Raw genomic sequence first — 49,406 nt, 5'->3', positions numbered from 1 at the left:
GGGTGACGTCATCTGATGGTCGAGTGCCGTTGTGCGAGCTTGCGAGCGCGGCGGTGTATCGAGACTCGGTGAGTCGGCGTCGAAAACTGTTGTGCGGCAGTGTGTGTGGTCTCGATACACCCGGCTCGGCTAGCGCCTCGCCGGGCACTCGACCAGCGGCGGTGGCCCCTCGGCTAGCGCCTCGCCGGGCACTCGACCAGCGGTGGCGGCCCTGGGCTGCCGCGGCGTCGGCTACTCGGCCAGCGGTGGTGGTCCCCGGCTGACGCCTCGCCGGGCACTCGACTAGCGGTGGTGGGCTCAGGGTGTGGGGACCGGGCTTTGTACGGCCACTAGCGCCTCGTAGCCGCCTACGACGTCGGTTGCGCGCCGTAAGCCCAACTCCTGCAACGACGCCGCGGCCAGGCTCGATGTGTAACCCTGCTGGCACAAGATGATCCACCGGACGTCATGATCGACGGCTTCGGGGATTCGGGCATCACTTGCCGGGTCGGTGCGCCACTCCAACACATTTCGCTCGATGACTAACGCACCCGGATAGTCGCCTTCGACATCGCGCTGCGCCTGCGGCCGGATGTCGACGAGTATCGCCCCCGACAACAATTCGTCGCGCACGTCGGCGGCGTTGACGCGCCGCAGTCGGCGGCGTGCGCGAGCAAGAATGTCGTCGATGGTTGGCATAGCTACTCCGGTTGATCAGTCAAGGTGGTTCGGGTGCGGCGCAGGGTGCGATGCGGAGTCACCTCGTAGTACGACATCGCGGTCAGCGGCGGCGAGTACGCATGCACACTCAACGACACCGGCGCGGTCTGTGCGGTTACGGTACGCGCCGCGGGCAATATCGTCGACGGCGCGACGTCGGGATTGGCTACCACGTCATGTACCCAACCGAGCGGGAACGACGCCTGGTCGCCGGCGTCGAGTGTGCGTCGGCGCAATCCCGCTCCGTTCCAGCGGTATTCGACCAGCGATCCCGCGAGTACGGTCAACGCGCCCAGCGAGCCGGCATGGTCGTGCAATTCGGTGTGCTCGTTGGGTGTCCAGCTAATCAGCCAGACATCGAGGTCATCGTCGGCTTGAAGGCGGGTGGCCCAGCGGTTGACGGTGTCCCATTGGGCAGGCAATAGGTGGTCGTAGCGACCGTCGAGAACATCGGCCGCTCCCTGATCGGTGATTCGGAGCAGATCGGCGGGACGCAGCCGGGTGGGCAGGTGTGCGGCGGGGCCAGCAGAAGCGGGAGAGCGCAGCGGACGATCGAGGATCGAAGTCATGGTGGCGGCTTTCAGTGATTCGGAGCGAATGTCGATGGGCAGGAGGCCGTGGTGGCGACGCGAGGTAGTTCGGTCAGCGACAACAGCGCAAGTACATCTGCGGCGACATCGAGTCAGGGATCACGCCATCAATCCTCACGCGCGACGACGTCGGCGTCGAGGTTTTGCGCTCCGGTGATTTAAACCTGAGGCAGGTGACGACCTGGGCATAGGTGTGACCGGCCACATGGTCAGTGGGACCTGGGTTTAAGGGCACTACCGTGGTGGCGGATACTCTTGATCGAAGTCTGTGGTGTGGGACAGCCCCCCGCATCTGCCGGGCCGACATCGTGAGTCCGAGTCGGGCCCATTGGTTGTAGCGAAGGAGAATGTGGTGACGTACATCATCGCCGAGCCTTGCGTCGACGTGTTGGATAAGGCATGCGTCGAGGAGTGTCCGGTCGATTGCATTTACGAGGGTGATCGGATGCTCTATATCCAGCCCGACGAATGTGTTGACTGTGGTGCGTGCGAGCCGGTGTGCCCCGTTGAAGCCATCTTCTATGAGGATGACGTACCCGACGAGTGGGAACCGTATGTCAGCGCCAATGCCGACTTCTTCGACGATCTCGGATCGCCGGGCGGTGCGAGCAAGGTCGGCAAGGTCGACGCCGACGCTCCGTTCATCAAGGGGTTGCCCCCGATGAACACCGAAGAAGACTGACGCCGAGTGCGACGCGTCAGCACCGCACTGCCAGATTTTCCCTGGGACACCATCGCGGGTGTTAAGACAACGGCAGCGGCGCACCCGGACGGCATCGTGGACCTGTCGGTCGGAACTCCGGTCGACCCGGTCGATCCGCTGATACGCGCCGCGCTTGCCGAAGCGTCTGAGTTTCCCGGTTACCCAACGACGGTGGGGACGCCTGAACTACGACGGTCCGCGGCGGCCGCGCTGGCCAGACGCTATGGCAGCTCGGAGCTGGACGAATCGGCGATCCTGCCGGTAATCGGTACCAAAGAGGCGATCGCCGGGCTTGTGTCGACGTTGGGCATCGAGCCCGGCGAGAACATCGTCATCCCCGAGGTCGCCTATCCCACCTACGAAGTCAGTGCGATCCTTGCCGGCGCGACGCCGATACGTGCCGATGCCACCGGTGTCGCCGACGTCGACGACGCGGCGCTGGTCTTCGTCAATTCGCCCTCGAATCCGACGGGCGCGGTGATGGATGTCGACGCACTGCGCGGCATCGTCGCGTGGGCTCGCGAGCGCAATGCGATCATCGTCTCCGACGAGTGCTATCTGGGCTTGGCCTGGGAGGGGGAGCCGGTCTCGATCCTCGACCCGAGAGTGTCCGACGGTGACCACACCGGTCTAATCGCGGTGCATTCGTTGTCGAAGGTGTCGAATCTGGCGTCGTATCGTGCGGGTTTCCTCGCTGGTGACGTCGAGCTGATCGCCGAATTACTCGCTGTGCGTAAGCATTCCGGGCTGATCGTGCCGTTCCCGATTCAGGGTGCGATGATCGCGGCACTCGACGACGACCGCCATGTCGACGAGCAAGCTGATCGCTACCGCGCGCGGCGCGACATCCTCAAGCCTGCCGTCGAGGCCGCTGGTTTTACCGTCGATCATTCGGAGGCTGGTCTCTATCTATGGTCGACGCGGGGTGAATCGGGCCGCGAGAGCGTTGCGTGGCTCGCTGAGCGAGGGATCCTGGCAGCGCCAGGCGACTTCTACGGTCCGGCTGGCGCGAACCATGTGCGGATTGCGCTGACCGCTACCGACGAGCGCATCGCCGCGGCGGCCAAGCGTCTCGCTTGATCCGCAAACCCGACCCGGCACGACATTCCCGACCCTGAATCCGGGTCGGGAATGTCGCGTGGGGTGGGGTTTGCGAGGGTCGTGGGGTTTCTAGTTCTTGTGCAGCGCGTCGTTGAGTGCGATGCCGTCGCCTTTCCACGGCACAACTTCGACGGCGCCGGTCGAGGAATTGCGGCGGAACAGGATATTCGACTGACCTGCCAGGTCGCGTGCCTTGACCACGGTGCCGTCGGGGCCGGTGACCTTGGTGCCCGCGGTGACATACAGACCCGCCTCGATGACGACGTCGTCGCCGAGCGGAATGCCGCAACCCGAGTTGGCGCCCAACAGGCATCGCTTACCGAGGCTGATAATCTCCTTGCCTCCGCCCGACAGGGTGCCCATCGTCGATGCGCCACCGCCGATGTCGGAGCCATCGCCGACGACGACACCCGCCGAGATCCGGCCCTCCACCATCGATGCACCAAGCGTGCCAGCGTTGAAGTTGACGAACCCCTCGTGCATGACCGTCGTTCCGGCGGCGAGATGTGCGCCCAGACGCACTCGATCGGCGTCGCCGATGCGCACGCCACCGGGAGTCACGTAGTCGACCATGCGGGGGAACTTGTCGATATGCGACACCGTCACCGGACCGCGGGCGGCGCGCAGACGTGCTCGCACTTGCTCGAATCCGTCGACCGCACATGGACCGTGGTTGGTCCACACGACATTGGCGAGCAGCCCGAACTGCCCGTCGAGGTTGGCGCCGTGCGGCGCGACCAGACGGTGCGACAGCAGATGTAGGCGCAGGTAGACGTCGTAGGCATCGGTCGGAGCTTCGGTGATGTCGGCGATGTTGGTGCGGATGGCGACTATCTTGACGCCGCGTACGTCATCGACGCCGACCAGGTCGCGCAGGTAGTCGGGGGTGTCGGCGTCGTCGAGCACGACGGTCCCGGTGATGTCGATGGTGGCCAGTTCGGGCTCGGGAAACCAGGCGTCGAGCACTGTGTGGGTGTCGGCACCGGTGCCGTTGGTCAGGGTGGCGATTCCGATCGCGGATGCTCCATGCGTAGTCACGAGCGCCGAGTTTACCGGGGCGATGTGGGCTTCGGTGAAGCCTCCCGTGGCCCCGTGGGGTGTGCTGCTGTGACAGAGCGGACGTCTCACTGCTCGTTGAGTGCGCTGCTGGGCATTAGCCGAGCTGGGCGTGTCGAGACCGTGCGTGCCCGAAAAGCATTGGTTGCGTTGATGTTTCGGGCGACCGGGGTCTCGATACACCTCGTCGCTGCGCTCCTCGGCACTCGACCACCTGATAGGGATGCACCTGGTCGCTGCGCTCCTCGGCACTCGACCACCTGATAGGGATGCACCTCGTCGCTGCGCTCGTCGGCACTCGACCACCTGCAAGGGATGCACCTGGTCGCTGCGGTTCTTAGCGCTCGACCACCTGCTAGGGCTATCCGGCGACCTGGCTACGCCGGCGGGAGCGCTGCATACAGTTCGACGGCATTGCCGTCCGGATCGGCGACGCTGGCGTAGCGCTGACCCCAGAACGCGTCGAATGGTTCTAGATGGACGGGTGCGCCAGCTGCGACAAGTACACCGAACACTCGGTCGACCTCGGTGGGGAGCCGCAGTCGAAAGCGAGGGAAATGCCTTCGTTCGGGCCCGACGGCGGCGTCCAATCCGGCTGAAACGATTTGGCGACCGCATGCGTGTCGAACATGAGTCGAAACTCGCCGATATGTGCCTCCACATGCATCGCCTTCGCGACGCCGTCGGGGAACTGTTCTTCGGAAAACACCAGGCCGCACCGACGGTAGAACTCGACGCTGGCGGTCATATCGGCGACGAGTACGGAGATGGCGTTGAATTTCGGGGTTGGTGTCATGCCGGTACGGTAACCGCACGTACTGACATGGCGTGCCGATCCCGCAAAGTCGCCGCGCGGTAGCGTTTACCTATGCCCCTCGACTTATCCGCCGATCCCGCGCAACTGACCGCGGCTCTGATCGATATCGAAAGCGAATCCCACGAAGAAGCGGCAATCGCCGATGCGGTCGAAGAGGCATTGCGAACGCAGACAACGGGTTTCGAGATTATTCGGAACGGCAATCGGGTGCTCGCGCGTACCAGTTTCGGCCGCGTCAGCCGCGTGATCCTGGCTGGCCATCTCGACACGGTGCCGATTGCGGGGAATGTGCCGCACCGTCGCGAAACCACCGCCGACGAGGGCGACGTGATTCACGGATGTGGCAGCGTCGACATGAAATCCGGTGATGCGGTCTTCCTGCATCTGGCCGCGACGCTCGATAACCCCCGCCACGATCTGACACTGATCTTCTACGACTGCGAAGAGATCGCGGCGGAGTTCAACGGCCTCGGCGTCATCGAGCGAGAATTACCGGACTGGTTACTCGGCGACGTCGCTATTCTCGGCGAGCCCACCGGCGGTCTGATCGAAGCTGGCTGTCAGGGGACTCTGCGAGTCGTTGTCTCGGCGTCGGGGCAGCGATCGCATTCCGCGCGAGCGTGGATGGGGGACAACGCCATTCACAAACTCGGCGGCCTGCTGACCACCCTCTCGGAGTATCAGCCCCGTCGCGTCGACATCGATGGTTGCGAATACCGCGAGGGATTGTCGGCGGTCGGCATCACCGGTGGTGTCGCGGGCAATGTTATCCCCGACGAGGCGTCGGTGACGATCAACTTCCGGTTCGCGCCCGATCGCAGCGTCGAGCAGGCCACGCAGCATGTCCGCGACGTCGTCGCGTCGGCGCCCGGCGGCCAGCAGCTCACCGTCACCGTGACCGACTCGGCACCCGGCGCGTTGCCCGGACTGGCCAACCCGGCGGCGGCCGAACTCGTCGCGGCCGCTGACGGCAACTTCCGGGCGAAATACGGCTGGACCGACGTTTCGCGGTTCTCCGCGCTCGGCATTCCCGCGGTGAACTACGGCCCGGGCGATCCCAATCTCGCGCACCGCGTCGATGAACGAGTTCCAGTCGCCCAGATCGACACGGTTCATCAGGTATTGCGCGACTACCTGGGGTAACTCCCGTCACGCCGGGGTCGCAGACGCGGCGTGGCCGATGTCAGGGGTAGCCGGACCGCGACTACGCTGACGGCCATGACCATTGGACAATCGCCCGATTCAGAAGCGATCGACGGACCCTCTCCTGACGAAGGCTGCTATGTCGGCCCGATGCGGGTGCGCCGTACCGCCGACCAACTGGCCATGACCACCGATCGTCGGCTACTCGACGCCAGCCAGCGCACCGCCGAGGCGAGGGCACAGCGCGCACAGAAGGACCCGTGGCGAGTACTGCGTATCCAGTCCGAGTTCGTGGCCGGGTTCGATGCTCTACGCGACATCGGGGAAGCAGTCACCGTATTCGGTTCGGCCCGCATCCAGCCGGGAACCGAGCTCTACCAACTAGGCGTCGATGTGGGCGAAGCATTGGGCCGGGCCGGATTCTCGGTAATCACCGGTGGCGGCCCGGGCGCGATGGAGTCGGCTAACAAGGGCGCCTACCAGGCCGGCGCGCAGTCGATCGGACTCGGCATCGAGTTGCCCTTCGAGCAGCGGCTCAACGAGTGGGTCGACGTCGGCCTGAATTTTCGTTACTTCTTCGCGCGCAAGACCATGTTCGTCAAATACGCGCAGGGGTTCGTCTGCCTGCCTGGCGGATTCGGCACTCTCGACGAACTCTTCGAGGCACTGACGCTGGTACAGACCAACAAGATCACCCGATTCCCGATTGTGCTTGTCGGACAAGAGTTTTGGTCGGGTCTGCTCGAGTGGATCAAGAACGTTCTGGTTGCCGAGAAAATGATCGGCGCCGACGACGTCGACCTGCTGCACGTGGTGGATACACCCGAGCAGGTAGTAGAGGCGATAGCGAGCACTCGCCGGGAGTTGGATCGACAGGCTGCGCAGCAGTGAGCGCGATCTGTGTCTACTGTGCGTCCGGCCCGGTTGACGAGCAGTATCTGACTCTCGCCGGCGAATTAGGTACCGCCCTCGGCGACGCTGGGCACTCACTTGTTTCCGGCGGCGGCAATGTCTCCATGATGGGAGCGGTAGCCCGCGCGACCCGCGCGGCGGGCGGGCGGACCATCGGCATCATTCCGCAGGCGCTGGTGGATCGAGAGGTGGCTGACACCGCGGCCGACGAACTCGTCATTACCGACACCATGCGCCAGCGCAAGGCGATGATGGATGATCGGGCCGATGGATTCATCACCCTGCCCGGCGGTATCGGCACCCTCGAGGAACTGTTCGAGACGTGGACCGGGGGTTATCTCGGGATGCACGACAAACCGGTGGTGCTGCTCGACGTCGACGACTTCTACGCCCCACTACTCGACTGGCTGGAGAACTTGCGCCGACGGGGCTTTGTCCAGGAACGTGCGCTGAATCGCCTGCTCATCGCGAAAACCGTGACCGACGCGATCACACTTGCTACTGCTCGGTAAGATTGCCCACATCATCGCGTCCACCTGTAGACACGTACGGAGCAACCATTGACCACCACTGCGTCAGCTAACAAGGTCGGCTTCGCCGACATCGCCAAAGGTCTAGTCGACATGGCACCCTCGGTGCCGCTGATTCTGCGCCACGCGCCCGGTCTGATCCATCGTCCAGCCGATGCCAAACGGACTATCGGCCTGGTCTTTCAGAAACTAGCGGCTGCCCATCCCGACCGCCCGTTCGTGCGCTTCGAAGGCACGTCGATCACATACGGCCAGGCCAACCGAACCGTCAATCGCTACGCATCGACGCTCAGTGGTCTTGGCGTCGGTGAGGGCGATGTTGTTGCGATTCTCGCGAAGAACTCGACAACGAGTCTGCTTCTGATGCTGGCTTCGGTGAAGCTAGGCGCGGTAGCCGGGATGCTCAACTACAACCAGCGCGGCAAAGTGATCGAGCACAGCATGTCGTTGCTCGGGGCGAAGGTGCTGGTGTGGGACCCGGAAACCGCCGAGGCGAAGGACTCGATCCCCAAATCTATTCTGCCGGAACATGTTTTCGACTTCGATGCGTTCAACGAGGCATCGCAGGGACGGCCCGAGGTCAACCCCGCGATCACCGAAACTCTGCCAGCATCGACCAAAGCGTTCTACATTTTCACCTCGGGCACAACGGGATTGCCCAAAGCGAGCGTGATGAGCCACAATCGCTGGCTGGCCAGCATGGCGGGTATCGGTGGGATGGCGGTGCGTCTGCGGCACAGCGACACCCTTTATGTCCCACTGCCGCTCTATCACAACAACGCGCTGTCGGTGTCGTTGTCGTCGGTGCTGGCCTCGGGTGCGTGTATCGCCATCGGCAAACAGTTCTCGGCGTCGAAATTCTGGGATGACGTAATCCTCAACCGCGCCACCGCTTTTTGTTACATCGGCGAACTGTGCCGCTACCTGCTCGCGCAGCCGGCCAAGCGAGTCGACCGCATGCATTCGGTACGGCTGATCGTCGGCAACGGAATGCGACCGGAGATCTGGGATGAGTTCTCCGAGCGGTTCGGCATCGAGCGCATCGTCGAGTTCTACGGCGCCAGTGAGCTGAATCTCGCCTTCGTCAACGCGTTTGGTGTCAAGCGCACCGCTGGCTTTTGCCCACTGCCCTACAAGGTCGTGCAATACGACGACGAGACCGGTGAACCCAAGCGCAACTCGTCGGGTCGTTTGCTCGAAAGCCCCAAGGGCACACCGGGTTTGCTGATCGCAGAGATCAGTGATCGGGTTCCGGTCGACGGATACACCGATCCGGCGGCCACCGAGAAGAAGATCATCCGGGACGCGTTCGCCGACGGCGACTCGTGGTTCAACTCCGGTGATCTCGTGCGCGAGCAGGGTTTCAAACATATCGCCTTCGTCGATCGTCTCGGCGACACTTTCCGCTGGAAGGGCGAGAATGTCGCGACCACCGAGGTCGAGGGCGCTGTGGACGGGCATGACTGCGTGGAACAGTCCGTCGTATACGGTGTCGCGATTCCTGATTCCGACGGCAAGGCGGGGATGGCGGCGGTCAAGCTGCGCGATGGCGCGGAATTTGATCCGGCCGGCGTTGCCGAGCACCTGTACAAGACGCTGCCGTCGTACGCGTTGCCGCTGTTCATTCGACTCGTCGACGAACTTGAGGCCACCTCGACGTTCAAGAGCCGCAAGGTCGAACTTCGCGACGAGGGCTATTCGGGTACCGGGGATGACGTGGTGTACGTATTGGCCGGCCGCAACGACGGTTACGTCAAGATCTACGACGACTACGCCGTCGACGTCGCCAACGCCCGCGCCCCGCGCGGGTAGTACGGCCGCGGCGCGATCGTCGACTCGTCGAATGCTTCCATTACCCTCGGGCCTATGACGAGTTCGACGACGCGGACCCTATGCGGTCGGCCGGTGGCATCGGATCGGGCACTGGTGATGGCGATCGTCAATCGGACGCCGGATTCCTTCTATGACGCCGGGGCGAGTTTTGCTGACGAGGCGGCGCAGGCCCGCGTCACCGAGGTGGTGTCGGACGGCGCCGACATCGTCGACATCGGGGGAGTGAAGGCCGGGCCGGGAGTCGACGTCGACGCGGCGGCCGAAGCCGCCCGCGTCGTGCCGTTCGTCGGGTGGGTCCGGCAGACCTTCCCGGACCTGTTGATCAGCGTCGATACCTGGCGCGCCGAGGTCGCCGACGCGGCATGTGCGGCGGGCGCTGATCTGATCAACGACACGTGGGCGGGCGCCGATCCGGACTTGGTGAAAGTGGCGGCGGCACACCAGGTTGGGATCGTCTGTTCCCACACCGGCGGTGCGATACCGCGTACGCGCCCGCATCGCGTTCGCTATCCCGACGTCGTGGGTGAGGTGGTCGCCGAACTCGCAGCTGCCGCCGACCGCGCCGAAGAAGCCGGTGTACCCGCGGACTCGATTCTCATCGACCCGACGCATGACTTCGGTAAGAACACGCATCACGGATTGGCGCTGTTGCGACATGTCGACGCGCTCGTCGCTACCGGCCGGCCCGTACTTATGGCGTTGAGCAACAAGGACTTTGTGGGGGAGACGCTGGGCGTCGACTTGCGTGAACGGGTAGAAGGCTCACTCGCGGCGACCGCATTGGCCGCCGAACATGGTGCCCGGGTGTTCCGGGTTCACGAAGTTGCGCAGACGCGGCGTGTGGTCGACATGGTCGCGGCCATCTCCGGGCAGCGGTCGCCGGTCCGCACGGTGCGGGGGCTCGCGTGAGTGATACCCGACCGCGGGTCATCGATTGGGCACAGATCGACGCTCTGGTGGCCGCCAAGGATGGGCGGACCGTTTCGGTGGTTCTGCCCGCACTCAACGAGGAAGCCACCGTCGGGGATGTGGTGTCGTCCATCCGACCGCTGTTAGGCGGTCTCGTCGACGAGCTGGTGGTGATGGATTCGGGCTCCACCGATGCGACCGCGCAACGGGCAACCGCCGCTGGCGCCCGGGTGGTGACGCGAGAAGAAGCGGTGCCGTCGGTCGCCCCAGTGCCCGGCAAGGGTGAGGTGCTGTGGCGATCGATTGCCGCGACCACCGGTGACCTCATCGTTTTCATCGACTCCGACCTCATCGATCCCGATCCGATGTTCGTACCAAGGCTGCTCGGTCCGCTCCTGAACGATCGCGCGGTCCAACTGGTGAAGGCGTACTACCGCCGACCCTTGCGGATCGGCGAGAACCGTGACGAAGGTGGCGGTGGCCGGGTCACCGAACTCGTTGCACGACCGCTTCTTTCGTCGCTCAAGCCGGAGCTGGGCGCCATCATCCAACCACTCGGCGGGGAATACGGGGGCACCCGCGAATTGCTGAGTTCGGTGGCCTTCGCTCCCGGTTACGGCGTCGAGATCGGTCTACTCATCGACGCATACGACCGCTGCGGCATCGACGCGATCGCTCAGGTCAATCTGGGTGTGCGCAAACATCGCAACCGCAAACTTACCGAGTTGGGTGTTATGAGTCGACAGATCGTCGGGGTGCTGCTGGGTCGATGTGGGGTGAGGGATTCGGGGGCTGCCCTGACGCAGTTCGTGGAGATCGACGGCGACGAATCCGCAGCTTCGGCGCAGCTGGAAGGTATTCCGCAGTTCGTACGATCCGATACCGAGGTCAACCTCGCTGATCGACCGCCGATGGCAACCGTGATGCCGACGTCGGCCGGTCGTTCCCGTCGCGAGTCGACTCGCATGACACGATAGAAGCCATGACGACGCTCCTGTTGTACCTGCTCATCATGGCGGTCGTGGTGTCGGTGCTGTTCGTGGTGGTGTGGTTCGTGTTCGGTCGCGCCGAAGATCTGCCGCCGCTGGAACCGGGTACGACGCTTACCCGTCTGCCTCGCGAGGGTATTACCGGCGATGATGTCCGCGCGGTGCGTTTTCGGCTGGTCGCGCGTGGATACCGCCAGTCGGACGTGGATTGGACGTTGGAGAAGCTGGCTCGCGAACTCGACGAGCTACGCAGTCTCACTCAGACACTTCAGGCACGCGAGGCAGCCGACGGCGCGGCCGGTCAGGCGTCGGCGCAGGCCAACGACGACCGGAACTGACTACCGAGTATGATTGATGTGGTGTCCTGCGGGTTTTGCCTGCGGGACACTACCGAAGATCACATGGCCGCCCCCATCGCGGTCAGAGGAGGGAGTTCGGCAATGGCGGCGATGAAGCCACGTACCGGTGACGGCCCGATGGAAGCGGCCAAGGAAGGACGCGGCATCGTCGTCCGAATCCCCATCGAGGGAGGCGGGCGCCTGGTGGTTGAGCTGACTCCCGACGAGGCAGCGGCCCTCGGTGAAGAGCTGCGTGGAGTTACCGGCTGACTGATCCGCTCACGCGGGTCACTCGATCGCTGACCTGCCCGGTATGTACGGGGGAACTGACCGTCGTAGCAGTCCGCGACGATGGCTCGCCGGGTGTGTTGGGTTGTCCACGTGGTCATCGCTTCGACGTCGCGCGGCAGGGGTATGTCGCGCTATTGACCGGAGCGCAACGCGGCCTGGTGTCCGATACAGCTGACATGGTTGCAGCTCGGTCGAGAGTCCTGAGCGACGACGGTCCGTTCGCGCGATTGCGCAGCAGCGTCGCCGACCAGGTCGCACATATTTCTATCGGTGCTGGCGAACCGGCACCGATGCTGCTCGATGTCGGGTCGGGGACCGGGCAATACACCGCGGCCTGTTTGGACCGGCTACCGTCGGCAGCCGGGATTGGAATCGATCTGTCCAAGGCCTGTGCCCGCTCGACGGCACGCGCGCATCCCCGCCTTGCCGGGGTCGTCGCCGATGCCTGGTCGCGGCTGCCGGTGGCTGATCTATCGGTGCGGACAATCCTCTCGGTCTTCGCGCCCCGCAATGTGGCGGATTTCGCGAGGGTGCTGCGCGATGGAGGGCACCTCGTCGTCGTGGCGCCGGAGCCGGCGCACCTGCGGGAATTGATCGAGCCGATGGGTATGTTGCGCGTTGGCGAGGATAAGTACGACGGACTGCTGTCCGCGACCGCGGAGCAGTTCAGTGAGGTGTCCTCGGAGGTCGTGCGGTACCGGGCGCAAGTCTCGTCGGGGCAGATTGCCGACCTGGTCGCCATGGGGCCCAGTGCTTTTCATACCTCCATCGACGAGATTACTTCGCGTGCAGGCGTATTCGCGGCCGAGTCGAGCGTATCGGTGACCGTCGCCGTGCGAGTGACAACCTTGCGTCGACGATGAATGGTGTTACAGCACAGCTCGATAGACGTCGAGTGTCTGTTCCGCGATCCTCTCCCAGGAAAATTCGTCACGCGCCCGGATCCGGCCGCGCTCACCCATCGCCGCTGCCCGCGTCGGTGACGCAACCACCGCGTTGACCGCATCGGCGAAGGCGACTTCAAAACCTGTGGGATCGGCTCGGTCGTAAGGCACCAACGTCCCGGTCACGCCGTCGTCGACGACCTCCGGGATACCGCCGACAGCTGAAGCGACGACGGCGGTGCCACATGCCATCGCTTCGAGATTGACGATGCCTAACGGCTCGTACACCGACGGGCAAACAAATACCGTTGCCGCACTTAGTATTTCGCGAAGACCGGCTCCAGGGAGCATTTCCTGAATCCAAAATACGCCCGAGCGCTGGGCGTTGAGTGTCGCGACCTCGGCGGCGACCTCGGCGGCCAATTCCGCCGTGTCCGGTGCGCCGGCGCAGAGGACGAGCTGAACGTCGGGGTCAAACCGAGCGGCGGCGCGGACCAGATGCGCGACCCCCTTCTGCCGGGCGATCCGCCCGACAAAGGCAACGATCGGGCGGGTCGGGTCCACACTGTGGGCGGTCAACACCGACCCGGGCGCGAACGGATCGTCGACGGGGTACCACTGCGTGGTGTCAATACCATTGCGCACCACGTGAACTCGGTCCGGTGTGATGCGGGGGTAGGTGGTGCACACTTCGTCGCGCATGCCGGTACTGACCGCTATCACCGCAGCCGCGTATTCCATCGCATTGCGTTCGGACCAACTCGACACCTGATAGCCGCCGCCAAGTTGTTCGGCTTTCCACGGTCGGGAGGGTTCAAGTGAATGCGCGGTGACCACATGCGGAATGGAATAGAGCAGGCTCGACAAATGCCCGGCGAGGCCGGTGTACCAGGTGTGCGAATGCACAACGTCGGCGTTGGCGAGCGCGGAGGTCATACGCAGATCAGCCGACAAGGTGGCTATCGCGGTATTGGCGTCGGCGAGGGCGGGGTCTGGCCGATAGGTGAAGGCGGTGTCGCGTGGGGCGCCCATCGCGTGTACGTCGACATCGGTGAGCGCGCGCAGGTTACGGACCAGTTCGGTAACGTGAACGCCCGCCCCGCCATAGACTTCCGGCGGGTATTCGCGAGTAAGTACTGCGACTTTCGGCGAGCGGCCGTCGGCGGGGAAAGTCATACCACGACGCTATCTCCCCGCATCGCGATGCGCGCGGCAGTTGGTCGAGCCGTGTCCCGGCCGAGAAGAAATACTCGCCAGTTTCGGCCGCGCGGTGGCCGGTGCGACGGTGTCCGGATAGGTTGAACGGGTGAGTTCTGGACCCAATGTGCTCGGAATCGTTCTGGCCGGCGGCGAAGGCAAGCGGCTCTATCCGCTTACTGCCGATCGCGCCAAACCGGCTGTGCCATTTGGGGGTGCGTATCGGCTGATCGACTTCGTACTCTCCAATCTGGTCAACGCCGGTTATGAACGCATTTGTGTGCTGACGCAGTACAAATCGCATTCACTCGACCGGCACATCTCGCAGACGTGGTGGTCGTCGGGTTTTCACGGGGAGTACATCACCTCGGTTCCGGCGCAGCAGAGGCTCGGCCCGCGCTGGTACACCGGAAGTGCCGACGCGATCTTTCAGTCGCTGAATCTGGTGTACGACGAAGAGCCCGAGTACATCGTGGTATTCGGCGCCGACCACGTCTATCGCATGGATCCCTCGCAAATGGTCAACGCGCACATAGCTTCCGGCGCCGGCGTGACTGTCGCTGGGATTCGCGTGCCGCGGTCGGAAGCATTCGCCTTCGGTTGCATCGACGCCGATGACACCGGCCGCATCACGCAGTTCTTGGAGAAGCCGAGCGATCCACCCGGTACCCCGGACGACCCTGACGCCACCTTCGCGTCGATGGGAAATTATGTGTTCACCACCGAAGCGTTGATCGAGGCCATCCGGGCCGACGCCGCCGATCCGGACTCCGACCACGACATGGGCGGCGACATCATTCCCGCCTTCGTCAAGCGCGGTGAGGCCAATGTCTACGACTTCAAGGACAACGAGGTACCCGGAGCTACTGATCGCGACAAGGGTTACTGGCGCGACGTCGGGACCTTGGACGCGTTTTACGACGCTCACATGGATTTGGTGTCGATCCATCCGGTCTTCAATCTCTACAACCGTCGATGGCCGATCCGCGGCGAGACGCATAACCTACCGCCGGCCAAATTCGTGCGGGGCGGGCTCGCCCAGGATTCCGTCGTCGGGGCGGGGTCGATCGTCTCTGCGGCAACGGTGAGCAATTCGGTTCTCAGTTCCAACATCACCGTCGGTGACGGTGCCGTGGTGCAGGGCAGTGTGCTGATGCCGGGCGTGCGTATCGGCGCCGGTGCCGTCGTGCGTAACGCGATCTTGGACAAGAATGTGGTGATCGCAGACGGAGCGCAGTTGGGTGTGAATCTTGAGCACGATCGGCAGCATTACGCGGTCAGTCCGGGCGGGATCGTGACCGTGGGCAAGGGCGTTCGGATCGGGTAGGGGATGGGGCAGCATCCCCTCGTCGGACGAGTAGCACTGTGGCGACGTTATGCGGAGGCAGCCCCACATCGGTCGAGCACTGCCTGTGGTGCTGTGCGGTCGCACCGCATTTGTCGGTCGAGGAGCGCTGTGGTGTTGGGTGGCTGCACCGCATTCGTCGGTCGAGTAGCGGAAGCGAGCTTGCGCGTATCGAGACGGTGATACGAAAGACCAACTCGCTCTGGACATCGACTCAACGCACCGTAGCGGACTTCGTCCGAGCAAGGACGACGAGCAGGCGGCTAGCCGATCATGTTGCCTGACTTACATTTCCGCCTACTGGGCTGAAGTCTGTGGTCTGACGTCGGGCTGGGGACTGTTCCCTCGCCGATACTGACCTCGCAGGTTTCAGCTAACTACCCCTGAACCAACGCCACGGCCGCCGCTATCAATGGCGTCAACGTCGCCGTGTCCGCGTCTGCGGGCAATGCGTCGACCGGCCACCAGGCCAGGTCGACCGATTCGTCACTGCGTATCGGCTGTGGCAGCTCGCCCGACGAATCCCGTTGCGCCACAGCGCAGAACTGCACGTCGAGATGGCGCGTGGGTACACCCAGGGAACACGTGATCGGATGTGTGTGCAGCCGCGCGATCGACGGGCGGCCGGTCCGCGGTGACCCGGCGAGCCGCAGCCCCGACAATCCCGATTCTTCGGTCGCCTCACGCAGCGCCGCGGCGTCGACCGACGGATCGGCCGGCTCCATATGCCCGCCCAGCTGCACCCACCGCCCAATCCGCGGATGCAATGTCAACAACGTGTGCGTGCCCTGGGCGTCGAGCACGAGCGCTGACGCCGTCAGATGCCCCGACGGCGAACGACGAAGGCACGCATCAGGATTCGCGGCGACAAACGCCAGGTAGGTGTGCCGCAGTGAGTCCTGCTCGACGTCGGATGTCGACCACTCCGACAGCAAGTTGACGGCGGACTGCGCCAACAACCGACCCGAGGTGTCGGTCATCGCCGCACTACCCACTGATCGATCGGCGCGGGTGGTCGCGGTGTCAGCGGTTCTTCGGGGTACCCGATCGCTACGGCTCCCAACGGTTCCCAGTCATCGTCGAGTTCCAGTGTCGATCGCACGACGTCCGGAGCGAAAATCGTCGACCCCACCCAGCAACTGCCGACGCCGCGCACCGACAGTGCGACCAACAGTCCCTGTACGGCAGCGCCCGTGGCGACGGTGAACATAGTGTGTTCGGCCGCCCGACGTCGCGCGTCGGGGTAGTCGTGCACTCCGTCGGGAACAAGGCACGGGACAACGAGTTCCGGTGCATCGTAAAGGATTTGGCCACGGCGCAGCCGCTTCTCGATTGACTCGGGTGTCTTGGCATCGCCGGTGAGATCGGTGCGCCACGAATCAGCCATCGCGTCGAGCATGTTACGACGCCTGGCGCTGTCGCGGACCCATACGAAGCGGACCGGATGCGTGTGATGCGGCGCCGGCGCCGTCAGTGCATCGGCGAAGGCCGCGTTCATCACCGCCTCGTCCACCGCGCCTTCGACGAACCGTCGCACCGACCGTCGGGTCAGCAGCGCCTCGGTGCGGCCCTGTGCGAGTGCCTCATCGGTCCCCAGACGGAACAGATCCTCGTCTCCGGGTCTCACCAGCGCTCGGGCGGTCGAGCCGTTGTCGCGAGGCGTGAGGCCGCGAATCACGGCGACCGGTACACCGGCGAGTTTTCCCTTCACGAGGTCAGCCGCCGCAGCAATTTCATCAGCGACCGCGATGTCGGTGACTATCAACGGATTTCCGTATTCGTCGACGCCGCCCTCATACGGATGGCTGACTGCGATTCCGGCGGCACCGATTGCGACGTCGATCTGACCGGTGCGCCACGCGCGACCCATCGTGTCCGTCACGACGACAGCGACATCGAGCCCGTGTTCGCGCAGCAGAGAGCTCCGGGTTCGTGCGGCACTGGCATCGGGATCGACTGGCAGCAGGGCCAATTGGTCCGATGGCACATTCGATCCGTCGACTCCCGCCGCCGCCTGGACCAGTCCGTAGGCGTTCTCGGTGATCAACGTGCGGTTCTTACGCGCCAGCACGCGGACAGACTCTTGTTCGACCAGCTTGCGCCGCAAGGCATCGCGCTCGTCGGGGTCTGTCGGTGCGGGCACCATCCGCCCCTCGGTTTTGGAGAAGATCTTGCTGGTGATTACCACGATGTCGTCATCGGCGAGCCACGGTGCGGCCGAGGCGATCTGCGCGGCGACGTCGGAACCGGGGCCGAATTCGCCGAGCCCGGTTACCGGCAGGATTCGCAGTTCGCCCGCCGCCCGGTGATCGGCGATAGCTCCGGTCACTGGATTGTCTCCGGCATCGTGACGCCGACGAGTTCTGCCGCTGCCACAACCATTTTCGCGGTAGTCGCCGGATCGGTCATCAGTAGCGGCGCGGTACCGATGGCGATGCCGTCGACCTGCGCCGAGTCGCCGTCGGCGATCAGCCAGCCGTCGATGAGTCCGTTGCCGCTGCGAGCGCCGTAGTGTTCGGCGATGGCCTGCGCCGTGGTTTCGACACCGATTACGGTGAGGCATTCATCGGCCATGCCGCGTAACGGCTTGTTGTCGATGACGGGCGAGATGCCAACCACGGGTGCGGCCGTATTCCGCAGTGCCGCACGTAGTCCGGGCACACTCATGATCGCGCCGATCGACACAACCGGGTTGCTGGGAGCGAATAGGACGAGATCGGCGTCGGCGATGGCGTCGACCACGCCGGGGCCAGGTTTTGCTTCCGACCCCACCTGGGCGAAGCCGAATGTCGGGATTTGTGCGCGATGGCGGACCCACCATTCCTGGAAGTGGATGGCTACCTGCTCGTCATCGTCGCCGCCGGGTTTGGTCACCACGACATGCGTCTCGTGCCGGTCCTCGGTAGCCGGCAGTAGTCGCACGCCGGGCTGCCAGCGCTTGGACAGTGCCGCGGTCACGTCAGCGAGTCGGAATCCGGCCTCGAGTATCTGGGTCCGAATGAGATGGGTAGCGAGGTCACGATCGCCGAGGCCGAACCAATCGGGATCGGCTCCGTAGGCCGCGAGTTCTTCTTTGGCATGCCAGGTTTCGCCCTGGCGTCCCCACGCGCGTTCGGCATCGATGCCGCCGCCGAGGGTGTACATACATGTGTCGAGGTCGGGGCAGATGCGTACGCCGTGCATCCACGCGTCATCGCCGACGTTTACGATCGCCGTGATTTCATGGGCCGCCGCGTGGCTTTCGGAGTCGGGCGGCGGGAATGGCGTCGCGCCGAGCAGTTCTCGAACCCCCAGTAGGAATCGAGCCCCGCCAACGCCGCCGACAAGCACAGTCACCTTCACGAAGATTCACTGTAGTGTGGGTCGTTCGTGGCGGCGCTGCCTGCTCCGCCACAAGCCGACCTCAAGTACGTGTCGAGTCCGGTTTTTACCGAAAGTCGGTGGTATAAAGCAAATTTTCCACTTTGGCTTGACCTGGGTACCCTAGCGAGTATCTAATAACAACAGTGTCATTCCGGTTTTCGATATCGAGAATGTTGTGTGAGACTTTGCTGTCTAGCAACATATTCGACAATTTGTTCGAAGTATCGGATGTTGGGTTTAGGCCTAGACGCTAACGTGCGAGTGGAGAAGTTGTGCTAGTGCCAGAAACGACACGGGTGGGTGTCAAAAGTGACCAGTTGTGATTGACGAAAACGATACTTCCAAGGAGGCGCCGGCGATGGCTTTCGAGAACCGCATCGGCAATGCCCTTGAACCGCACAGCAGTACCCATGAGTTCCACACTCCGTTGCAGCCCGCCGACAGCGGTGCGGATGCATTGGGGGCTCGTAACCACTTGTCGTTGGTACCCAACGACTTTGATGAACTGTTTGATGCGGTCGAGGAGCAGTGGCAAGAGCGCGCGTTGTGTGCGCAGACAGATCCCGAAGCATTCTTCCCCGAGAAGGGTGGTTCAACCCGCGAGGCCAAACGCATCTGCCAAGGGTGCGAGGTCAAACCGGAATGCCTTGAGTTCGCTCTCCACAACGACGAGCGCTTTGGTATCTGGGGCGGTCTCTCTGAGCGAGAACGCCGCCGGCTCAAGCGCGGCATTATCTAAAGCGGTCGCGGCTGGCTGACCTTCTCGCGATTGGCGAGATCGGTATTACTCGTCGGGACCGCGGTCGACTGTCTCTTCATCGACGCCGAGATAGGTCGCGATTTGCTGTACCAGTACCTCGTGTACCAGGTCGAGTAGGTCGTCGCCGCGTTTCGCGCGGCTCTCCAACGGACGTCTAAACAGAATGATATGCGCCCTCGTCGGGCTGCCTTCGGTGTCGATACCCGCATGAATTAGCCGCGCCAGCGGTACATTTCCGTCCGCGGTGACCTCCTCGGGCCATTCGACGCGTTCAGTGTCTCGCGGCAGCATCCGGGGGATGTCGTCGACCGCGACGTCGAGTCCGGTTAGTCGTTCGCGCCAGCGAAGATCGATGTCGGCGAATGCCTCAAGTGCGACGGCGTCGAAGGCGTCCGACCGGGATCGCCATGCCGGTACCGCTTGCGGCAACAGGGGACTGCGCAAGCCACGGCCGTGTCGATCGCGCCGACGCCGCGGTGTCTGCTGCGTCGACGGCCGCGCGAGTGGTTGCACGCGAGAACTGCGACGGCTGGGCATGGATATGGAGTGTAGATCCACTCGGGCAAATCGGTGAGGTTAAGCCCTTCGACGGTGTGTCAGCGACCCTCTGGGGTGATCCACGGGATAACCTCTACGGGTGAGTTCTCCTCGTCAGTGCCGCCGTCCGGGCTGCTCGCGTGCCGCCGTCGCGACACTGACCTTCGTCTACGCCGAGTCAACCGCGGTGATCGGGCCGTTGTCGACTAATCCCGAACCCCATGCGTGGGATCTGTGCGCCGAGCACGCCGCGACCATCACCGTGCCCCGCGGTTGGGAAATGCTCCGCAGCGAACGCACGTTCAGCGCGCCGCCAGAGGATCTGGAACTGACCGCGTTGGCCGAAGCGGTCCGAGAATCCGGCGCGGCGGTCGGCAGCGTGCCCCTCGACGGTCTCGACGACTTGCCGCTGCATCGCTCGACGTCGCAGAGTGCCAATGCCCGCTTCGATCGGATGGGAACAGCCGAGAGTGGCCGCCATCGCGCGCCGGTCAAGCCGCGACCGGGCCAACGCGGGCATCTGCGAGTACTTCCCGATCCCGTCGACTAGATCGGCAGTCGAGTCGATACGCTGAGACGTATGCGCTCTGACACCGCTGACCTCGATGACGTCGAGGAATTGTTGTCCGCCGACCGCGACGGACTGTTGCAAGCTGTGGCACTCGCTGGCGCCCAGGTCAGGGCAATCGCCGAAGCACGTCGCGAAGGTGTACTCGATTGCCTGGCTGAACTGCGTCCGCGCAGTCTTGTGATCGTGACCGGCGCATCGGCGGTCGGTGCGGATGCGGTGGATTTCGTGGTCGCGGCGATTGGCGCCCGAGTCGACGTTCCGATTGTCGTCATTCCGACCTTGCCGGGCTGGATCGGCCCGCTCGACGTCGTTGTACTGGCCGGTGACGACGCCGGTGACCCGGCACTCATCGACGCTGGAGCTCGCGGCGCCCGCCGTCGTGCCGAGGTCGTCACCCTGGCTCCGTTGGAAGGGCCGCTCCGTGACGCGGTCGCCGGCCGCGTCATCGATCTGTCACCACGAGTCAACGTCCCGGCCGAGTTCCGGTTTTGCGGGCTGGTGGCGGGACTACTCGCGGTATGTGCGGCGCTCACGGCGGTCCGCACCACCGGCGCGGTCATCGATTTCGACGACCTTGCCACCGCACTCGACGCCGAAGCCGCTGCCAACCATCCCGATCGCGAAGGTTTCCGGAACCAGGCGAAGCTTCTGGCGTCGAAAGTCCAAGAGCGCGAAACTATTTGGGCCGGCGACGATGCTTCGACCGACGTTGTGGCACGACGCGCCAGCGTGATCTTCGCGACCGTGGCGGCGGTACCGGGCGCGGCAGTGACACTGCCGGCCGCACTGGGCGCGATGCTGATACGGTCGGGCACCGGCGAATCCGCTGCTGATTCGATCTTCTACGATCCACAGTTCGACGGTCCGATAGGCCGGATGCCGCAACTACTCGTGGTGAGTTCGGCCGGTCGGCATTGGTATACGCGTCAGCGGGTAGGAGATTTGGCCACCGAAATCCTCGTCGACGTCGTCGATTCAAACGATGCGGGGGACACGGCGGTCGCCGGACGTGACGAGACGATGGGCTACCTTGTGGTGACGCTGCGAATGGAGATGGCGGCGGTATATCTACGACTGTTGGGAGCTGGACGGGCATGAGACTGCTCGAAGGTGTAGTCCGTCCGTACGCATGGGGGTCTCGGACATCGATAGCGGCCATCCGCGGTTTGCCGACGCCATCACCACATCCGGAGGCCGAATTATGGTTCGGCGCGCACCCGGCCGGCCCATCGACCTGTGTGGACACCGACGGCGAACCGGCCACGTTGCTGGCTGAAATCGATGCGCATCCGACTCAATCACTGGGTGTCGCCGCGGTGGCCGAGTTCGGTCCCCGATTGCCGTTTCTGCTGAAAGTCCTTGCCGCCGACGAGCCGTTATCACTACAGGCGCACCCGAGCGCCGAGCAGGCGGCCGAGGGATTTGCGCGTGAGAATGCCCTGGGCCTCGCGCCCGATGCGCCCGAGCGTAATTACCGCGACGGTTGGCATAAGCCCGAGGTAATCGTCGCGATCACCGAATTCGATGCGCTGGCGGGTTTTCGTGACCCGGCGCAGACCGTAGATCTACTACGCGAATTGCAGGTCGCCGAACTCGACCCATACTTGGGAATGCTTGCCGGACAACCGGATTGCAACGGCCTGCGCGCATTGTTCACGACGTGGATCACATTGCCCGAAGCAGTGATCGCGACACTGGTCCCGGCGGTACTCGATGCCGCGGTCTCGCTGCTGGCGCAGGGGGACAGTGAGTTTCGGTCTGAGTTACAGACGCTACTCGAACTCGGCGAATCGTATCCACGCGATCCGGGGGTGTTGGCGGCGTTGCTGCTCAACCGAATCCATCTCGAACCCGGTGAGGCACTGTACCTTTCGGCCGGTAATCTGCACGCCTATTTGCAGGGCACGGGCGTGGAGATCATGGCCAACTCGGACAACGTACTGCGCGGCGGATTGACTCCCAAACATATCGATGTTCCCGAACTCCTGCGTGTCTTGGACTTCAGCCCGGTGGCGCCGCAGGACCTCGCACCGCAGATTCGGACGATCAACGCGGAGCGGATCTATCTGACCGAGGCGCGCGAATTCCGTTTGTCGAGGGTCGAATTGGACGGAACCGGCCTACGGCACGCGTCGTCGATCTCCTTCGACATGCCGGGCCCACAGATACTCGCGGTGTTGCGCGGGACCATCGAGGTGCGGTCGGTGACCGGTGGAACGACAACTGTCCATGCGGGACAGGCGATTTGGATTGCCGACGACGATCCCGACGTTACCGTGCGGGCCGCAGCGGCAAAGGCGACGTTCTTTCGGGCGTTGGTTCCCGCTGCGCCGGTAGCTGACTGATCGGGAGTGGCGATCTGCGTATGGGTGCCCGCTGGGTAGCCGGACGACTGCCGAACATTCGCCACTCCTCGGGGGTGGTGACGATCGAGACGCGCCGTCTGTGTCCAGCGACCTCCAGATCGATATACCCCGGCGACACCTGATCGTGGATCAACCGAATAGTGGCTCGGACGGATGATTGGGCGGCGCGAGTGACGTCATCGAAGACATAGAGCAGGGTAACGTTCATGTCGGCGGTGTCGTCGGTGAATTGTATTGGCATACCGGGGATTTCGTCGACGACGTGCAAATGCGGTGATGGTTGGTATGCCTGCGGTTGACCATCGAACGAAAGTGCGCCGTGGTCGGCGACGGTTGTGACCAACGGATCCCAATAGCCGCGACGATCAGTGCTGATCGTCACGGTCATACCGGTGGCGACAGCACGCGAGACCACCTGCCATACGCACTGTTGTTGGCCGACCACTATCACCGCGGGCGCTGCGGCCAGCGCGATGGCGACGCCGCGACCGGCGCCGTCGGCACCGATCAGCTGGCCGCAGCCTCCGATCTGCAGCGGGCCGATGGTAGGCAGCGGCGCCCACGCCAGACTCCGGTCCAGCCACGACGCGGACGCGACCGGCAGCGTCGCGCACAGAGCTTCGAATTGTCGACCGGGCAGGGGGACTAGTCCCGAGACTGATTCTCCTAAAACGCGATTCGACGTCGGGTGTTCGTTCACCCGTAAGAGACCCGTGCATAGGCCAGGTTGTGAACCAGGGCGTAGTCGCAAGGCTAGCGTGGTCGACAGTGCATCGTGCGACCATCCCGACGAGGCGGCGATCTTCGGCAAGTCGGCTGGGTTGATTGCGAACGTCCGGGTGCGGGTGTCGTCATGGATCAGTTGCGACCAAGTCTCATCAGACGCACCGGGCGGCACCCCATCAGTGAGAAACATTGTGGCATTGGTGATTTGCCGGGCGGTCAGTATCGAAGCGGCGATCCCGGCGTCATTCAGCGCCGCCGTGATCCGACGGGTCGTGACGACCGCGGCGCGCACCGCGCCCACCGACCCACCGCCCCGACGGGCTACGGCGTCGGCGAAATCGGCTGGGCGTAATCGGATAACGAGGAAAGTGACTCGATCGGCAACCGCCGGCAACGGTCCCAGCGTGGCGTGATAGATCCGCGCGATATGGCCCGGCCCAGCTGTTCGACGCCCATGGCTGACGAGGTCGACCGAGTCGACGGAGATGTCAAAGGTGTTGAGACAGTTGGCAATGGTGCACATGGTCAGCGTCTGACCCGCGTAGTCCGGAACAACCCCGCTGCAGGTGAGGGTCGTCGGTACGGTCAGGTCCGCATGAATGCCGAGCATCGTGATCAAAGTGTCGTCCACCCACCGGGCCCCCATCTGCTCGGTGACGCCGTCGCGCCGCGATCGGTTCGGGAGCGGGACGTCGAAGGCCCGCGTCACTACGTCGTGTGGGTCGCGCCGAACGCGGCGAAGATCGAATTGCGCACGGCGCCAGCGGGTATGGAAATAGTTGCGCACTGGACGCAGCCCGGCGAGTAGGCCGACGGCGACGCAGCCCAGTAGGGCGTAGCTACCCCGGGCATCGCCGATGGCACTCCAGATGACTAGTCCGGTCGCGAGTACCGCTTCGACTGCGAGCAGCACCCGCGCCGGCCCCGATCGGATAGACATGTCCATTCCCGCCCCCTGCTGCCCCGTGTGCCATCGCGGCCTTGCGCAAAACCGTGAAAGGTCCCGCGTCGCGCACCGACGTGGCCTACGGTAATCCACGTCGGTCACGAACATGCCCGGAACGGGCGTTTCACCGGTCAGGGGATCTGATTCACGGTTTCAGGGGGGCGAAATGGTACGTCAGTTGACGACCAAGGCACAGGTCAACGGGTATCGCTTTTTGCTGCGTCGCCAAGAGCACGCGCTGGTACGCCGGGATGTTCGAATGCTGCACGACCCGATGCGCTCGGAGCGCAACGCACTGTTCGCCGGAGCACTGATCGGCTTGCTGATACTCGGCGGATGCGGCGTCTATGGACTGGTCCGGCCACAGGGGAACGTCGGCGACTCGACGATTCTGGTGAGTAAGAGCAGTGGCGCGATGTTCGTCCGCCTCGATGACCGATTGCATCCGGTACTCAACCTTGCGTCGGCCCGGCTCATCGTCGGAACGGCGGCTTCGCCGAAGTCGGTGGGTGAATCGGTGCTGGCGAAGTATCCACGCGGACCATTGCTCGGAATACCCGGCGCCCCAAGCTCTTTGCCCGCGCCAACGCGCGGCGCATCGGAGTGGTCGGTATGTGATGGGAGCGGCGGGCGTGGGGCCGACGTCGAGGTGCGGACGACCACAGTCATCGTCGGCGCCCTGACACCTGACGATCGTGGTGCCGGGCGTGGCGCCGCTCTGGTGAGCGTCTCCGGCGAAACGTATCTCGTCTATCACATGGTGGCCGGTGATCGATCGCGACCGGTCCGGGCTCGCGTCGACACGGCGAGTGTGCCGGTACGTCGGGCGCTCGGGGCGGAGAATACCGTTGCGCGCCCAGTAAGTTCGGCGCTGCTCAACAGCTTGCCCCGAATGCCTGACCTGGTGGTTCCGGTCGTATCGGGGATAGGCGCGGCGAGCATTCTGGGCGGGGGTGTCTCCGTCGGAACGGTGTTCAAGACGGTCGACGCGGCCGAACGGCGGTCGTTCTACGTCGCGCTTTCTGACGGGGTGCAACGTATTTCGAATCTAGTCGCCGATATCTTGCTGTTGGCCGGCGGGGCGGCAACACAAAATCACGACGCGGTTATCCAGACCATCAATCCGGCGACGCTGGTAGGAGTGCCGGTGCGTGACTCATTGCCCGTCGCCCATTATCCCTCTGTCGCACCACATCTCGTCGATGTCGCCGCGGCGCCCGTGATATGTCACGAGTGGCATGGCGAGGCGGAAACGTCGTCGGCCCTACGGTTCGGCGCTCGAATTCCCGTCGGTCCCGACCAACGAGTCACTATCCCGGTTGGCGCCGACGGCAGCGGCCCCGCGGTCGACGAGATCGCAATTCGGCCGGGCTGCGGTTGGTATGTGCGAATCACCGGGATAGAACCCGGCAGCCCGCGCCGGGAGAGTAGATACCTGGTGTCCGACAATGGAATTCGCTACGGCGTCTACGACGTCGAAGCTGGCGGAATACTGGGGCTGGGAGATGACGCCGACCAACTCGCGCCGTGGCCGATGCTCTCACTCCTGGCGGCGGGTCCCATGCTGTCGCGCACCGAAGCTCTCGTCGCCCACGCCGGTATGCCGCCGGACGCAGCGTCGATGCCGATCTCGGCCGACAGGCCGAACTGAATGTCGGCGTGCCGGCCGAAGCGGCGTTGGCGAGGGTTAGGCGTTGACTTTGACTTCGCCGGCAAGACGTGAGACGGCGACGAGGACCTGGGCGACTACGTCGGCGTGGCCAACGCCCTCGTCGGTCAAATCAGCGGTGGTGATGCCGACCTCGACCTCTTCGACAACACGACCACCGGCGATGCCGACCGACTTGCGGGTGTCTTCGCGCGACCATTTGCCGCCGAAGCGGCCCAGTGCTGCGCCGATGACGCCGACCGGCTTGTCTTTGATGGCGCCGGTGCCGTAGGGACGCGACAGCCAGTCGATGGCGTTCTTCAAGACGGCGGGGATGGTGCCGTTGTATTCGGGGGTGACCAACAACACGGCGTCGGCTGCACCGACCGCGGCGCGGACTGCGACGACGGATTCGGCCAGCGTCGCACCCTCGCCGTCGGGCGTCGCGGGGTCATTGTCTTCGTTGTAGAAGGGCAGTTCTTGCAGGTCGACGATGTTTACCGTCACGCCTTCGGGGGCGTTGTCGCGAGCCACCTCGGCCAGTTGGCGGTTGATCGATGCTTTACGCAGGCTGCCGACTAGTACGGCGATCTGGACGGTGCTGTCAGTGCTCATTCTCTGGCCCCTATGTCTTGTGGTTGTCGCGGCGACCGATCTGTAACCGGTGTCGCATGGGTTTCGCTACACTGGAAGTAACCGGACCACAGTCCGACTAATTCCCATCCCCGTCAACAGTTACGCTCATCACATGCAAGAACTCGGCAGCACTCTGCCCATATCCAGCGAATGCGAGCGCGCGGATGCCGCGCGGAATCGTCGTTTGCTACTGGAGGCTGCCGCGACGCTCATCGAGCGGCACGGTGCCGCCGGGGTGACGATGGACGCGCTGGCCCGCGAAGCGGGTGTCGGCAAAGGCACCGTTTTTCGCCGGTTCGGTAACCGAACCGGTTTGATGCGCGCATTGCTCGATCATTCGGAAACCGAACTGCAGCAGGCGTTTATCGCTGGTCCGCCGCCGCTCGGGCCGGGGGCGCCGCCGCTCGATCGGTTGCTGGCCTATGGGCGGGCACGGTTGCAGATGCATGCCGATCACCTCGATCTGCTGCTGGAGGCTGACGAATCCGGGGTTGAACGGTTCCGGCATCCGGTCTGGGCGGCGTCGACGGCGCACGTGACGATGTTGCTGCGGCAATTGGGTGTTAGCGAAACAACTGTGCTCGCCATCGCCATCCAGGCGCCATTCGAAGCGGCTTCTCTCGCGCATATGACGACTGGACTGGGGCTCGATCTACTCGAGGTGACCGCGCAATGGGAGCTAATGGTGCGCGCGTTGGTCGCCGGCGCCGGAGTCTGAGTCTGCTGAACTCTGCGGCGGGAGAGTCGATGAGGTGACATCTCCCTCGCGTCGCCTGGGTTTGCAGTTTTCAGCAGTGCTGAACTCTGCGTCGTCGTGTCCGGCGAGGGCAGCGGTCCCTTGCGTTGCCCCAGCTCGCAGTTTGTGGCGCCAATAGCCAGCTGGAATCGACGCTGCTGGGAACCGCGCTCTGCAGGTCTGTCATACCCCCGGCGTATAGCTGAAACCATGAAGAAATCGACCCCCGACGGCTGCGGTCGGTGTCTGCGTCTAGGAGACCAGACCCGACACGCCGAACCGCGCTGCGACACGCCGAAATTTAAGATTCTGCACCCTTGCGACCTGGGGATTTCACGAATGTAATTCACAAGTCCTTGTGTTGGTTCCAATGATCGACCACTAGGTGTAGTGTCTGAGGGACCGGAACGGCAGAAGGCACCATCCCAGTCAGGGCGTGCTCACGCTAACGGGAATCGAGAGTGAAAGTTCACGATTCGCCACCCCGGGAGAACCCTGAATCCTCTAAATCCATCTGCTGTGAGGAGCACCTGAGAAATGGCGATCACCGTCTACACCAAGCCGGCCTGCGTTCAGTGCAATGCGACCTACAAGGCGCTCGATAAGCAGGGGCTGTCCTACGACGTTGTGGACATCAGTGAGAACCCGGAAGCCCGCGATTACGTGATGGCACTGGGTTACCTGCAGGCGCCGGTCGTCGTCGTCGACGGCGAGCACTGGTCTGGATTCCGTCCGGACCGCATCAAGGCAGTGGCTGCCGCCGCAGCCTGATCGACCCCTCGGCGACCGATCCGACGGGGAAGCCGGATCGAGTCACGACGTCGGCCAAGTAAGACGAGTAGGCCACGCGAGACATCGCAAACCAACATCAATGTCGAACGCCACGTGGAGGTAGTCATGGCAGCTTCATCGCCGCTAATCGTCTACTTCTCGTCGGTATCGGAGAATACTCACCGGTTCGTCGAGAAGTTGGACATGCGCGCCGTGCGTATTCCGGTTACTGGATCCGCAAGTGCCACAGGTGCTTTCACGGTAGACGAGCCCTATATCTTGATCACGCCGACATACGGTGGCGGCAAGATCGGGTCGTCAACCGGTGGCGGGTACGTTCCCAAACAAGTCATCAGGTTCCTCAACGACAGTCACAATCGATCCCTCATCCGTGCGGTGATCGCCGCCGGCAATACGAATTTCGGTGAGGAATTCTGCATGGCGGGCGACGTCGTTTCCGCCAAATGCGAAGTGCCCTACCTCTACCGATTCGAACTCATGGGAACCGAGTACGACGTGCAGCGCGTCCGGAGCGGGCTCGTTGAATTCGCTGGCACCTCACGTTTCACACAACACACACTTATTCCGAGCGCCTAACAGTCCTTCGGAACTTGTTCAACCGCAGTCAGTTTCATACTTTCCACTAGCTTCAGGAGTCGTCGTGTCGCCAACCCTCACCTCTGCAGACGCCCCGTCGGCCAGCCAGTCCGGTACCCACGCCGGACCCGGCGGACACGAGCCAGGTGACCTGGACTTTCACGCGCTCAACGCGATGCTCAACCTGTACGACGCCGATGGGCGCATCCAGTTCGAGAAGGATCGCGAAGCGGCTAATCAGTACTTTCTGCAGCACGTCAATCAGAACACGGTGTTCTTCCACGACCTCGAGGAAAAACTCGATTACCTGGTCGAGGAGAACTACTACGAGCCCGACGTACTGGGCCGCTACGACCGCGAGTTCATCAAAGGTCTGTTCAGCCACGCCTACAAGAAGAAGTTCCGATTCCCGACCTTCCTCGGCGCGTTCAAGTACTACACCAGTTACACGCTCAAAACCTTCGACGGCAAGCGCTACCTCGAACGTTTCGAAGATCGTGTCTGCATGGTGGCGCTGACACTCGCCGATGGTGACGAAACTCTGGCCCGCAATCTCGTTGACGAGATCATCGACGGCCGTTTCCAGCCGGCGACCCCGACCTTCCTCAACTCGGGTAAGAAGCAGCGCGGCGAGCCGGTTAGCTGTTTCCTCCTGCGTATCGAAGACAACATGGAGTCGATTGGCCGCTCGATCAACTCGGCGCTGCAGCTGTCCAAGCGTGGCGGCGGAGTTGCCTTGCTGCTCAGCAACATTCGTGAGCACGGAGCGCCGATCAAGAAGATCGAGAACCAATCGTCCGGCGTCATCCCGATCATGAAGCTGCTGGAGGATTCGTTCTCCTACGCCAACCAGCTCGGTGCGCGTCAGGGTGCTGGCGCGGTGTATCTGCATGCCCATCACCCGGACATCTATCGCTTCCTCGACACCAAGCGGGAAAACGCCGACGAGAAGATCCGGATCAAGACGCTGAGCCTCGGCGTCGTCATCCCCGACGTCACCTTTGAACTGGCCAAGAACAACGACGACATGTACTTGTTCAGTCCGTACGATGTTGAGCGCATCTACGGTGTTCCGTTCGCCGACATCAACGTCACCGAGAAGTACGACGAAATGGTGGAGGACAAGCGGATTCGCAAGTCCAAGATCAAAGCGCGCGAGTTCTTCCAGACACTCGCCGAGCTGCAGTTCGAGTCCGGTTACCCGTACATCATGTTCGAGGACACGGTGAACCGCGCCAACCCGGTCGAAGGCAAGATCACCCATTCGAACCTGTGCTCGGAGATCTTGCAGGTATCGACGCCGTCGATCTTCAACGATGACCTGTCCTACAAGGAGGTCGGCCGCGACATCTCCTGCAACCTCGGCTCGCTGAATATTGCCAAGGCGATGGACTCGCCGGATATCGCCCAGACCATCGAAACCGCGATCCGTGGGCTGACGGCAGTCGCCGACCAGACCGCGATCGATTCGGTCCCGTCGATCAAGAAGGCGAACGATCAGGGGCACGCGATCGGGTTGGGGCAGATGAATCTGCATGGCTACCTGGCGCGCGAACGAGTCTTCTACGGCAGTGAAGAGGGCATCGACTTCACCAATATCTACTTCTACGTTGTGCTCTACCACGCGCTGCGGGCGTCGAACCGTATCGCCAAGGAGCGCGGAACCGCATTCGCCGGCTTCGAGAAGAGCAAATACGCCAGCGGCGAGTTCTTCGACAAGTACACCGAACGCACGTGGGAGCCATCCACCCAGAAGGTGCGAGACCTGTTCGGCCAGGCGGGAATTGCCATCCCGACGCAGCAGGATTGGCGCGAGCTGAAGGCGTCGGTAACCGAGCACGGTATCTACAACCAGAATCTGCAGGCGGTACCCCCGACGGGTTCGATCAGCTACATCAATCACTCGACGAGTTCGATCCACCCGGTTGCCGCGAAGATCGAGATCCGTAAAGAGGGCAAGATCGGCCGCGTCTACTACCCGGCGCCGTATATGGATAACGACAACCTGGAGTACTACCAGGACGCGTATGAGATCGGCTACGAGAAGATTATCGACACCTATGCGGCGGCGACACAACACGTGGATCAGGGCTTGAGCCTGACGCTCTTCTTCAAGGACACCGCGACCACTCGCGACGTTAACCGGGCGCAGATCTACGCATGGCGCAAGGGAATCAAGACGCTCTACTACATCCGTCTGCGTCAGATGGCGCTGGAGGGCACCGAGGTCGAGGGCTGCGTCAGCTGCATGCTGTGAGGATGGCGGCCGCGCCTTCACGTCCCCCTACCGCAACTGAAATTGCAACGCCGATCTAGCATCGTCAATGGCCTCGATGAGGACTTTCGCCCGGCTTATCGGGTCGGCCGCACACAACGCGCGATGCCGATCGGCCTGCGTGATTGGCATGAAACTCGCTGTGGCATAGGTGTATTCGGTCTCGGGCAGGTCGGCGCGGGGGAGGCTCGGCAGTGGAAGATTCTGCTTGGTCTCTTCGGCGATGTCGCTGAGAAAGCTGATCAGTCCCGACGACTTGTCCTCAAGTTTCCCCAGCCAGGTGTCCCATGCCTCGGCGGTGACCGGAGCATCTGACCAGGACGATACCTGTGCGCGCGGGTAAGGAGCGTCGTCGAGCCAGTCATCGATCCGAATGCGTTCGACGCCTCGGCAGAGTAGTGCCCAGGTGCCGTTGCGGGCGCGCTGATGTTCGACCACCTCGGCGATGGTTCCGACGTCGGCGCGAGTATCGCCGCCACCCACTTCGCTGCCCCGTTCAATCAGCACCACCCCAAAGCGCATATCTCCGGAATCGATACAGTCCTGCAGCATCTCGCGATAGCGCGGTTCGAAAATCCGCAGCGGCAAGTGTTCGCCCGGCAGCAGGGCAGAGCCCAGCGGGAACATCGGTATTTCGGTCATCGCTACAGCATTGCGCATCGCTAGACATCGCGTGGCGAAGTCGGACGGCGCAGTAGGTCCAACTACAGTGATTAGGGTGAATATTCGCACTCTGGTGGACTCCATTAGATCTGATGGTGCGGTGATCGCCGGAACTCATCGTGACCAACTGAGTCTCGCTGTGCCATCGTGTCCGGACTGGACAGTGCGAGATCTCATAATCCATGTCGGAGTCGTACACCGTTGGGCCGCAAGGTTTCTGGCCCAAGGTTCGGACCCGGCTGAGAGATTCGGTTTCGACACATCTGACGTGCCGGACGACGCCGGTCTCACCGAGTGGTACGCGGCCCGCGTGGCCGAGTTGCTCGAACGGCTGGAGGTGACTAGCCCCGATACGACGGTGCGTTCGTTCGCCGGACAGGTCAGCGCCTCCTTCTGGTTCCGGCGACAGGCCCACGAGACGTCGATGCACCGCTGGGATCTGCAGAATGCGACGCCACAGGGTGCGGAACCGGTAGACGGGGGCCTGGCCGCCGACGGCATCAACGAATGGCTGGAAGTCTTCGTACCGCGTTTCCTCAAGCGTGGGCCCGGCCTGCCCGATCAGGAGTTTGGGCGGGTGATCCGACTGGTGGATCCCGACGTCGGCGAGTGGACGATGCGGTTGGAGCCAGACGCCGTGAAGATTGACGCCGGTGCGCACCCGGAGGTCGTAGTGAGTGGTTCGATGTCGGATCTCTTACTCGCGCTATGGCGTCGAATTCCATTGTCGCAGTTGAGTATCGAGGGGAATCGCGCTCCACTGGACGCTCTGCTTGACGCAGTGCGGGTTACCTAACGCGCGATCATGCGTTACGGTAGTCGCCATGTCGACAACCGAAAGGGGCGCTTCGCCTCACCGCCACTGATGGCCCGCGTCCGAGTCCGCACTTCGGACGAATTGAGAGATTCCAGACGCCGTCGCAGTCATTCCTGTTGGGACCACCTGATTTTCGCGCCATTGTGGGCGCAACACGGCGCCAATCTCGGCACTCTCTTACGGACCTGCGACGCCATCGGCGCGTGTATGGCTGTGCCACCACATGATTGGGTCGCCGAGGCGCTACGGCGCGGGAATACCGTCCCGGGCCGCTCGTGTATCCATCGCGCCGGCAACCCGCACCGCTGGCTAGCCCGGGAGCGCGAGCACGGGGCACACATCGTCGGCGTCGAATTGGCCGAAGGGGCGACGCGCCTGGCCGATGTCCGGGCGGCGCGACAACGCACGGTCATTGTGTTGGGCCACGAACGATCCGGCATCCCCGACGACGTTCTGGACCTACTCGACGAAGTGGTCGAGATACCGATGATCGGCCGTGGGGCGAGTCTGAATGTGGCGGTCGCCGGGTCGCTGGTTGGCTACAAGCTGGCGGGTTTGGCATGATCCGTCCGACACGCCCGGCGACGTTTTTCGTCCGACACGCCGCCACCTGGGAAACCTGAGCACACACCATCTAGTGCATCGGAGCGCCTCCGCCCACTACCGGTTGTTGCGAGTAGTCTCAGATACGCAATCGCAAATTCTTGTCTGTGAGATCGAGGGACCATGACTGAAACCGCCCACAGTCCAGCCGACGGCACACCCATCAAGCTCGTGAGCAGGGTGTCGGCCATCAACTGGAACCGCGTCCCGGACGAGAAGGATGCGGAGGTGTGGGATCGCCTCACCGGGAACTTCTGGTTGCCCGAGAAGGTGCCAGTCTCCAACGACATCCCGTCCTGGAACACGCTCACCGAGCATGAGAAACAGCTCACTATGCGGGTCTTCACCGGTCTGACGTTGCTCGACACCATTCAGGGCACGGTCGGCGCGGTGTCGCTCATTCCCGACGCCACCACTCCGCACGAGGAAGCGGTGCTCACCAATATCGCGTTCATGGAGTCGGTACACGCGAAGAGTTACAGCTCGATCTTCTCCACGCTGTGTTCCACCAAGGAAATCGATGAGGCGTTCCGTTGGTCGGAGGAGAGCGAACATCTACAGCGCAAGGCGCGCATCGTCATGGATTACTACCGTGGCGAAGACCCGCTCAAGCGCAAGGTTGCCTCGACGCTGTTGGAATCCTTCTTGTTCTACTCCGGCTTCTACCTGCCCATGTACTGGAGCAGCCGGGCCAAGCTCACCAACACCGCAGATTTGATCCGGCTGATTATCCGTGACGAGGCGGTGCACGGTTACTACATCGGGTACAAGTACCAGCGCAGTTTGGAGACCCAGTCGCCGGAGCGTCGAAATGAGTTGAAGGACTACACCTTTGAACTTCTCTTCGATCTCTATGACAATGAGACCGACTACACCGAGGCGCTGTACGACGAAGTCGGCCTGAGCGAAGACGTCAAGAAATTCCTGCGCTACAACGCCAACAAGGCGCTGATGAATCTCGGCTATGAAGCGATGTTCCCGCGTGATGAGACCGACGTGAACCCGGCCATCCTCTCGGCGCTCTCACCGAACGCGGACGAGAATCATGACTTCTTCTCCGGCTCGGGCAGTTCGTATGTCATCGGCAAGGCCGTCAACACCGAGGATGAAGACTGGGACTTCTGATCTACCCCACAGACGAACCGGGGTTCACGACAATAATTGTCGTGAACCCCGGTTTTTCTGTGGGGTAGCGGTGGCAGTAGGGGGATAATGGCCGAATGAGCTTGTGGCAGGGCGACTCCGCTTTCCCATCGCGGCCGAACAAAATCGTGGCGATCGACGGCGCCGCACAGCGCAAAGTGGTGGGGCGCCGGGCGTTGGGTCAGTGGGATGAGAAGACGCGCGGACACGATGCGCTGCGAACAATATTGGCGCAGAACAGTATTCGCGACCAGAACCTGCTTCCGCTGCGGCACGGCCGAATGGCGGCATCGCCGTGGACCTACTATCGCGGAGCGGCGGCGGTCATGGCGGCCGACCTGGCGTCGGCGCCGAATACCGGCATCACAGTCCAGCTGTGCGGTGACGCGCATGTCCTGAACTTCGGACTCTGGAACACTCCGGAACGCAATCTCGCATTCGATCTCCGCGACTTCGACGAGACTCTGCCCGGCCCGTTCGAATGGGATGTGAAGCGGTTCTTGGCAAGTCTGGTGATTCTGGCTCGATCGAACGGTGTCGCCGACGTAGCCAAGGCGGCGGTCGCGGCGGGTTTCGCCGGGTACCGAGATTGGATCGCCACCTATGCGACGTGGCCCGAACTCGACATTTGGTACGACAGCGTCAGCACCGAACAACTTGTCGGCTATACCACCGATGACGACGACCACCGGCTCGACCAGATCATCGAGAAACGCGCGGCCAAGCGGTCGAATCGGGGCGCCTTCAAGAAGCTCACCGCGGTTGTCGATGGCGGACGCCGTATCACCGAAGATCCGCCGTACCGGACACACGCCTTACGCGACCACCACGACGAATTGGAAGCGATTGTCGCCGCGTACCAGAAATCGGTCCCCGACCATATTTCTTCGCTATGGTCCCGCTACGACCTGGTTGACGCCGTACAGCAGGTCGTCGGTGTGGGAAGTGTCGGGATGCGGGTCTTCTTGACACTCAGCGAGGAGCGGCGGACCAGCGACCCCATCTTCCTGCAGGTGAAACAAGCCGGGCCGTCGGTATACGAGCAATTCTTGGGGACAAGCCCATACGACAACCACGGTTCGCGAGTTATCCACGGACAGCGCATGATTCAGAGTGCGACGGACATGTTCGTCGGCTGGACGTCGATCAAGGGACCCGACTCAGGCGACTTGGACGCGTTGGACTTCTACGTGCGGCAATTCCGGGATGGAAAGGTAATTCCCAAGGGCGAGATGATCGCTTCGCGCCTGGCGCAGTTCGCGACCGCGTGTGGCCACGTCCTGGCCCGCGCACACGCCCGCAGCGGTGATGTAAAAGCAATCAACGATTACCTCGGCACCTCGGACAAGGCGGCAGAAGCGTTGTCCGCCTTCGCTTTCGCTTATGCCGAACAGAATGACCGCGACCATGCGCAATTGGCGAAGGCCATCAGCGACGGTGCGGTGGACGCCATCGAAGGCTGGCCATGAGTCTTGTTCGACTGAAACTGCTACGCCGTGACGGGCGAGGGGCATTCTCCCTCCAGGCGCCTAGTGCGGCAGAGCTCAGTCGCCGTCGGTGATGTGTTCGTAGAGTTCGGTCAGTTCGTCGGTTGCCTCGGCAACGTCGAGTGCGCCGACCCCGCTGGCCCGAAGTGCCGCTCGCAGCGCACTGGCATCGAATTCGGTGAACACTCGAAACGATGGTGGCGCAGGCAAATTGGGTAGCGGCTGATTGTCGCCGAAGTAGTCGGTGATCTGCAGCGGCGTAGTGGATTCGGCGCCGGTAGACTCACCGCGGTCGGTCTGGCGGGCAAGTAGGTCGGCTAGATCTGCGCCCATCACGGTCAGCAAAGTAGATGAGCGACGGTCGATTTCGGCTGCGACTTCGAAGGCTACGGCGAGCACGTGAATGCAGGTGTCGTCGATCGGACAGGTACAAGCGGCGACGACGTCGGCTGCCTCGGTCGGGGCGACCAGTTCGCGCAATATTGTGGGCTGTTCGCCGCGCGCGACCGCCATAAGATCGTCGAGGGCGTCGCGCTGACGCAGCAGGTCTACGACGGTCGCGGCGTCGACGGTGCGGGTGCGCAGTGTGGTCTCGAAGGGCGTGAGCTGACTGCCGTCCACGGTGGCGCCGACGATTCCCTTCCCGATACTGAGACGATGGACGTGCCGCTCACGAAAGTAGCTGCGTGCCTTGGTGACTCGGCGATGTTGGGATTGATCGATCACCGACAGGAACGCTCTGGACCACTCGGTGACCCCGTACGCCCGGATCGGCGGTTGCCGCTTAGTCGCCATCGTGACGCCTCCGCCGGCTCATTCGCTGACCGCCTCGTCGCGTAACCGAAAGAGTTCGAATAGTTCTTCGTCGCCGACGTCGCCGAGCCAATGCTCCCCGGCGTTGACGGTCAACCCGGCCAATTCCTTTTTGGCAGTGATCATTTCGTCGATCCGTTCTTCCAACGTGCCAACGCAAACAAATTTGCGGACCTGGACCGCACGCTGCTGCCCGATTCGGTACGCGCGGTCGGTGGCCTGCTGCTCGACCGCGGGATTCCACCAACGATCCACGTGCACAACCTGGTTCGCGGCGGTGAGATTGAGGCCGGTGCCGCCGGCTTTGAGTGTTGCCAATAGTGCGGGCGGCCCGTCGCCAGATTGGAAATCGGCGACCAGTTGATCGCGGGCGGGTCGTGGCATTCCGCCGTGCAGAACGGGGATCTCGACGCCGAGCTGTTCGGTAAGCCACGGTGCCAATAGGTGCGCGAACGCGGCGAACTGGGTGAACACCAGCGTCCGATCGCCCTCAGCGGTCACCGTGGTGAGAATGTCGGTCAACAACTCGACCTTACCGGAGCGATGTGCGTTGCGCCGTAACATCTTTGACCCGTCGGCAAGATAGTGGGCGGGATGATTGCAGACCTGTTTGAGCCTGGTGAGCGCCGCGAGAACGGTGCGCCGACGTAGCGCGAGCTGTAGCGGATCGCTAAGAGCTTCCATCAGGTCGTCAATGACAGCTCGATACAAGGCGGCTTGCTCAACGGTCAGGTTGGTCCGAACGGTCAGTTCGGTCTTCGCCGGCAGGTCCGCCTCGATGGCCGGGTCAGTCTTTTCCCGCCGCAGGATGAACGGGCGCGTAATCGCGGTAAGCCGGCGCAGTGCACCGCTATCTCGTTCGCGCTCAATAGGATCGGCGAAACGCGCGCGAAATACCGAGGGACTGCCCAATAGGCCCGGGTTGACGAGATCGACGACGGCGCGCAGGTCCTCCAGCCGATTCTCCACCGGGGTACCGGTCAACGCGATGCGGTGGCCGGTGGGCAATAGACGAAGCGCCTTTGCCTGTCGGGTCGCGACATTTTTGACGTGCTGCGCCTCGTCGACAATCACCCGACGCCAGTGGAATCGGGTCAGTAGGTCACTGTCGCGCGCGACCAGGGCGAAGGTCGTGATGACCACGTCGGCGTGGGCGACCGCCTTCGCGAAGTCGTCGCCGCTACTGCGCTGCGAGCCGTGATGGACCACCGTGCGAACGGTGGGAGCGAAGCGGGCGAACTCCCGTTCCCAGTTGCCAACCAACGACATCGGACAGACGACGAGCGATGCCTCGGTAGCGCTGTCGGCAGTCGGTGCTTCGCCGGCTGCCGACGCGAGGTCGTGGCATGTCAGGGCGATTACCTGAATGGTCTTACCCAGACCCATATCGTCGGCGAGTACTCCGCCGATGCCGTGTTGGGCCAGGTAGGCGAGCCATTCGAAACCGCGTTGTTGATACGGGCGCAGAGTAGCGGTCAGCATGTCGGGCGCGGAAAGATCTTGGGGGATAAGCGATCCGGTGATGGCATCGTCAAGCCAGGACAGTCCCTGAACCGAGCTGACCGGTACCGGTAGGGTATCGCCGGTGACGAGGCCGAATAGCTCGCCGACATCGGCGGGATGATCCGAGGCCGATTGAATACGTTGCGCGGCAATGAATTGCGCGGCGCGGGTAAGTGCCGCGTCCTCGGCGGTAACCCATCGACCGCGGATACGGACCAGACTGCCTTGCTGGTGCGCCAGCTCGTCGAGATCGGATTGACTGAGCAGTGTGGCATCGGGTGAATCGCCCAGTGCCAGCCGCCATTCGAAGTTTCGGACGTCGTCGAGGCCGACCATCGTGTTGACCGCAGAACTGAGCCCGACCGGTAGCGCGCGAATCGACAGCGTGGGCCGCACTGTCGCGATGGTGCGTGGCAACAGAACTTGTATACCGCTCTCGGCGAGTGCGGTCGCGCCGGTGGCCAAGAACTCCTCGGTCAGCGTTGTTGGCAACAGAAAGTCGAGGTTGTGTGGATCGTGGTCAGCGTCGGTGAGTTGCGGCCAGGCTTTCACCGCGCCCGCGAGATCGGTTGTCAGGGAATCCAGTTCGGTCGGTTCGAGTCGGTGAGGGACCACCGCCTCGACCGCACCGTCGACCAGCCGCCGGCATACCGCCAGGCGCCAGCGTTCGGGAGTATCGACCGGCTCGAAGGCGGGGTCGTCGAAGGTCAAGTCATCGGCTGGCGAGTGCGGCTCATAGAGGCGCAGCAGCAGGGTGGATTCTCCGGCGGCGACACTGCCCGACCACGCTGCCCACGCTGACGCGCCTTTGCCCGGCGAAAATGGCAGTTCATCGACGGCGTCGGGAAGCAGGGCGCGCAACGCCGGGGTGGCGATCGATTCCGCGGCTATGTCGCGGCACCGCTGTCGGCACTCGTAGTCGACGAATTCGGCAGCGAGGTCGGCGATAGCTTCTGTGCCGCCGTTGGCGTCGAGAGCAGGCGGGGATGCGTGATTGAGCGCGGCGAACCAGCCACGCCACACCGGAGTGGGGACGATCTGCCAGCGCAGCAGCGGTTCGTCGGCGACGGCGACGACAGCGGGCGCCACCGCACCCGATGCGACGAATGCGCGTACGCCCGTGAGCAGATGACGGTAGTAGCGCAGTTCGCCGGACAACTCGTCGTCGGGGGCCTCGGCGAGGGCGTCGAGCAAGTCGACGGTGCCCGTGATTCCGACCACCGCGGTTGTCAGGAACGTCCGCTTCCCGTCTGCCCCGACGAATGCTGTCTTGTGGCGAAACTTCTTCGAGCGCAACGGTTCTGGCAAGGGCGGTGACAACTCCGCTTCGTGCCACAGGACCATGCCTGTTCCTGGGCGCCACAGTGCGTGAAGATCCAGGGTGACTACTTCTTTCCGAAGTAGGTCGCCGTCAGATTGAGAATTACCCGATCGGCGGAGTCCGGGGGCGGCGCTTGTTCGGCGTTGCCGTAGCGCTTGCCGAGTGTGACGTACATCGAACCGGTGGGGTCGGGCTCGACGGAGCCGAACGTACCGCGCACCTCGAGATAGCGGTATGCGTTGTCCGGGTCGGTGATGGTAAACGAAAAGTTGGGATTGACCTGCAGGTTCTTGATCTTCTTGCGGGCATTGGTGTGGGTGAAACGCAACTGCGACGTCGAGTCATCCCACAAGAACCACATGGGAGTCGAGTTGGGAACGCCATCGGGCGAGACGGTTGTCAGCACGCCGACGATGGGTCGCTGGAGGAGGTCTTCGTATCCACTAGGAACTGTGTTTGCCATGGGCGCCAGTTTACGTGCGGGGTCTGACACCGCGATGTCTATTCTGATCGCATGTGCATCGAGCCCGACGATAAGGACTGGACCTGGGTGATCGAACGGCAATGCGGTGATTGCGGATTCGACGCGTCGGTGATCGATGTCAGCACGGTGCCGCAGCTATTGCGCGATGTCGCCGACAGGTTCGCGGACTTGCTGGGCGGCGGCCAGAACCTTGGCCAGCGACCGAGGCCAGGTACGTGGTCGGCACTCGAATATGGCTGCCACGTGCGCGACTGCACGCAGGTCTTCGATGACCGATTGCGGCTCATGCTGACCCGGAACGATCCGCTGTTTCCGAATTGGGACCAGGATGCCACGGCGGAGCAGGGTCGGTACGACGAGCAGATCCCGAGCGACGTGGCGGTTGAATTGCGTTCGGCGGCAACGGATCTCGCTGGAAGATTCGCGACGGTGACTGGCCGGCAATGGGAACGTACCGGACGTCGAAGCAACGGGTCCTTCTTCACTACCGACACCCTCGCTCGATATTTCATCCATGACCCGGTGCATCACTGGTGGGACGTGACCGGCGAGCGGGCGTAGTGCCGAACTCACCGCCTGAACTGTGGTCCGAACGATCCAATCGCCTGCGATCACTGGTTCTACTCGTCAATCCGATGACATGCTGGCGCGATGGAAAAACGTCAAAAGCTTTGGGTCGCAACGTTGATCGTGATTGCCGGCTTCACAATGGCGGGATGTGCGGCATCGACTGAGTCGACATCGACCAGCCCCACCCCGACTACTGCCGCCGCATCGGTGCCGGTAACCAAGCCGGTCCAGGGTTCCGAACCGTCGCCCGATGCGGCAGCTCCCTCGACCACGCAAGCAGTGGCGACAATGCCGAATGTGGTGTGTATGAATCTGCAAGCGGCGCAAGACAAGATCCAGGAGGCGGGTGTCTTCTTTTCGCGAAGCAAGGACGCCACCGGAGCCGGTCGCAAGCAGGTGCTGGATTCGAATTGGGTGGTCGTCGCGCAGACACCCGCGGCCGGTGAGACGGTGACCGAGGGGCAGGCGGTGCTTTCGGTGGTCAAGGTGGGGGAGCAGGGTGCCTGCTGAACGGCGCCGCCGGCGAATCGGTGAGCCGACCCCGTTGGCGGACGTGGTACCCCACAGAAATTCGCGGGCACACGACAATTATTGACGCCAACCACGATCTAACTGTGGGCAGGCTTCGGCGCTCGGTCAGAACTGTGCCGAATTTCCGTCCAGCGAGCCTTTGATGTCATTGAGGACCAGCCACGCGGCAGCGAGCCCCGACGAGCGGTACCAGACGTCGTCGTTGACGATCATTACGCGTTTCCAGGTCGGGGCACCCATGTCGAGCCAGCGGTCGGACAACAGCACCTCTTTGCCGTGTGCGAGGCCAGCGTCACCCTGGAAACTGACCAGGATTAGGTCACCATCGGCGTTCTTGAATGTCTTGTCGGTCAGCGTGGACTGTTGGGGGCTACGCTGACCGGCCGGACGTGCGACTCCGACCAAGGACAAGATCTGGCCACCGAACGAGTCGGTACCCGCTATCGACTCCGAGTTAGCGCCGAACCGGACCAGCGACACCTCACTGTGCGGGGCGTCCATCCGCCGACCGGTCTTCTTAGCCTCGGTCTCGAATTCATCGAGTAGTCCGTCGCCGGCCTGGGTGCGCGCCAAAGCCGTTGCGACAGAACGGAAACGATCCTGCCACGGGCCGGGGGCGATGGATACGACCTTCGCGGAGCGGAACGCCTTCGCCGACGCCGCGGTATTCGGGGTAGTCAGCACGACGTCGGGTTTCGCAGCCGTGACCGCTGCGGCGTCGGGGGAGGCGCCGATGGCCGGTACGCCCGTGAGTTGTGGTCCGAGGTAGGTCGGGACTGAACCGGCGGGGGCCGTGACCGCCACGACTTTCGGTCCGATCCCCAGCCCGCAGACCGCGTCCAGCAGCGCGGGGTCGGTGACCACAATGCGCGCGACGTCGGATTTGCCGGCGTCGGGAGCTGTGGGTGCCAAACAGGTGCGCGCGAAGTCGCGATCGGCCGACACAACGTTGACGTCGGCGATTCGCGTCGTTGACGTCGAGATGAGTTTGCCGTCCGGCGTCGTCAACGGAGGTTCCTCTCCGCAGCCGCTCAGCACCCCGACGGCGACGACGCCGGCGAGTGCGATCCGCAGCGTAGTCCGGCCAGCCCGGGCAGGCCTGGCCTTATGACTAGGAGAAGAGGTGCGCAACACCCGATTACGCTAGCACTGCCCGCGAACTGTCCAGTCGTGGTGAGCGAACGGGCCGAGCCAAGCGACGAAGCGACCGCGCGGCGCGTCGCGGTCGCCCGACCGATAGGCCGCGACCGGCCAAAACTGCCCTCGACGCAATCAAATACGACAGTTCGTAGGACCCGCTCCGCTTTGTCCCCATGAAGGGTTTAGGATCAACCCATCGGGTGTGGACTGTCCGTGTGCGAGCCTGAGTTCGATAACGCACGCGCTGCGGGCCACGCCAGCAAGTTCGATACTGGGATTTGTGAACTTCAGGAGGATCTGTTGACTGCGGTAGACCAGCCCACCCCAAAGGTGGCAGTGGAGCGCCCGTTCCCGGAGCGCTACCAGCCGAAGGGGTCGTTCCTCTACAAGCTGTTGACCACTACCGATCACAAGTTGATCGGCATGATGTACATCGTCGCGTGTTTCGCGTTCTTCCTCATCGGCGGCCTGATGGCGCTGCTGATGCGCGGCGAACTCGCGCATCCGGGTTTGCAGTTCCTCTCGACCGAGCAGTTCAACCAGCTGTTCACCATGCACGGCACGGTCATGCTGCTGATGTACGCGACCCCGATTGTCATCGGCTTCGCCAACTTCGTGCTGCCGCTACAGATCGGTTCGCCCGACGTCGCGTTCCCGCGCCTGAACGCCTTCGGCTTCTGGCTGTTCGTCTTCGGTTCGACCATCGCTGTCTCCGGCTTCCTCACCCCCGGTGGCGCCGCTGACTTCGGCTGGACCGCCTACACTCCGCTGACCGACGCGATCCACTCACCTGGCGTCGGTGGCGACCTCTGGATCATGGGTCTGGCCGTCTCCGGTCTGGGCACCATCCTCGGTGCGGTCAACATGGTCACCACGGTGATCTGTTTGCGTGCACCCGGCATGACCATGTTCCGCATGCCGATCTTCACCTGGAACATCCTGATCACGTCGATCCTGATTCTCCTCGCGTTCCCGCTGTTGACCGCTGCCCTGATGGGCCTGGAGGTCGACCGTCAATTCGGAGCTCACCTCTACGACCCGGCTAACGGCGGCGTCCTGCTCTGGCAGCACCTGTTCTGGTTCTTCGGTCACCCTGAGGTGTACATCATCGCGCTGCCGTTCTTCGGCATCGTGTCCGAAGTGTTCCCGGTGTTCAGCCGTAAGCCGATCTTCGGTTACAACGGCCTGGTCTACGCGACCATCTCGATCGCGGCACTGTCGGTGGCAGTGTGGGCGCACCACATGTACGTGACCGGCGCAGTGTTGTTGCCGTTCTTCTCTTTCATGACATTCCTCATCGCGGTGCCAACCGGTGTGAAGTTCTTCAACTGGATAGGCACGATGTGGAAGGGGCACTTAACGTTTGAGACGCCGATGCTATTCGCGGTCGGCTTCATCGTGACCTTCCTCTTCGGTGGACTCACCGGTGTGTTGCTGGCCAGCCCGCCGCTGGACTTCCACCTCTCCGACTCGTATTTCGTCGTCGCGCACTTCCACTACGTGCTCTTCGGAACCATCGTGTTCGCGACTTATTCGGGTATCTACTTCTGGTTCCCGAAGATGACCGGACGCATGCTCGACGAGCGGCTGGGCAAGATTCACTTCTGGCTCACCTTCGTCGGTTTCCACCTCACCTTCCTGGTGCAGCACTGGCTGGGCAACGAGGGTATGCCGCGTCGTTACGCCGACTACCTGCCGTCGGACGGGTTCACCGAGCTGAACATGGTGTCGACCACCGGTGCGTTCATTCTGGGTCTTTCGACGTTGCCGTTCCTGTGGAACGTCTTCCGCAGCTATCGCTACGGCGAGGTCGTTACCGTCGACGACCCGTGGGGCTTCGGTAACTCGCTCGAATGGGCGACCAGTTGCCCGCCGCCGCGTCACAACTTCACCGAATTGCCCCGTATCCGGTCCGAGCGTCCGGCCTTCGAACTGCACTATCCGCATATGATCGAGCGGATGCGTGCCGAGGCGCATACCGGCCCCGGTGGCGGACACTAGTTCCGCGCAACTCACCGAACAAGTGGTGGCTAACTCAAGTACAGCTCCGTCCAACGTCCTCATCACCGTCAGCGGCCCCGACAAACCGGGTGTCACGTCGGCGCTGATGGGGGCGTTGGCGGCTGCGCAGGTCGAATTGCTCGACGTCGAGCAGGTCGTCATCCGCGGACGATTGATCCTCGGTGTGCTCGTGACCGGCGCCGACGATCCCGAAGAACTTCAAGACTCCGTCGAACAGGCGATGGCCGCAGGCGGGCATGTCAGCGCGGGAATCACCGTGCATGTCGAGGTCGGACACGATCCGAGCAATGGCAAACCGTCATCGCACGCGGTCGTTGTGCTCGGCAGCCCGGTCACCGCCCGCGCGTTCCGTGCGTTGGCCTCGGAGCTGGCCAGCCAGGGCGGCAATATCGACGCGATCCGCGGTATCGCCGACTATCCGGTGACCGGTCTGGAACTTTTGGTCAGCGTCGAATCCGACGATGCCGCTGGCGACGTCGCCCTTCGCAAGGGGCTGTCGGCAGTGGCAGCGAGACACGGTGTCGACGTCGCGGTTGAGCGCGCGGGCCTGCTGCGTCGGGCCAAGCGCCTCATCGTGTTCGACGTCGACTCGACCCTGATCCAGGGCGAAGTCATCGAAATGCTGGCGGCGAAGGCGGGCAAGGAGGCTGAGGTCGCAGCGGTAACCGAAGCTGCCATGCGCGGCGAGCTCGACTTCGAACAATCCCTGCACGAACGCGTGAAAGCCCTTGCCGGACTTGATGAATCGGTCGTCGACGACGTGGCAGCCGCGTTGCAACTGACGCCCGGTGCGCGGACCACTATCCGGACTCTGCATCGTCTCGGCTACCACTGCGGTGTGGTTAGCGGCGGTTTCCGTCAGGTCATCGACGGGCTTGCGCACGAGCTGGAGCTGGACTTTGTCCGTGCCAACAACCTGGAGATCGTCGACGGCAAGTTGACCGGCCGGGTGGTGGGTGAGGTAATCGACCGCGCTGCCAAGGCCCGTTCATTGCGGGCTTTCGCCGACCAGGTCGGTGTGCCGCTGGAACAAACTATCGCCGTAGGTGATGGCGCCAACGACATCGACATGCTGACCACGGCAGGTCTGGGCATCGCGTTCAACGCCAAGCCCGCGCTGCGGGAAATCGCCGATACCGCACTGAGCTACCCGTTCCTTGATGCCGTGCTGTTTATCCTTGGCGTGACCCGTCATGAGATCGAAGCAGCCGACGCCGTCGACGGCACCCTGCGCCGAGTTCCGCTAAGGTAAACCGCTATGTCACAACCACCGGGACCGTCGGGCTGGGATCCGAGCCAGCCGCCGGCCCAACCTGGATATCAACCGCAGCAGAATTACCCGCCGCAACAGGGATATTCGTCGCAGCCGGGTTATCAGCCGCAGCCCGATCCGGCGCAGGGCTATCCGTCCCAGCCGGGGTATCAACCGCAGGCCGGGTATCAGCAGCAATCGGGGCATCCAGAGCTGCCTGGATATCCACAGCAGCCGGGGTATCAACCGCAGGCCGGGTATCAGCAGCAGCCAGGCTATCCGCCGCCCGGGTCGCCGTATGGGCAACCACCCGCCGGGCCGGAGTCGAATACCACCAACGGCTTGGCCATCACCGCCCTGATCTTCGGTATCGTCCCGTTTTGCTTCGGGCTTCTCGGTGTGATCTTCGGCATCGTTGGACTGAACCAGATCAAGTCCAGGGGACAAAAGGGCCGTGGCCTGGCGATCGCCGGAATCACGTGTGGGTCACTGTGGTTGGTCGCGCTGGTCGTGTTCGGCGGCATTGCGGCCCTCAATGATGACAACAGCAGCACGAGTAGCGCCAACAGCAGCGCCACGACGAAGCCCGTTTTGCCGTCGTTTACATTCCCCCTTCCCAGTAACAGCCTGGACGTCAAGGTCGGCGACTGTCTGAAGGACCTGGACCTGTCGAAGAAGACCACCGACGGCCAGTCGAAAGTTACCGACCTCGACGTTGTGCCTTGTAGCACCCCGCATCTAGCCGAGGTGTATTACGAGACGACCCTGACCGGGACAAGCGCCCCGACCACGAGCGAGGCAGAGAAGAAATCGCAAGTGTGCCTCGATCAGTTGTCGGTGTACGCGCCCACGGCGTCCGACTCAGGTGTCGAGATTAGCTACCTGTATCCGATGGCGTCGTCGTGGAAATTAGGTGATCGCGACTTCAGCTGTGTCGCTACTTTCACGACGGCTAAAACGTCGTCGATCAGGGGTCGCTAGTTGGATTGGTTTGGCGACGCGTATCGGCGGTTGCACGACTACGTCGGCGGCGCCGATGACTACGACGATCCGGCTGACGTCCTCGCGATGGCGATGGTGTTGCGGATTGAGAAGATCGAACCACCCGCCAGAGTCGAGTTGCTGATCGCGGCCGCTAGAGCTGTCGCATTGCTGTGCCTCGATGAACGCAGCGGTGGGGATGGGCCGTGGGCGGCATCGATGGATGCTTGGTGCGACGCGCGGATCCGCAAGATCGCACGTCGAGCGCGTTCATCGCATTGGCAAGCAGCACAAGAGGTTTGGGGTGTGACGGCGTCGTGCGACGGCGCGCAGGCGCGAGCCTTCGTACCCGGGCGAGTCGGCGACGTCGATCCGCGGATCAAGCGGTTGCAGATCGGCGGTACCGAGGTGGAGGGCGAATTGCCTAAGGGGCCTTCGGGGGCAGCGGGCACGATGGTGCTGTGGATTAACCCGACATTGGAGATGACCGTCGGCAAAATGGCCGCCCAGGTGGGGCACGGCGCGATGCTCGGAGTGAAGTTGATGGACCTCCAACGGGCACGCGCGTGGTACGACGCTGGCTGTCCGATCGACGTGTGTTCCTCAGCCGAGTCGAAGTGGGCACAATTACTCGACGCCGATCGTCGGGGCGAGGCCATCGCAGTGCGTGATGCCGGGTTTACCGAAATAGCTCCGGGCTCGGTGACGGTCATCGCCGAGTGCCCCGACCTGCGGTGAAAATCGTCCGAATAGTTGGTCACCAAGGGCAGATTGCCCTTGCCGACGACCTATTCGGACGATTTTCGCGACGGCGGTAGGGCCGCACGACGTTGGCAACTCAGCTACGACGCCGCGGTTTTCCGGTCGAGACTGGAAGTTGACCCGTCGGCCGATGCCGGGGCGAGCGCCGTCACGGTGTTATGCCAAATGGCCCGATCGAGCGCGGTCGGCGCGATGATCAACTCGTCGGCGCCAGTATGCGCGGCGAACTCGTCGATGGCCGCGCGTGCGACGTCAACCGTGCCGACCGCGCTGAAGCGCATCATGTCAGCGATCGCCGCGCCGTTGGGGGTCGAGAGAAGGGCGTCGATCTCCTCGTCGCTATAGACACGGTCGGCCGGCAATTGCCGACGGACCCGGCTGCGGACGACCTTGCGGCGCTGGTTTTCGGCGACGTCGGCATCGTCGGCGACGATAGCGGTCATACCGGCGATGAGATATGGCTCCGCGAGTGCCTCCGACGGTCGGAACTCGTTGCGGTAGATAGCAATTGCTTGTTCAAGCGCTTGCGGGGCGAAATGCGATGCGAATGCGTACGGAAGCCCCAGTTGCGCGGCGAGCTGTGCGCCGAATAACGACGAACCGAGAATGTACAGTTCGACGTCGGTCGGCTGACCGGTCAGCGACGACACCCCCGGAATACGTGATTCACCGCGTAGATACGCCTGCAATTCGACGACGTCGCTGGGGAATCGTTCCGCGGATGCGACGTTGCGGCGGAGCGCCGCGAAAGTCTGTTGGTCGGTGCCGGGTGCCCGACCCAGGCCGAGATCGATCCGGCCGGGGTGCGCCGCGGCCAGGGTGGTGAACTGTTCGGCGATTGTCAACGGAGCGTGGTTCGGCAGCATCACACCGCCGGCGCCGAGCCGGATCGTCGAGGTCTGCGCGGCGACGATACCGGTGAGGACGGCGGGCGCCGCAGACGCGATGGTTGGCATATTGTGGTGTTCGGCATACCAAATGCGCTCGTAGCCAACAGCTTCGGCGTTCTGAGCCATTGTCACGCTGTGCGCGATACTGTCGGCGAGCGTTTCACCCGCGCTCAGATTGACGGGCGCGAGATCGAGGAGTGAGAGAGGTGCAGCCACGTCGATTCTCAACGATGACGAGCGTCGAATATTCCCGATACCCGGCCAATATGCCTGCGACACGACAATGCCCGATGCCGTAGGTCGACGCGGCGGTCGGGCGGCTCCATAGTATGGATGTCGTGACTATGGCCGACTCCTCCCAGTCCAATCCGGATCTCCTGATCGATTTGCGCGACGTGTCGGTGGTGCGCGAGGGACGTGCCCTCGTCGGGCCACTGTCGTGGCAGGTCGAACTCGATGAACGCTGGGTGATTCTCGGTCCGAACGGTGCGGGCAAAACGACGCTGCTCTCGATCGCCGCTGGCGGCCTGCACCCGACGTCGGGTAGTGCGCGCCTGCTCGATGAACGGTTGGGTTCAACCGAATTGCGTGAGTTATCCCTGCGAATCGGCGTGTCGAGTCCCGCGCTGGCGGCTCGGGTTCCCGACGATGAGATTGTCTGCGACGTCGTGATCTCGGCTGGTTATGCAGTGGTCGGGCGATGGCGGGAGCGCTATGACGACATCGACCGCTCGCAGGCAATCGACACACTCGAATCGATGGGTGCCGAGCACCTCGCTGATCGGCGGTTTGGCACGTTGTCGGAGGGGGAGCGCAAACGAGTCCTCATCGCGCGCGCATTGATGACTGACCCCGAACTGTTGCTCTTCGACGAGCCCGCCGCCGGACTTGACCTCGGTGGCCGAGAAGAGTTGGTCGAGCGGCTCGGGCGGCTCGCCCAGGACCCCGACGCGCCGGCCACCGTGTTGATCACCCACCACGTCGAGGAAATCCCGGAGGGGTTCACGCATGCGATGCTGCTCGCTGAGGGGAAAGTGGTCGCGCAGGGGCTACTCGACGACGTGCTCACCGCGCAGAATCTGTCCACCGCGTTCAGTCAGCGGATCGCCCTCGACCGCATCGACGGCCGCTTCTTCGCCCGACGTCAGCGTGCGG

Annotated in this window: 50 protein-coding genes (1 of these 50 only partly in view); 33 read left to right on the top strand and 17 right to left on the bottom strand. The window is 63.2% G+C overall.

What is annotated here, in order from left to right:
- Window positions 1-263 (top strand): hypothetical protein (locus GOEFS_RS23710; RefSeq protein ID WP_211600686.1); only part of this gene is annotated, 263 nt, incomplete at its 5' end.
- A gap of 34 nt (window positions 264-297) precedes the next feature.
- Here GOEFS_RS23710 and GOEFS_RS22230 read toward each other — a convergent pair.
- Together GOEFS_RS22230 and GOEFS_RS22225 are read right to left on the bottom strand one after the other, a co-directional pair.
- A complete protein-coding gene (locus GOEFS_RS22230; protein ID WP_007320210.1) occupies window positions 298-678 on the bottom strand; it encodes a rhodanese-like domain-containing protein in 381 nt (126 codons plus the stop codon).
- A 2-nt stretch (window positions 679-680) separates the two neighbouring features.
- On the bottom strand, window positions 681-1,268 hold the full coding sequence (locus GOEFS_RS22225; protein WP_007320209.1) for a cupin domain-containing protein: 588 nt from the start codon (window positions 1,266-1,268) through the stop codon (window positions 681-683).
- Window positions 1,269-1,638: 370 nt separating this feature from the next.
- Between GOEFS_RS22225 and fdxA the strand changes: the two genes are divergently transcribed.
- Both fdxA and dapC read left to right on the top strand, forming a co-directional pair.
- Complete coding sequence (fdxA, locus tag GOEFS_RS22220; RefSeq protein WP_040525998.1) at window positions 1,639-1,971, top strand: ferredoxin; 333 nt, start codon at window positions 1,639-1,641, stop codon at window positions 1,969-1,971.
- 6 nt (window positions 1,972-1,977) lie between these two features.
- Window positions 1,978-3,072 carry a succinyldiaminopimelate transaminase gene (gene dapC, locus GOEFS_RS22215; RefSeq protein WP_007320207.1) on the top strand — a complete coding sequence of 365 codons (1,095 nt, stop codon included), beginning with the start codon at window positions 1,978-1,980 and terminating at the stop codon, window positions 3,070-3,072.
- A 90-nt stretch (window positions 3,073-3,162) separates the two neighbouring features.
- On the opposite strand, the gene dapD is transcribed toward dapC, so the two are convergent.
- Entirely contained in the window at window positions 3,163-4,131 is a 969-nt protein-coding gene (gene dapD / locus GOEFS_RS22210; protein ID WP_083837400.1) for a 2,3,4,5-tetrahydropyridine-2,6-dicarboxylate N-succinyltransferase, read from the bottom strand.
- A 395-nt stretch (window positions 4,132-4,526) separates the two neighbouring features.
- Window positions 4,527-4,868, bottom strand: coding sequence for a VOC family protein (locus tag GOEFS_RS23865; protein WP_373278242.1), 342 nt, complete (start codon window positions 4,866-4,868; stop codon window positions 4,527-4,529).
- 149 nt (window positions 4,869-5,017) lie between these two features.
- Here GOEFS_RS23865 and dapE point away from each other — a divergent pair, with 149 nt between their 5' ends.
- From dapE to GOEFS_RS22165, 9 genes are all read left to right on the top strand, one after another.
- A complete protein-coding gene (dapE, locus tag GOEFS_RS22200; RefSeq protein ID WP_007320204.1) occupies window positions 5,018-6,109 on the top strand; it encodes a succinyl-diaminopimelate desuccinylase in 1,092 nt (363 codons plus the stop codon).
- Between the two features lie 75 nt (window positions 6,110-6,184).
- Window positions 6,185-7,000, top strand: coding sequence for an LOG family protein (locus GOEFS_RS22195; RefSeq protein ID WP_007320203.1), 816 nt, complete (start codon window positions 6,185-6,187; stop codon window positions 6,998-7,000).
- Window positions 6,997-7,533, top strand: a complete 537-nt coding sequence (locus tag GOEFS_RS22190; RefSeq protein ID WP_007320202.1) for an LOG family protein — start codon at window positions 6,997-6,999, stop codon at window positions 7,531-7,533. Before GOEFS_RS22195 ends, GOEFS_RS22190 begins: the two co-directional genes overlap by 4 nt.
- 48 nt (window positions 7,534-7,581) lie before the next feature.
- A complete protein-coding gene (locus GOEFS_RS22185; protein WP_007320201.1) occupies window positions 7,582-9,363 on the top strand; it encodes a long-chain-acyl-CoA synthetase in 1,782 nt (593 codons plus the stop codon).
- 54 nt (window positions 9,364-9,417) lie between these two features.
- Window positions 9,418-10,293, top strand: a complete 876-nt coding sequence (gene folP, locus GOEFS_RS22180; RefSeq protein WP_040525959.1) for a dihydropteroate synthase — start codon at window positions 9,418-9,420, stop codon at window positions 10,291-10,293.
- A complete protein-coding gene (locus GOEFS_RS22175; protein ID WP_007320199.1) occupies window positions 10,290-11,270 on the top strand; it encodes a glucosyl-3-phosphoglycerate synthase in 981 nt (326 codons plus the stop codon). Before folP ends, GOEFS_RS22175 begins: the two co-directional genes overlap by 4 nt.
- Window positions 11,271-11,275: 5 nt before the next feature.
- Window positions 11,276-11,620, top strand: a complete 345-nt coding sequence (locus GOEFS_RS22170) for a DivIVA domain-containing protein (protein ID WP_007320198.1) — start codon at window positions 11,276-11,278, stop codon at window positions 11,618-11,620.
- Window positions 11,621-11,722: 102 nt separating this feature from the next.
- Window positions 11,723-11,890 carry a DUF3117 domain-containing protein gene (locus GOEFS_RS23005; RefSeq protein WP_007320197.1) on the top strand — a complete coding sequence of 56 codons (168 nt, stop codon included), beginning with the start codon at window positions 11,723-11,725 and terminating at the stop codon, window positions 11,888-11,890.
- Complete coding sequence (locus GOEFS_RS22165) at window positions 11,887-12,774, top strand: methyltransferase domain-containing protein (protein ID WP_373278243.1); 888 nt, start codon at window positions 11,887-11,889, stop codon at window positions 12,772-12,774. The genes GOEFS_RS23005 and GOEFS_RS22165 overlap by 4 nt, the downstream gene beginning before the upstream one ends.
- 6 nt (window positions 12,775-12,780) lie before the next feature.
- Here the strand turns inward: GOEFS_RS22165 and glgA are convergent, their stop codons facing one another.
- The gene (glgA, locus tag GOEFS_RS22160; RefSeq protein ID WP_007320195.1) at window positions 12,781-13,971 is read right to left on the bottom strand and encodes a glycogen synthase; all 1,191 of its coding nucleotides are present in this window, start codon (window positions 13,969-13,971) and stop codon (window positions 12,781-12,783) included.
- Between the two features lie 130 nt (window positions 13,972-14,101).
- On the opposite strand from glgA, the gene glgC reads away from it, so the two are divergent.
- Window positions 14,102-15,319 (top strand): glucose-1-phosphate adenylyltransferase, encoded by a 1,218-nt coding sequence (gene glgC, locus GOEFS_RS22155; RefSeq protein ID WP_007320194.1) that lies wholly within the window; start codon window positions 14,102-14,104, stop codon window positions 15,317-15,319.
- Between the two features lie 395 nt (window positions 15,320-15,714).
- On the opposite strand, the gene GOEFS_RS22150 is transcribed toward glgC, so the two are convergent.
- Genes GOEFS_RS22150 through cofD form a run of 3 tightly spaced genes read right to left on the bottom strand, consistent with a single transcriptional unit; the run spans window position 15,715 to window position 18,679 of the window.
- The gene (locus GOEFS_RS22150; RefSeq protein ID WP_007320193.1) at window positions 15,715-16,317 is read right to left on the bottom strand and encodes an NUDIX hydrolase; all 603 of its coding nucleotides are present in this window, start codon (window positions 16,315-16,317) and stop codon (window positions 15,715-15,717) included.
- A complete protein-coding gene (locus tag GOEFS_RS22145) occupies window positions 16,314-17,666 on the bottom strand; it encodes a coenzyme F420-0:L-glutamate ligase (protein ID WP_007320192.1) in 1,353 nt (450 codons plus the stop codon). The genes GOEFS_RS22150 and GOEFS_RS22145 overlap by 4 nt, the downstream gene beginning before the upstream one ends.
- Window positions 17,663-18,679: a 2-phospho-L-lactate transferase gene (cofD, locus tag GOEFS_RS23705; protein WP_040525958.1), complete on the bottom strand. Its 1,017-nt coding sequence runs from the start codon at window positions 18,677-18,679 to the stop codon at window positions 17,663-17,665. The genes GOEFS_RS22145 and cofD overlap by 4 nt, the downstream gene beginning before the upstream one ends.
- A gap of 379 nt (window positions 18,680-19,058) precedes the next feature.
- Here cofD and GOEFS_RS22135 point away from each other — a divergent pair, with 379 nt between their 5' ends.
- Entirely contained in the window at window positions 19,059-19,439 is a 381-nt protein-coding gene (locus tag GOEFS_RS22135; RefSeq protein ID WP_007320190.1) for a WhiB family transcriptional regulator, read from the top strand.
- Between the two features lie 45 nt (window positions 19,440-19,484).
- On the opposite strand, the gene GOEFS_RS22130 is transcribed toward GOEFS_RS22135, so the two are convergent.
- Entirely contained in the window at window positions 19,485-19,997 is a 513-nt protein-coding gene (locus GOEFS_RS22130; protein ID WP_083837399.1) for a metallopeptidase family protein, read from the bottom strand.
- 100 nt (window positions 19,998-20,097) lie between these two features.
- Here GOEFS_RS22130 and GOEFS_RS22125 point away from each other — a divergent pair, with 100 nt between their 5' ends.
- The 3 genes from GOEFS_RS22125 to manA are packed head-to-tail and all read left to right on the top strand — an operon-like array spanning window position 20,098 to window position 22,913.
- Complete coding sequence (locus GOEFS_RS22125; protein ID WP_007320188.1) at window positions 20,098-20,547, top strand: DUF3499 domain-containing protein; 450 nt, start codon at window positions 20,098-20,100, stop codon at window positions 20,545-20,547.
- Between the two features lie 30 nt (window positions 20,548-20,577).
- Entirely contained in the window at window positions 20,578-21,666 is a 1,089-nt protein-coding gene (locus GOEFS_RS22120) for a hypothetical protein (protein ID WP_007320187.1), read from the top strand.
- The gene (manA, locus tag GOEFS_RS22115; RefSeq protein WP_007320186.1) at window positions 21,663-22,913 is read left to right on the top strand and encodes a mannose-6-phosphate isomerase, class I; all 1,251 of its coding nucleotides are present in this window, start codon (window positions 21,663-21,665) and stop codon (window positions 22,911-22,913) included. Before GOEFS_RS22120 ends, manA begins: the two co-directional genes overlap by 4 nt.
- Here the strand turns inward: manA and eccE are convergent.
- Window positions 22,840-24,600 (bottom strand): type VII secretion protein EccE, encoded by a 1,761-nt coding sequence (gene eccE / locus GOEFS_RS22110; RefSeq protein WP_170323216.1) that lies wholly within the window; start codon window positions 24,598-24,600, stop codon window positions 22,840-22,842. The two genes, manA and eccE, sit on opposite strands and share 74 nt — an antisense overlap.
- A 172-nt stretch (window positions 24,601-24,772) precedes the next feature.
- Here eccE and eccB point away from each other — a divergent pair, with 172 nt between their 5' ends.
- On the top strand, window positions 24,773-26,257 hold the full coding sequence (gene eccB, locus GOEFS_RS22105; RefSeq protein ID WP_007320184.1) for a type VII secretion protein EccB: 1,485 nt from the start codon (window positions 24,773-24,775) through the stop codon (window positions 26,255-26,257).
- 36 nt (window positions 26,258-26,293) lie between these two features.
- On the opposite strand, the gene GOEFS_RS22100 is transcribed toward eccB, so the two are convergent.
- Window positions 26,294-26,869, bottom strand: a complete 576-nt coding sequence (locus tag GOEFS_RS22100) for an NAD(P)H-dependent oxidoreductase (protein WP_007320183.1) — start codon at window positions 26,867-26,869, stop codon at window positions 26,294-26,296.
- Window positions 26,870-27,002: 133 nt separating this feature from the next.
- Here GOEFS_RS22100 and GOEFS_RS22095 point away from each other — a divergent pair, with 133 nt between their 5' ends.
- The 4 genes from GOEFS_RS22095 (at window position 27,003) to nrdE (ending at window position 31,251) form a co-directional block, all read left to right on the top strand.
- A complete protein-coding gene (locus GOEFS_RS22095; RefSeq protein ID WP_007320182.1) occupies window positions 27,003-27,608 on the top strand; it encodes a TetR/AcrR family transcriptional regulator in 606 nt (201 codons plus the stop codon).
- Window positions 27,609-28,163: 555 nt separating this feature from the next.
- Entirely contained in the window at window positions 28,164-28,397 is a 234-nt protein-coding gene (gene nrdH, locus GOEFS_RS22090) for a glutaredoxin-like protein NrdH (protein WP_007320181.1), read from the top strand.
- Window positions 28,398-28,523: 126 nt separating this feature from the next.
- A complete protein-coding gene (gene nrdI, locus GOEFS_RS22085; protein WP_007320180.1) occupies window positions 28,524-28,994 on the top strand; it encodes a class Ib ribonucleoside-diphosphate reductase assembly flavoprotein NrdI in 471 nt (156 codons plus the stop codon).
- 64 nt (window positions 28,995-29,058) lie between these two features.
- The gene (nrdE, locus tag GOEFS_RS22080) at window positions 29,059-31,251 is read left to right on the top strand and encodes a class 1b ribonucleoside-diphosphate reductase subunit alpha (protein WP_007320179.1); all 2,193 of its coding nucleotides are present in this window, start codon (window positions 29,059-29,061) and stop codon (window positions 31,249-31,251) included.
- 27 nt (window positions 31,252-31,278) lie between these two features.
- Here nrdE and GOEFS_RS22075 read toward each other — a convergent pair whose 3' ends face one another.
- Entirely contained in the window at window positions 31,279-31,911 is a 633-nt protein-coding gene (locus tag GOEFS_RS22075; RefSeq protein ID WP_007320178.1) for an LON peptidase substrate-binding domain-containing protein, read from the bottom strand.
- Window positions 31,912-31,987: 76 nt separating this feature from the next.
- Here GOEFS_RS22075 and GOEFS_RS22070 point away from each other — a divergent pair, with 76 nt between their 5' ends.
- From GOEFS_RS22070 to GOEFS_RS22055, 4 genes are all read left to right on the top strand, one after another.
- The gene (locus GOEFS_RS22070) at window positions 31,988-32,728 is read left to right on the top strand and encodes a maleylpyruvate isomerase family mycothiol-dependent enzyme (RefSeq protein ID WP_040525957.1); all 741 of its coding nucleotides are present in this window, start codon (window positions 31,988-31,990) and stop codon (window positions 32,726-32,728) included.
- Between the two features lie 9 nt (window positions 32,729-32,737).
- Window positions 32,738-33,313: a TrmH family RNA methyltransferase gene (locus tag GOEFS_RS22065; protein WP_007320176.1), complete on the top strand. Its 576-nt coding sequence runs from the start codon at window positions 32,738-32,740 to the stop codon at window positions 33,311-33,313.
- Window positions 33,314-33,475: 162 nt separating this feature from the next.
- Window positions 33,476-34,477: a class 1b ribonucleoside-diphosphate reductase subunit beta gene (nrdF, locus tag GOEFS_RS22060; RefSeq protein ID WP_007320175.1), complete on the top strand. Its 1,002-nt coding sequence runs from the start codon at window positions 33,476-33,478 to the stop codon at window positions 34,475-34,477.
- 95 nt (window positions 34,478-34,572) lie between these two features.
- On the top strand, window positions 34,573-35,964 hold the full coding sequence (locus tag GOEFS_RS22055) for a DUF2252 domain-containing protein (RefSeq protein ID WP_007320174.1): 1,392 nt from the start codon (window positions 34,573-34,575) through the stop codon (window positions 35,962-35,964).
- Between the two features lie 75 nt (window positions 35,965-36,039).
- Here GOEFS_RS22055 and GOEFS_RS22050 read toward each other — a convergent pair whose 3' ends face one another.
- From GOEFS_RS22050 to GOEFS_RS22040, 3 genes are read right to left on the bottom strand one after another with little or no spacing between them, the layout of a single operon-like run.
- Entirely contained in the window at window positions 36,040-36,777 is a 738-nt protein-coding gene (locus GOEFS_RS22050) for a hypothetical protein (RefSeq protein ID WP_007320173.1), read from the bottom strand.
- Window positions 36,778-36,795: 18 nt separating this feature from the next.
- The gene (locus tag GOEFS_RS22045) at window positions 36,796-39,642 is read right to left on the bottom strand and encodes a DEAD/DEAH box helicase (RefSeq protein ID WP_007320172.1); all 2,847 of its coding nucleotides are present in this window, start codon (window positions 39,640-39,642) and stop codon (window positions 36,796-36,798) included.
- A gap of 41 nt (window positions 39,643-39,683) precedes the next feature.
- The gene (locus tag GOEFS_RS22040) at window positions 39,684-40,082 is read right to left on the bottom strand and encodes a PPOX class F420-dependent oxidoreductase (protein WP_007320171.1); all 399 of its coding nucleotides are present in this window, start codon (window positions 40,080-40,082) and stop codon (window positions 39,684-39,686) included.
- Window positions 40,083-40,133: 51 nt separating this feature from the next.
- On the opposite strand from GOEFS_RS22040, the gene GOEFS_RS22035 reads away from it, so the two are divergent.
- Both GOEFS_RS22035 and GOEFS_RS23000 read left to right on the top strand, forming a co-directional pair.
- Complete coding sequence (locus GOEFS_RS22035) at window positions 40,134-40,664, top strand: DinB family protein (protein WP_007320170.1); 531 nt, start codon at window positions 40,134-40,136, stop codon at window positions 40,662-40,664.
- Between the two features lie 90 nt (window positions 40,665-40,754).
- Window positions 40,755-41,183 (top strand): PASTA domain-containing protein, encoded by a 429-nt coding sequence (locus GOEFS_RS23000; RefSeq protein WP_007320169.1) that lies wholly within the window; start codon window positions 40,755-40,757, stop codon window positions 41,181-41,183.
- 126 nt (window positions 41,184-41,309) lie between these two features.
- Here the strand turns inward: GOEFS_RS23000 and GOEFS_RS22020 are convergent, their stop codons facing one another.
- Window positions 41,310-42,338 (bottom strand): ABC transporter substrate-binding protein, encoded by a 1,029-nt coding sequence (locus tag GOEFS_RS22020; RefSeq protein WP_007320168.1) that lies wholly within the window; start codon window positions 42,336-42,338, stop codon window positions 41,310-41,312.
- Between the two features lie 306 nt (window positions 42,339-42,644).
- Here GOEFS_RS22020 and ctaD point away from each other — a divergent pair, with 306 nt between their 5' ends.
- Genes ctaD through GOEFS_RS22000 form a run of 4 tightly spaced genes read left to right on the top strand, consistent with a single transcriptional unit; the run spans window position 42,645 to window position 47,337 of the window.
- Entirely contained in the window at window positions 42,645-44,345 is a 1,701-nt protein-coding gene (ctaD, locus tag GOEFS_RS22015; RefSeq protein ID WP_007320167.1) for an aa3-type cytochrome oxidase subunit I, read from the top strand.
- Window positions 44,346-44,370: 25 nt separating this feature from the next.
- On the top strand, window positions 44,371-45,618 hold the full coding sequence (serB, locus tag GOEFS_RS22010; protein ID WP_040525986.1) for a phosphoserine phosphatase SerB: 1,248 nt from the start codon (window positions 44,371-44,373) through the stop codon (window positions 45,616-45,618).
- A gap of 6 nt (window positions 45,619-45,624) precedes the next feature.
- Window positions 45,625-46,599, top strand: coding sequence for a DUF4190 domain-containing protein (locus GOEFS_RS22005; protein WP_007320165.1), 975 nt, complete (start codon window positions 45,625-45,627; stop codon window positions 46,597-46,599).
- Window positions 46,600-47,337 (top strand): peptidyl-tRNA hydrolase, encoded by a 738-nt coding sequence (locus tag GOEFS_RS22000; RefSeq protein ID WP_007320164.1) that lies wholly within the window; start codon window positions 46,600-46,602, stop codon window positions 47,335-47,337.
- A 104-nt stretch (window positions 47,338-47,441) separates the two neighbouring features.
- On the opposite strand, the gene GOEFS_RS21995 is transcribed toward GOEFS_RS22000, so the two are convergent.
- Window positions 47,442-48,467, bottom strand: a complete 1,026-nt coding sequence (locus tag GOEFS_RS21995; protein WP_007320163.1) for an LLM class flavin-dependent oxidoreductase — start codon at window positions 48,465-48,467, stop codon at window positions 47,442-47,444.
- Window positions 48,468-48,580: 113 nt separating this feature from the next.
- On the opposite strand from GOEFS_RS21995, the gene GOEFS_RS21990 reads away from it, so the two are divergent.
- Window positions 48,581-49,406, top strand: the 5' portion of a protein-coding gene (locus tag GOEFS_RS21990; RefSeq protein ID WP_007320162.1) for an ABC transporter ATP-binding protein. The gene runs 23 nt beyond the window's last position; the window shows 826 of its 849 coding nt (coding positions 1-826); the start codon lies at window positions 48,581-48,583; its stop codon lies beyond the right edge, outside the window.

Source organism: Gordonia effusa NBRC 100432 (assembly GCF_000241305.1).
In the GTDB taxonomy this organism is placed as follows: domain Bacteria; phylum Actinomycetota; class Actinomycetes; order Mycobacteriales; family Mycobacteriaceae; genus Gordonia; species Gordonia effusa.
Note: the sequence above shows the minus strand (reverse complement) of the source record. Positions and strands in the feature narration are given on the sequence as shown.

Coding starts and splice junctions, on each gene's coding strand:
- GOEFS_RS22055 (WP_007320174.1), top strand. CDS start 34,573: ATGAGCTTGTGGCAGGGCGACTCCGCTTTCCCATCGCGGCCGAACAAA.
- GOEFS_RS22130 (WP_083837399.1), bottom strand. CDS start 19,997: ATGCCCAGCCGTCGCAGTTCTCGCGTGCAACCACTCGCGCGGCCGTCG.
- GOEFS_RS22095 (WP_007320182.1), top strand. CDS start 27,003: ATGCAAGAACTCGGCAGCACTCTGCCCATATCCAGCGAATGCGAGCGC.
- GOEFS_RS22195 (WP_007320203.1), top strand. CDS start 6,185: ATGACCATTGGACAATCGCCCGATTCAGAAGCGATCGACGGACCCTCT.
- GOEFS_RS22050 (WP_007320173.1), bottom strand. CDS start 36,777: ATGGCGACTAAGCGGCAACCGCCGATCCGGGCGTACGGGGTCACCGAG.
- GOEFS_RS22065 (WP_007320176.1), top strand. CDS start 32,738: ATGCGTTACGGTAGTCGCCATGTCGACAACCGAAAGGGGCGCTTCGCC.
- GOEFS_RS22005 (WP_007320165.1), top strand. CDS start 45,625: ATGTCACAACCACCGGGACCGTCGGGCTGGGATCCGAGCCAGCCGCCG.
- GOEFS_RS23000 (WP_007320169.1), top strand. CDS start 40,755: ATGGAAAAACGTCAAAAGCTTTGGGTCGCAACGTTGATCGTGATTGCC.
- GOEFS_RS22075 (WP_007320178.1), bottom strand. CDS start 31,911: ATGACCGAAATACCGATGTTCCCGCTGGGCTCTGCCCTGCTGCCGGGC.
- GOEFS_RS22120 (WP_007320187.1), top strand. CDS start 20,578: ATGCGCTCTGACACCGCTGACCTCGATGACGTCGAGGAATTGTTGTCC.
- GOEFS_RS22040 (WP_007320171.1), bottom strand. CDS start 40,082: ATGGCAAACACAGTTCCTAGTGGATACGAAGACCTCCTCCAGCGACCC.
- nrdI (WP_007320180.1), top strand. CDS start 28,524: ATGGCAGCTTCATCGCCGCTAATCGTCTACTTCTCGTCGGTATCGGAG.
- GOEFS_RS22230 (WP_007320210.1), bottom strand. CDS start 678: ATGCCAACCATCGACGACATTCTTGCTCGCGCACGCCGCCGACTGCGG.
- dapE (WP_007320204.1), top strand. CDS start 5,018: ATGCCCCTCGACTTATCCGCCGATCCCGCGCAACTGACCGCGGCTCTG.
- GOEFS_RS22100 (WP_007320183.1), bottom strand. CDS start 26,869: ATGAGCACTGACAGCACCGTCCAGATCGCCGTACTAGTCGGCAGCCTG.
- GOEFS_RS22225 (WP_007320209.1), bottom strand. CDS start 1,268: ATGACTTCGATCCTCGATCGTCCGCTGCGCTCTCCCGCTTCTGCTGGC.
- nrdH (WP_007320181.1), top strand. CDS start 28,164: ATGGCGATCACCGTCTACACCAAGCCGGCCTGCGTTCAGTGCAATGCG.
- eccB (WP_007320184.1), top strand. CDS start 24,773: ATGGTACGTCAGTTGACGACCAAGGCACAGGTCAACGGGTATCGCTTT.
- manA (WP_007320186.1), top strand. CDS start 21,663: ATGAGACTGCTCGAAGGTGTAGTCCGTCCGTACGCATGGGGGTCTCGG.
- GOEFS_RS22170 (WP_007320198.1), top strand. CDS start 11,276: ATGACGACGCTCCTGTTGTACCTGCTCATCATGGCGGTCGTGGTGTCG.
- GOEFS_RS22150 (WP_007320193.1), bottom strand. CDS start 16,317: ATGACCGACACCTCGGGTCGGTTGTTGGCGCAGTCCGCCGTCAACTTG.
- GOEFS_RS23005 (WP_007320197.1), top strand. CDS start 11,723: ATGGCGGCGATGAAGCCACGTACCGGTGACGGCCCGATGGAAGCGGCC.
- GOEFS_RS22035 (WP_007320170.1), top strand. CDS start 40,134: ATGTGCATCGAGCCCGACGATAAGGACTGGACCTGGGTGATCGAACGG.
- glgA (WP_007320195.1), bottom strand. CDS start 13,971: ATGACTTTCCCCGCCGACGGCCGCTCGCCGAAAGTCGCAGTACTTACT.
- GOEFS_RS22045 (WP_007320172.1), bottom strand. CDS start 39,642: ATGGTCCTGTGGCACGAAGCGGAGTTGTCACCGCCCTTGCCAGAACCG.
- folP (WP_040525959.1), top strand. CDS start 9,418: ATGACGAGTTCGACGACGCGGACCCTATGCGGTCGGCCGGTGGCATCG.
- nrdF (WP_007320175.1), top strand. CDS start 33,476: ATGACTGAAACCGCCCACAGTCCAGCCGACGGCACACCCATCAAGCTC.
- eccE (WP_170323216.1), bottom strand. CDS start 24,600: ATGTCTATCCGATCGGGGCCGGCGCGGGTGCTGCTCGCAGTCGAAGCG.
- GOEFS_RS22135 (WP_007320190.1), top strand. CDS start 19,059: ATGGCTTTCGAGAACCGCATCGGCAATGCCCTTGAACCGCACAGCAGT.